This is a genomic window from Pseudomonas sp. 008 (assembly GCF_016861935.1).
Lineage (GTDB): Bacteria > Pseudomonadota > Gammaproteobacteria > Pseudomonadales > Pseudomonadaceae > Aquipseudomonas.
The window spans coordinates 172,276-228,307 of record NZ_BOMA01000013.1 but is presented as its reverse complement, the minus strand read 5'-3'; the positions used below and the strand labels follow the sequence as shown (position 1 = coordinate 228,307).

The following is a 56,032-nucleotide window of genomic DNA, read 5'->3' as shown; positions in this document are numbered from 1 at the left end:
GTGGGGGCGGCGTGAGCAAGAGTTAGCGGAGAAAGGCACAGCAAAGCCAGGCACAACCTCGCCCAATGGGCGGGTGAGAACATGTTCGATCCCTCGATACGGAAATGACAGCAAGCTCGCGAGCGGACAAAAAGCCGAATATTGGCCTTTACCTTTATCTTGGGCAGCACCTGAAGACCCAGGCGTACTCCGAAAAACACTCACGCTGCTGATGCGCAAAACCACGCGCACACCAGACCCGGCATATCGCTTTTGGTTCAAGAGAGCGGGAATTTTCTACACACAAAAGAGACGCGTCTCACAAGACACGTCAGAAACTACAACAGAGAAATGCGAATGATCGCGGTTACATACATACAGACTGTGCTGCGCCGAGGCGAGATAGACTATGAATCTCGCCAGTGGATAACGCTTGAGACGCTTCCGAGTGGCAGCTTTTGGCCGATTCTGTTGAAAAAGTCGGGCCGCTTTCTGCCTATCGCGTCCGGCTGAAAACGACCCCGAGTGGACATTGAAGCCCTCGCGAACGACATGAACCGTTTGTCAGGAGTACAAGCCATACCCTGCCGCGATGATCAGCGGTGAAACCAGCAGCGTTGCCCAGAAACCCGATTTTGGAACAGCAATGACGCAAATGATCGAGATCATAAGCACATAGATGCCAACAATTTTAAGTAGCGCGAGATCGCCAACTGCTACGGCGTGAATCGCTGTATGCCCTGCGAGCATAAAAAGCGGCCCCAGCAGGGTAAACCAGAGGGCGGTACGCCGATCTTCGTGCACTCTGAACTGGTCAACGAAGCCAGAGTCTACAGCGGCGGCGAATGCTGCTTTGAACTTAATAATACCGAATGGAATATGGAAGGCGCCCAAGGCGAACAGCGTCCATGCGACGATGTTTGACATATTTTATATGCTCCGTAACGGTAAGGTTGGACCAGTGCCTAACGTTTGGGGCCTTCTTTAGCCGGTCCCGAGCGAGCTTAGCGAGCGACTTGAGCCGCATGTTAGGCTGCGTCACCGATGGCGCGCCAGCCGTATAAATACTTGATGACTCAAAGCTGCGGAGCAGGCCTCCTGGAGCATGCGGTTTTGCGGCGACAGCCATCCCGTGTTCACCGTCCACTATTGGGAAGCGGCTCTTGATGATAGACAGCAATAAGCCAAAAGCCCCACTTCGATGTAGCTACAAAACCAGAAACGGTTTACTCACAACAGAAATGCGGGCCAACCCCAACTTCAACAGTTCCTTACGTAGCAGCGAGCGCTCAAGCACAGCTATTCCGGCCTGCCATTCGATCGACAGCAAATAGAAAAAATGGGACGGATTTATTTTCATGATCGCGTAAAAAATAGATCTGTCCCCTTCTCTCAGGGTGGAATCGAGCAATATCTGGCGATCTACCCTGATGACCGTCACCCCGTCGTTTCTTGAACACCCCCGGCTTGCACAGTAGCCCTATCTGGATCAAAGGTACGTCAATGAGTGCAAATTTTTCAGGCATCACGTGGGGCTTTCCCGACATCGACCGGCGTCTGCTGAAAGTGCAATTCAGCTTTTTGCTTATGGTTCTGGGTGGACGGTGTAATCAATTGGCGGTGGCCTGGTGGGCCTTGCAGGAAACAGGCTCTGCGCTGTACTTCGCCAACATGATTGCCTGTTCCATTGCGGCGGAAGTGTTAGCCAAACCCCTGTTGGGATGGCTGGGGGACAAGTACAACAAAATCCTGATCATCAAGCTGGCCTCATGGATCAGCCTGCTGACAGCGCTGTTGATGGTGGTGCTGTCCGCCACGGGGTCGTTCAATCCCTGGACGGTGGGCGCGCTGATGATGATCAGTAGTGCGATTGTCGGTGTGCGCGACCCTCTCCAAGCGTCGATCATTCCTTTGTTCGCAGACGACGATAAAGTCTCCCTGGCCTTTCGGACCAAAAGCGTGATGTCGTCCTTTTCTATTCTTCTGGGGCCGGTACTGGCCAGCGGGTTGATTTACGGGTTCGGTATCACGTTCGCCTTTGCTGCCGATTTTTTTGCGATTCTCATCGCCGGAGCGTTGATCGCGACCATCCCGAGCCATATCGGTGCCACCGGTCAAGGCGAAAAAGCCCCGGGTGCCAGCGGCTTCAGCATGATTTATTCCGGTTTCAAAGTGGTTTACGGAGTGAAAGTCGAGTTTTACCTGGCCATCATTGCAATGCTGATCAACTTTGCCCTGTTTCCGTTCTTCACCATTTTGATTCCACTGTACGTAAAGGACGTCATCCAGTACCCGGTCACATACATCGGTCTTTTGGATTCATGCTTCGGGCTGGGCATTCTGGCGGGCAGTTACAAGATCATCGGCTGGTTATCCGACCGGGTTCCCCGTGACATGTGTGTGTCCGCAGGTTTTGCATTACTGGGGTGCAATCTGGTGGTGGTCGGCACCGTTTCATCGTCGTTCATCGTACCCGCGGCCTTTTTCTGCGGCGGTGTAGGCCTGATGTTGATCAACATCCCCACCTCCGCAGTGAGGCTGCTGGCGACGCCCAAGCTCCATCGCAACCGGATTTTTGCCACGGTTTCATTTTTGTCTGCGGCGGCCAGCCCCTTGGGCAGTTTTGCGATGAACACCCTGATCGCCTATCTGGGGGTTGCACTGACAATCACGCTGCTGGGCGCCATGGTGCTGCTGTTGTCTCTGTTGGTTTTTCTGGTACCCGATTTCAAATCGTTCATGCGTTCCCCGGATACGCAGCTCAATGATGCCTACCTGGACAAATACCCTGAAGCGTTTGCGCACTGACGTGCCTCGCCGTACCCCCGCCTATTACAAATGGAGTTGCCTTTCACCATGCCGGACTTCAAGGATCGACCTGAATCTGCTCGACATGAACAGATCTTCTGCGGCCAATATTATGATGACATGGGCTGTACCGGTTTCCTGGGGGATCCATCCAAGGATCGAATCTCGGTTCTGATGCTGGGGCTTTCGGACGGTGTGGCGCTGGCGCCGATCGCAGCCAGCACCAGAGTGGCCAGTCTGTTGGCCGTTGATCTGGACGAGACCGCATTCTCGCGCAGCCTCGACAACCGGAACCGACTTGCAGCGAATACCGACTTTGACAGTGTGGTCGCCGATGCCGCGCACTTCCTGGACGTCACGCCCGACCGGTACGACGTCATTATCGTCGACCTCTACACCCAGACCGGTTATGCCCCGATTGTGTTTGATCACGGGTTCCACCAACTGTTGAAGAGCCGCCTCAATCCCCTCGGTCATGTAGTGTTCAACGGTTTTGGCGTCCCCATGAATCTGGACCCGTTCAACGGGCCTACTCCCCAAGCTTGGCTTGCACACTGCCTGAACGACAGCTGGGGCGACATTCATTATCTGCCTCACCGACGCAATGCGACGTTCATTATCGGCCCACCTCCATCAATAACACCGCGCACCGCTCCGACCCTGGAGTCTTTATGTGCAAGTGACCGGCTCTTTATGGAAATCATGAGACTTCGCCTGCGCTACCTGATACCTACGGTTATCCGTCAGGCGACGCTTGTGCCTCCTGCGCTGGATTTCGTCGGAATTGATCTGGAGGTGCAAAAACGCTGGATGGACTCGTTACCGGCCTTGTCTGCGCTGCTTCCAGCCTCGCTGAAGCTGAGCAAACCCAACGATCTTCGCGTGTTACTGGATGACCCGGACGCTTGCCAGGCGCTGCAAGAGAGATTAGTGAAGAACAAGTCATCGCTGCGCACCACGCTGGCATTGCTGGTCGCAGGCGAAGTCAACTTCTCGGACCGCGATATGTCGTGGCTGCCCGACTGGGTCGTGTCGACATTGGAGAACAGTGTAGAAATCTACCCACGAGATTGGCTGGAAGGTTTACTCCCTTATGCCTACGGCGTCATTACGCACAGAACCCGGGGGGATGCGACCAAAGTGGAAGGCTTTCGACGGGCGCTAGCCCGATTGTCACCGAGCACAGGGCGGGCCGACGTTTCACCGAGCCGAGCGCCAAGCGTGTAGCCACCTGCGCCGCCGATCAGCCCGCTGCGTCTTCAAGATGTCCACCAGTTCAACATCGAATCACTACTCAGCATCGCCACTCGCCAACCCTTTCAACTTGATCTCAGCCAACGGATGCCCGGCCTTCAAGGCAATACGCCAAAACCGCGCCGCTTCCACCGGATCCGGCGCCTTGCTCGGCGTCCCCGCGAGGCAGATCACGCCCACCTGATACGCCGCCTTGCCATCCCCTGCCAACGCGGCCAGGCGCAGTAATCGTACGCCTTCCTCGCGAGCCCCAAGGCCGACGCCGCGAAAGGTCAGGATGTGGCCGTAGAAGCTCTGGGCGCCGACGTCGCCCAGGTTCGCCATGCGCGCGAACTGGCCCTCGAGCCAACGCCAGCCTCGCGGCTGGCGCACAAACCACGACCAGTGGAACAACCGGCGGGCCAGCCAGTAACCGGCCCGCGCCTTGAGTCGTAGGAACACTCAGGCTTCCGCCGACTCGGGGTACTCGTATTCGAACACCCGCACCACTTCCGAGGCGTGCCAGGATGCGGCAGCCACGCCGTCGGACGGTCCGGAGAAGCGCCCGAGGCGCTCGACACATTCGAAGAAGCCGGTGCGCGGCAAGCGACTGGCGCCCTGGCTGATCACCAGCGAGCTGCGCAGTGGCTGCTCGGCCCTGGCGTCCAGCGCGGCCAGGTGCTCAAGGGCGGCGGTCAGGGTTTGCATGGCGGGCGTGGGTAGCTGCAAACGCTCCAGCAATGCCCGATAAGTCAAAAGATGGCGCTGACGGCGCGCCTGATCCAGTTCCCCCAGCAATCCATCCCAATGTTGACGACTGATGCGTACGCTCACGATTCATCCCTCCATCCCGGCACCGTCAATTCCCAGGCGAGGCTGCGGCGAATAGCAGCGTCGGGTTGACGCTCACCGCTTTCGATCAAGGCGAGATATGACGGGCTGATGCCTACCGTGCGGGCAAGCGCCTCAATGGCGATGCCCTTCCCTTCGCGCAAACTGCGTAGTTGATCCAGACCCGGAAGAGTCTGGTCTGATGTGGCCGCGGGACGCACTGTGGCTTCGCGCGGTGGTTGTTCGTTGATGCCTGCTGCTTTCAGTAGAGCCTGATACTGAGCCCATGGCAGAACCGCATACTCTGGTTCGCCTTCGCGTGTAATTATCTGAATATCCATGACTACCCCGTAGGACAACGACACGTAGCGAGTCGGCACTTTTCCTTAGAAGTGTAATCCTAACAGCGGCCAAGGTCGCGGGGGGTATGAATATGGATGATCCTGAATCGGTTCAGTTTTTTTTCGGGCCCTGAAGTTGCAGTTGTTCCGGGGTATCGGGCAGGCGTTCAACCACCGCGAGTTTTTCCGGCGCCTGACGTTTGCGCCAGACGCGGAAGGCATTGAGTTCGTCATCGAGGACTTTCATCAACCAGGCCAGCACGGCGATGTCGTCGAGCATGCCGAACACCGGGATGAAATCCGGGATTGCATCCACCGGGCTCAGGAAATACATCAGGCCGGCCACCACCGAAACCATCGCTTTCGGGCTGATGGCTCGGTACTCGCCACGCCAGTAGGCCAGGCAGAGTGCCTGTAACAAGCGCAGATCGTCCTTAAGTTTGCCCAGACGATTACCTTGGCTCGCGCCTTTGCTGGCAACCGCGAACAGCAGGGTCGGCAAACGACCACGGGCGAGCAGGCGCCCGGCCATTGGCAGGAAGCGGGCGAAATTCCAGGGCATTTTCATCTTTTCCTCCCACTGAAATGTTATCCACACAAATTGTGGATAACCTTGTGAACAGAGCTGCATTTCACCGCTGGAAGCCCCGTTTCACAAGGGTCTTGCTCAGATCGGGCGTTTTTTACTCACATAAAAAAACCCAAGATTTCATTGACTTGGCGCACCGGTACGTCTAGCTCGGGCACTCTCACTGGCTATGACTGCAGCGTACCGCATCCGTTCGCTTTGTTTACCTTCACCAAACCCCAGATGCAACAACGCCCCGCATAAGCGAGGCGTTGTTTTTTCGAGCAGACGCGGATTACTTGGCGTCGTCTTGTTTGGCTGGATCCTTGATGCCCAGCAGCTCCAGGTCGAATACCAGCACCGAGTTGGCTGGAATCGCCGGGCTAGGGCTTTGGGCGCCATAAGCCAGGTCGCTAGGGATGTACAGTTTGTACTTCTCGCCAACGTGCATCAGTTGCAGGCCTTCGACCCAACCCGGAATCACACCGCTGACCGGCAGATCGATCGGGCTGCCGCGCTCGACGGAGCTGTCGAAAACGGTGCCGTTGGTCAGTTTACCGGTGTAGTGAACAGTCACTACGTCGGTCGGCTTAGGCTGTGCGCCATCGGCCTTCTTGACCACTTCGTATTGCAGGCCGGAAGCCGTGGTGACGACACCGGCTTTCTTGCCATTCTCTTCGAGGAATTTCTTGCCGGCGGCTGCCGACTCTTCGCTCATCTTGGCCAAACGCTCTTCGGCACGCTTCTGCAGCGCTGCGAAGGCTTCAACCAGTTCCTCATCCTTCAGTTTCTGTTCTTTCTTGCCGACGGCATCTTCGATGCCTTGGGCTACGGCTTTGGAGTCCAGATCATCCATGCCTTCCTGAGCCAGACTTTTGCCCATGTTCAGGCCAATGCCGTAGGAAGCTTTTTGCGCCGGGGTTTTCAGCTCTACGCTGGTCTGCGAATCACAACCCGCAAGTACCAGGCCAACCAGGGCCACCGCCGCCGCCAACCGATGCTGTTTCATGCTATTTCCTTGTTCATGCGCCTAAAGGGCAATCGAGTAAAGCCGCGAGCTTATCAGGCGGCCACGACCAATGGCTACCGGCATGAGAGCAGGAAACTTCCGATAAGTTCAGGTGTTTAAACGCATTTCGAGGTTAGAAGGATGAAGCTTCTGTCATCTGGCCCCCACAGACCCGGAGACCGATTCCCACAGCCCCTGGCGTAATGGCCTCTTGCCGCCCCTCGTCAGCTGAGGCATAAGAGAGCTACAAACTGACAAGGATGTTTATCGTGCGCCTCATTATCCGCTTGCTGATTCTGATCGCAGTACTGCTGGGGCTGGGCCTCGCCGTGGTGCTGTACTACGTCGCCAACCCGAAATTACCAGCCTGGTCACCGGCGCAACAAGTGCATTACCTGGAGCAATGGAGCGCCGCAGACCGCCAGGCCTACTACTTCACACCTCAAGGCACCCAGGTCAAAGGCTTGCGCTATGACTGGTTCAACGCCCTCGAACTGCCCTTCTCGCAAAAACGATTCGCCGCGCCTGAATACCTCGCACGCTTTGGTTTTCTGATCGATCCGAGCCAGAAAGCCACACCGAACAACCCCGGCAACCTGCCCGTCGGTTTTGCCCGTCATCAAAACGCGGGTAGCCAGGAAGAGTTTCTGGACATCACCTGCGCCGCCTGCCACACCGGCGAATTACGCTTCAATGGCCAGGCCGTGCGCATCGACGGCGGCTCGGCCCAGCATGTGTTGCCGTCCAGCGTCCCGACCCTGCGCGGCGGCAGCTTCGGCCAGGCACTGGTGGCCAGCCTCGCCTCGACTTACTACAACCCGTGGAAATTCGAACGTTTCGCGCGCAATGTCCTGGGCCAGGACTATGACACCCGGCATCAACAGCTACGCCAGGACTTCAAAAGCTCACTCGATACCTTCTTGAAAGTGGCCTGGAACGATACCCATCGCGGGCTCTACCCCACCGAAGAAGGCCCCGGCCGCACCGACGCCTTCGGGCGCATTGCCAACGCCAGTTTCGGCGACGCCATTTCGCCGGCCAACTACCGCGTGGCCAACGCGCCGGTGGACTACCCGCAACTGTGGGACATGTGGACCTTCGACTGGGTGCAGTGGAACGGTTCGGCGCAGCAACCGATGGCCCGCAACATTGGCGAGGCTTTGGGTGTCGGCGCCACGCTGAATTTCTTCGACGCCAGCGGGCAGCCCCTCAAGGGCGACGATCGCTACCCGTCCAGCGTCCGGGTGCGCGATCTGCACCGGATCGAACAAACCCTGCAACGACTCAAGCCGCCCACCTGGCCGGAAGCCCTGCTGGGCACCATCGACAAGCCGTTGGCCGCAAAAGGCCGCGCTCTATTCGCTGAAAACTGCGCCGGGTGCCACGTCCCCCGCGTCACCCAAAGCGACGGCAGACAAGTGCAACATCTGAAATTACTGCCCGTGGAGATGATTGGCACAGACCCCGGCGCCGCCAACAATATTGCCGACCATCGCTTCGATCTGACAGCCTTGAAGTGGGATCCGGCAGAGCTTGCGCAACTGGACGTGCAACTGCATCCAAAACCCACGGAACCCTTGGATTTGAGCCAGTTGTCAGTGGCCAAGGGGCTGGCCTACGTCACTGCTTTTGTGGGGAACCAGGCCTATCGCGCTGCCAATGTGACACCGGCGGAGCGGCCGAACCTGGACGGTTTCGGCCTGCCTATCGGTGTCCAGGAATTACGCAGCTATAAAGCCCGACCACTGGCGGGCGTCTGGGCCACACCGCCGTTTCTGCACAACGGTTCGGTGCCGAGCATCTACCAACTGCTCTCGCCCCAGGATGAACGCGCAACGACGTTTTACAAGGGCACCTTAGAATACGATCCCAAACACCTGGGCTATCGCACCGAAGCCTTTACCAACGGTTTTGTGTTCGACACGCGTATTACCGGCAATCACAACAGCGGCCACGAATTCCGCAACGGCGAGCGCGGTAATGGCGTGATCGGTCGCCTGCTGCAGCCGCAGGAGCGCTGGGCGCTGCTGGAATACCTGAAAGTGTTGGGCGGCCCGCTGGAGTCGCAATTGCCAGACCACCTCATCAGTCAAAAGGATTGACCCATGCTGATCACGCTCTGGCTACGTCTGGGTGCCTTCCTTGGTAAAACCCTGCTTTGGATGTTGGGTTTGGGGGTCCTCGGCTGGGCGCTGACCATGGCATGGCTCGCCTGGCAACATCGCGGCCCGGTATCGGCTGAAGAACTGATTCCGGACGGCGAAGCGGCGATGACCCGGGACATCATCCAGACAGCGGTGCGGATCGTCGATCAACACCGCGAAAGTACTCGCTATCTGCGCGACGCTCACGCCAAGGCCCATGGTTGCGTGAAGGCCGAGGTTCAGGTGCTGCCGGATCTGGCGACGACGTTGCGCCAAGGCGTGTTCAGCGAACCCGGCAAAACCTGGCAAGCGACGATGCGGCTGTCCAACGGCAATGCCTATCCGCAGTTCGACAGCATCCGCGATGCCCGGGGCATGGCGATCAAGTTGTTCGATGTGCCGGGTAAACAGTTGCTGAATGATCGACAAGGGCGCAGCGAACAGGATTTCGTGATGTTCAACCATCCGAACTTCTTTGTCAGTGATGTCGCCGAGTATCGTCAGAATGTGGCCGCTCAGGCTGACGGCAAAAAGATAATGGCATTCTTCCCGGGCTGGGACCCGCGCACCTGGCAGGTTCGTCATCTGTTTATTGCGCTGGCGACACTCTCCCCTGCCCCGGCAAGTCCGACCCAGACCACCTACTTTTCGGTTTCGCCGTACAAGTTTGGTGAGGCCAACGTCAAATTCCGGGTAATACCGGATCCGGAGAGCTGCCCGACCTACACGCTGCCCACGCAAAATCAAAACCTGCCGAACTTCCTGCGCAGTGCGCTGAACCAGCAGCTGTCGACTGATCGGGTGCCGGCCTGCTTCGTGTTACAGGTCCAGCGCCAGGATCCGAGCCAATATATGCCGATCGAAGACACTAGCATCGAGTGGCGTGAACACGACGCGCCTTTCGAAACCGTGGCGAAGATCAAGCTGCCTGCCCAGGATTTCGACACCCCGGCGCTGAACCTGCAATGCGACAACCTGTCGTTCAATCCATGGTTCGGCCTTGAAGCCCATCGGCCGATTGGTGGGATCAACCGGTTGCGCAAAGCGGTGTACGAGGCCGTCAGCGACTATCGACACAGCCGCAATGCCGAACAATAAGTAAGGCAGAAACGAAAAAAGCGACCCGAACAGGTCGCTTTTTTCAGTGAATCCGGCAAAAAGCCAAATCCCAGACAGCAAAAAGCCCGCATTGAGCGGGCTTTCTGTGGTGATCTGGCGTTCAGTGTTCCAGATACCGAATATGGCGCAGCGGACGGGACTCGAACCCGCGACCCCCGGCGTGACAGGCCGGTATTCTAACCGACTGAACTACCGCTGCGCGAAACGCTTGAAACGAATGGTGGGTGATGACGGGATCGAACCGCCGACATTCTGCTTGTAAGGCAGACGCTCTCCCAGCTGAGCTAATCACCCTTCGCTTCGTTACGGGACGCATTATGCCACAAGTTTTCGTAAAGTGTTGATTTAATTGAAGTTTTTTTCAAAAAAATCCGAAAACCAGTGAAACGACACAACCCGATGGAACAAGGTACAAACTTGAGACAGAAAAAACCCGCCTCAGCGGGTTTTTCCGTGGTGACCTGGCGTTCAGTGGTCCAGGTTACCGAATATGGCGCAGCGGACGGGACTCGAACCCGCGACCCCCGGCGTGACAGGCCGGTATTCTAACCGACTGAACTACCGCTGCGCTAAACACTTGAAACGAATGGTGGGTGATGACGGGATCGAACCGCCGACATTCTGCTTGTAAGGCAGACGCTCTCCCAGCTGAGCTAATCACCCTTCGCTTCGGTGTGGCGCGCATTCTACGGAGCGACCCAACCTCTGGCAAGCACTTTTTTAATTAATTTTCTCAGGCCTTCCAAAGGCTTAGAGAAGGGTTGGCCTATGACCCGGCGAAGACAATAATGCCCCCCTTTGTATAAAGGAGAGACTCACCTCATGTGGTTCAAAAACCTGCTTATCTATCGCCTGACCCAAGATCTGCCTTTTGATGCCGAGGCGTTGGAAACTGCACTGGCCACCAAACTGGCGCGTCCATGTGCAAGCCAGGAGTTGACCACCTACGGTTTCGTCGCGCCATTCGGCAAGGGCGAAGACGCACCGCTGGTACACGTCAGCGGAGACTTCCTGCTGATCGCCGCCCGTAAAGAAGAACGCATTCTGCCGGGCAGCGTCGTGCGTGACGCAGTGAAGGAAAAGGTCGAAGAGATCGAAGCCGAACAAATGCGCAAGGTCTATAAAAAGGAACGCGATCAGATCAAGGATGAAATCATCCAGGCCTTCCTGCCCCGCGCCTTTATCCGTCGCTCGTCGACCTTCGCCGCCATTGCGCCAAAACAGGGCCTGATCCTGGTGAACTCGGCCAGCCCGAAACGCGCCGAAGACCTGCTGTCCACCCTGCGTGAAGTGATCGGCTCGCTGCCGGTACGTCCGCTGACGGTGAAGATGTCGCCGACCGCAACCATGACCGAGTGGGTTACCACTCAGAAAGCCGCAGACGATTTCTTTGTGCTGGACGAGTGCGAACTGCGCGACACCCACGAAGACGGCGGCATAGTGCGTTGCAAGCGTCAGGACCTGACCAGCGAAGAAATCCAGCTGCACCTGAGCACCGGCAAAGTGGTCACTCAGCTGTCGCTGGCCTGGCAGGACAAATTGTCGTTCGTGCTCGACGACAAAATGGTGGTCAAGCGCCTGAAGTTCGAAGACCTGCTGCAAGATCAGGCGGAGCAGGACGGTGGCGACGAAGCACTCGGCCAACTGGACGCCAGCTTCACCCTGATGATGCTGACCTTCGGCGACTTCCTGCCGGCACTGGTTGAAGCGTTGGGTGGTGAAGAGATGCCGCAAGGGATCTAAACCGACGCGCGGTCTAAATGTGGGAGCGGGCTTGCTCGCGAAGGCGTCATGACAAACAACATCATTGTTGAATGTCCGACCGCCTTCGCGAGCAAGCCCGCTCCCACATTGGATCTGCGCAATTTTCGAATATGAATAACAAGGATCAGGCCATGCGCGCACTCGCTGCATTGAGTCGTTTTGTCGGCAACACCTTCGCTTACTGGGTACTGATTTTCGCCATCGTGGCGTTTCTGCAGCCGGCCTGGTTCATCGGTTTGAAAGGCGCCATTGTGCCGCTGCTGGGGCTGGTGATGTTCGGCATGGGCCTGACCCTCAAGCTCGAAGACTTCGCCGAAGTCGCTCGCCATCCGTGGCGCGTGGCCCTGGGCGTGGTCGCCCATTTCGTGATCATGCCCGGCATGGCGTGGTTGCTCTGCCAGGTATTCCATCTGCCGCCAGAGATCGCCGTCGGGGTGATTCTGGTCGGCTGTTGCCCGAGCGGCACCTCCTCGAACGTGATGACCTGGCTGGCTCGCGGCGACCTCGCGTTGTCGGTGGCCATCGCCGCCGTCACCACCCTCCTCGCGCCATTGCTGACACCGGCGCTGATCTGGCTGCTGGCCTCGGCCTGGTTGCCGGTGTCGTTCATGGAGCTGTTCTGGTCGATCCTGCAAGTCGTGCTGTTGCCGATCGTACTTGGCGTGGTTGCCCAACGCGTGCTCGGTGATCGGGTTCGTCACGCGGTAGAAGTGTTGCCGCTGGTGTCGGTGGTGAGCATCGTAATCATCGTCACGGCCGTGGTGGCTGCCAGCCAGGCGAAGATTGCCGAATCCGGTCTGCTGATCATGGCCGTGGTGATGCTGCACAACAGCTTCGGCTACTTGCTGGGTTACTTCACCGGGCGCCTGTTCAACCTGCCGCTGGCCCAGCGCAAATCCCTGGCACTGGAAGTCGGCATGCAGAACTCCGGCCTGGGTGCGGCACTGGCCAGTGCGCACTTCTCGCCGCTGGCGGCGGTGCCGAGCGCGCTGTTCAGCGTCTGGCACAACATTTCCGGGGCGCTGCTCTCGACGTATTTCCGTCGCATGAGCGAGAAACAAGATCGGCAAATCGCTGCTCAACAGGCTGCGGACTAAGCCCAAAACTTGATCCTCGGATTAATGATGGGCACTCTATTGCGCAACGCGAGGACGACCTCGCGGCTCGATCGAGTGATTAATCCGGGGACGACCCCATCCATCGATGGAGGTCTTCCATGTCCTGGATCATTCTGTTTTTCGCCGGCCTGTTCGAAGTCGGCTGGGCCGTGGGCCTGAAATACACCGACGGCTTCAGCCGCCCTCTCCCTACCGCATTGACCGTTGCCGCCATGGCCATCAGCCTTGGCCTGTTGGGCCTTGCCATGAAGGAATTGCCGCTGGGCACGGCCTATGCGATCTGGACCGGCGTGGGTGCGGTGGGCACGGTGATCGCCGGGATCATTCTGTTTGGTGAGTCCATGGCACTGTTTCGGCTGGCCAGTGTGGCGCTGATCATTACCGGGTTGGTCGGGCTCAAGGTCAGCGCTTAGACCGCTACCGTCATCGCGGGCAAGCCTCGCTCCTACAGGGATTGATGGTGTGTCCACAATACGTGGCACAACATAAAACCTGTGGGAGCAAGCGATGCGGCGACCCGACTTGCCCGCGATGAGGCCCGCAAAGTCACCAACTATCTGACGGCCCCACGCAAATCCCCCACCATCGCCTGCAACTTAGCTGGCTCAGCCACTTCAACGGCCACCGCCGGCCCTGCCACCAAGGTCACCCGCGACCACAACCGACGGAACAAGCCCTTGTTCGGATCGCGGCTGAAGAAACTCCCCCATAAACCCTGCAACGCCAGCGGAATCACCGGCACCGGCGTTTCTTCGAGAATCCGCGTCAGCCCGCCCTTGAACTCGTTGATCTCGCCATCAGCGGTCAACTTGCCTTCGGGGAAAATACACACCAGCTCGCCATCCTTCAGATACTGGGCAATGCGGGTGAAGGCTTTTTCGTAGATTTGAATGTCTTCCTGACGCCCGGCGATCGGAATCGTGCCGGCCGTGCGGAAGATGAAGTTCAGCACCGGCAGGTTGTAGATTTTGTAATACATCACAAAGCGAATCGGCCGACGCACCGCGCCACCAATCAGCAACGCATCGACGAACGACACATGGTTACAAACCAGCAGTGCCGGGCCCTCATCAGGAATCAGCTCCAGGTTGCGATGCTCCACGCGGTACATGGAATGGCCGAGCAGCCAAATCATGAAGCGCATGCTGAATTCCGGGACGATTTTGAAGATGTAGGCGTTGACGCCGATATTCAGCAGCGACACCACCAGGAACAGCTGCGGGATCGACAGCTTGGCGATGCTCAGCAAGACGATCGACACAATCGCCGACACCACCATGAACAGGGCGTTGAGGATGTTATTGGCGGCGATCACTCGGGCCCGTTCGTTCTCGACGGTGCGGGACTGGATCAGCGCATACAGCGGCACGATGTAGAAACCGCCAAAGACCCCAAGCCCGAGGATGTCGATCAACACCAGCCAGGTGTGACCGAACCCAAGGATTTCGAGCCAGCCATGGCCGGTAACGCTGTCCGGAATTCCACCGGAATGCCACCACAGCAACAGGCCAAACACGGTCAGGCCGAATGAGCCGAACGGCACCAGACCGATCTCGACTTTGCGCCCGGAGAGTTTCTCGCAAAGCATCGAACCCAGTGCAATACCGACCGAGAACACGGTAAGAATCAGCGTCACCACGGTCTCGTCGCCGTGCATCCATTCCTTGGCATACGCCGGGATTTGCGTCAGATAAATCGCCCCGACAAACCAGAACCATGAGTTGCCGACGATCGAACGCGAGACCGCAGGGGTTTGCCCCAGGCCCAGCTTCAACGTGGCCCAGGACTGGCTGAAGATATTCCAGTTCAGGCGCATTTGCGGCGATGCCGCCGCAGCTCGGGGAATGCTGCGGCTGGCCAGATAACCGAGCACCGCAATGCCGATGATTGCCGTGGACACCACCGGCGCGTAGTTGCTGGCGGACATCATGATGCCGGCGCCAATCGTCCCGGCGAGAATTGCCAGGAAGGTGCCCATTTCCACCAACCCGTTGCCACCCACCAGCTCTTCTTCGCGCAAGGCCTGCGGCAGGATCGAGTACTTCACCGGCCCGAACAGCGCCGAGTGGGTGCCCATGGCAAACAGCGCCAACAGCATCAGCGACAGGTGATCGAACATGAAACCGACCGCGCCCACCGTCATGATGACGATTTCCCCGAGCTTGATCAGACGGATCAGCGCGTCCTTGGCGAACTTCTCCCCGAACTGCCCGGCCAGGGCCGAGAACAGGAAGAACGGCAGGATAAACAGCAGCGCACACAGGTTGACCCAGATCGAACGGTCACCCTCGATGGTCAGCTTGTACAGAATGGCTAGGATCAGCGACTGCTTGAAGATGTTGTCGTTAAAGGCCCCAAGGGACTGCGTGACAAAAAAAGGCAGGAAGCGCCGAGTGCGAAGCAAGGTGAACTGCGAGGGGTGACTCATCTTCCATGTGTCCCTGATTTTTTTGGTAGAGGGTGGCGTGGATACTGTTATTGGAATGTCGAACGTCGATCCAGGCCACACACATTACCTAATCTTTGCCGGTTATTTCTTTAATCCTGCGATGCACGGTGAGACAAACAGTTCGCCCTTCCACGCGCCCTGCACCGTGCGTTTGGCGACAATCAGCCACATCACCGCCAGCATGGCCACCAACACGCAACCAAAGACACTGAAAAACGTCAGGTTCAAGGTGCTGGCCAGTTTCAGCGTAGTCAGGGAATAGACACCCAGCGGGAACGTGAAACCCCACCAGCCGAGATTGAACGGGATACCGGCGCGCAAGTAACGCACGGTGATCAGCAGCGCTATCAGCATCCACCAAAGCCCGAAGCCCCACAGCGTGATCCCGGCCACCAGCCCAAGCCCCTCAGCTATTTCACCGATCCCCGGCAGACCGTTCGCGGCAAAGATCGCCGGCGCGTCGGCGCCCAGCAGCAACATGCCCAGCGCACCCGTGCCAATCGGCCCAAGCGCTAGCCAGCTCGAAGCGGCCATGTTTTCGTGGGGTAATTTATGCAACGCCATGCGCAGCAACAGGATAGTCAGAATGCTGAACGCCACTGGCAGGGAAAAAGCCCAAAGCACGTAGCTGGTCACCAGCACCACTAACTGCGAATGAGCATCGGCGAGGTGCGGCGCCAGCAAGCCACCACTGGCAGCCGCCACTTCCGCCGCCACCACCGGCAACAGCCAGACAGCGGTCATCTGGTCGATGCTGTGCTCCTGACGGGTGAACATCATGTAGGGAATCAGTACGCCGCAGGCCAGCGACATCGCCACGTCCAGCCACCACAGCACTTCGGCGACATGAATCACACCGTCGCCCCAGCGCGGCAAGCCGAACAACAGAACGCCATTGATGATGGTCGCAAGGCCCATGGGAATGGTGCCAAAAAACATCGAAACCGTGGAGTGGCCGAAAATCCGCCGCGCTTCGTCGAAGAACATGACCCAACGCGCGGCATACATGGCCGTGAACAACACAAACAGGCCAATATTTAATAGCCACAAGCCTTCGGCCAACGCATGCAGACCGGGGGTCGACACCGGCAGTTGCGCAAGCGCAAGCGCCAATACACCAGTGCCCATGGTCGCCGCGAACCAGTTCGGGGTGAATTGGCGGATGGCTTCTCTTGGGTGCTGCAGATGACTGAGCGGCTTGATACCGGGTTTAACGCTACGGGTGCAGGTCATGGCGAACTCCTGTCCTCTAATGAGGGAGGCGCTCATGATAGATCCGAATAGAATATCGATATAACGGGTAATATCTCTAACTGTTATCTGTTTTACAGATATAGCATCAGACGCTGCCTTCAGTCTCGATCACCAATATCCTCGCCACGCCCTGCGGATGAGCCACATGTTCGGTGCCCACCGAGGCATAGAAAATATCGCCGACCTCCAGCAGGGTTTCCTTTTCGAGGCCTGCTTCGCGATAACGCATCTGCACCTGACCGTCGAGCACCACGAACACTTCCTGGCCATCGTTGACGTGCCATTTATACGGCTGATCGGTCCAGTGCAAACGGGTGGTGATACCGTTCATGTTGGCGATGTCCAGCGCCGCCCAGGCGCGGTCACCGGTGAAGGATTTGCTGCGGATGATCTTCATGGGTCGGTCCGTCGAAATGAATGGCGGTGCCAAGGCTAACGGTCATCTGACATCGACGCCACAGACTTTGACAGACCGCTCACGAAGCAACCCGATCAGCGCACCGAGCGACAGGATGATCAGTACCGCGCCGTAACCGTCGGTGGTCGCCACCAGCCCAAAGCTGCGGGTCAGATTACCGGCCAGCAACGACGGCAAGCAGAACGCCAGATAACTGAGCACATAAAACGCCGACATCAACCCGGCCCGCTCATGAGGCAAGGCCAGCGGCACGATGCTGCGCAAGGCGCCAAGGAAACCCGTACCGAATCCGCTGCCCGCCACCAGCGTGCCGAAGAAAAACAATGGCAGGCTGGCGCTGTGGACCGCCAGCAGAATCAGCGCAACGCCTGCGGGCAGCAAGCTCGCGCCCAGCAACAAGACCTTGTCGGCCGGCCGATTGCGCAAGGTGTAGATCATCGAGGCACCGGTCACCGTCAACACGGCCACCGTCGCACCGCCAATCAGATTCGACGTCGACCCGGTGGCTGTCCGCACCAGGGACGGCGCCAGGGAGGCGAAAAAGCCGCCGAGCGCCCACACCGCGAGGTCTATCGGCAGCACCCGCCACAACATTCGCCGCGCCTGAATCGGCACATGCAGGGTCGGGCGCAGCGAGGCCCAGGCACCCGGTTGTCGACTGACGCTTTCCGGCAGGCGCCAGACGTACAGCGCTTGCATCAAAAACAGCGCGAACAACACCCAATAGGTCAATTGCAGCGGCAGGGGCGCAAACTCGGCCAATAATCCGCAGCCCATGGCCCCCAGCGCCATGCCCAGCAACGGCGCGACACTGTTGACCATCGGCCCTTGCTGGCGATCGGTGTCCAGCAACGCCGCACTCAAGACGGCGGTGGCCATTCCCGTCGCAAAACCCTGAAGTACTCGCGCACCGATCAACCAGGCGACGCTGTCGGCGTTGATGAACAGCAACATCGCCAGCATATTCAGCAACACGGCGGTAAAAATCACCGGTTTGCGCCCCAGATAATCCGACAGCGAACCGACCGTGAGCAGCGCCGCCAGCAAGCTGAGGGCGTAGACACCGAAAATCAGGGTCAGGGTCGCGGCTGAGAACTGCAGGTGCTCCTGATAGAGGTGATACAACGGGGTCGGCGCAGTGGAAGCGGCGAGAAAACTGAGTAAGGTGATCGCCAGAAACCACAGGCTGGAACGATTTGTCGCTGGAAGAGACATGAGCACACTCCGCAAAAGCTAATTTTTTGCTTTTGCGGAGTGTGCTACTGGCTTTCTCTTAAAGCAAATTCTTTGTGTTAAGGTCCATCGCATGGCTATTAAAGAAGGTTTACGCCCTGGTGGCAGAAGTGCCAGGGTTCAAGAGTCGATTCATTCGGCCGTCCGCGCGCTCCTCGAAGAGCAGGACCGCGCCTGCGTGACTGTGCCGCAGATTGCCGCACGGGCCGGAGTGACGCCGTCGACCATTTACCGGCGCTGGGGTGATCTTTCGGCACTGTTGGCCGATGTCGCTCTCGCCCGCATGCGCCCCGACAGTGAGCCGGCCAATACCGGCAGCCTGCGCGGTGACGTGCGGGCCTGGGCGGAGCAATATCTGGACGAAATGAGTTCCGAACCCGGGCGCAACATGATGCGCGACGTGCAATCCAGCGCCACGCCGGGCTATTGCGTGACGATCATTGGCGGGCAGTTGCAGACGATTCTGGATCGCTATCCCGATCAATCACGGCCAAGTGTCGACCGGTTGATCAATATGGTGGTGGCACCGACGGTGTTTCGCATCCTGTTTGCGGCGCAGGCGCTGGAGGTTGAAGAGTTGCATCGGTTGATCGATATTGCGTTGAGTCAGTAACGCCGCCTTCGCGGGCAAGCCTCGCTCCCGCAATGACGACCAGGATCTGACGGATACACAACCTGCGACACCCCGCCACGCCACGACCTTGGTCGACACTGACTAACTCAGGCGGTCATGCGAGACTGTCTGGATCGGGCGCAGTCCCGGATGTCTTTTGTCTGGAGTTCCCATGTCGCTGTCCACCGGGCTGATCGCCACTGTCGCCCTGGCCTATATGGCCATCCTGTTCGCCATCGCCTTTTACGGCGACCGTCGCAGCACGCCGTTGCCGCCACGGGTGCGTGCCTGGGTGTACAGCCTGTCGCTGGCGGTTTATTGCACCAGCTGGACGTTCTTTGGCGCCGTGGGCCAAGCGGCCGAACAACTCTGGTCCTTCCTGCCGATCTACCTCGGGCCGATCCTGCTGCTGGTGTGCGCGCCGTGGGTCCTGCAAAAAATGGTGATGATCAGCAAGCAGGAGAACATCACCTCCATCGCTGACTTCATCGCCGCCCGCTATGGTAAATCCCAGTCCCTGGCGGTAGTCGTCGCGCTGATTTGCCTGGTCGGCGTCCTGCCCTACATCGCCTTGCAGCTCAAGGGCATCGTGCTGGGCGTGAACCTGTTGATCGGCGCCGGCGCCGACGCCATGGGCACGCGCGCGCAGGACACGGCGCTGATCGTCTCCCTGGTACTGGCGCTGTTCACCATCGTTTTCGGTACCCGCAACCTCGACGCCACGGAACACCACCGCGGCATGGTGCTGGCGATTGCCTTTGAATCGCTGGTCAAGCTGTTCGCTTTTCTCGCGGTCGGCGCGTTCGTGACCTACGGCCTGTACGACGGTTTCGACGACCTGTTCGACCAGGCCATGCTCGCACCGCGCCTGGAAGAGTACTGGAAGGAAACCATCAACTGGCCGTCCATGGTGGTGCAGACCGGTGTGGCGATGATGGCGATCATCTGCCTGCCCCGGCAGTTCCACGTGACCGTGGTGGAAAACATCGACCCCCAGGATTTACGCCTGGCCAAGTGGGTGTTCCCGACGTATCTGGCGCTGGCCGCGCTGTTTGTGGTGCCGATTGCACTGGCCGGTCAGATGTTGCTACCCAGTTCGGTGCTGCCGGACTCATTTGTTATCAGCCTGCCTCTGGCCCAATCTCACCCTGCCCTGGCAATGCTGGCGTTTATCGGCGGCGCTTCGGCGGCGACCGGCATGGTGATTGTCGCCAGCGTGGCGCTGTCGACCATGCTCTCCAACGACATGCTGCTGCCATGGTTGCTGCGGCGCAACAACGCCGAACGGCCATTCGAAGTGTTCCGTCAGTGGATGCTTTCGGTGCGCCGGGTGAGCATTGTGGTCATTCTGCTGCTGGCCTACGTCAGCTATCGCCTGCTGGGCTCGACCGCGAGCCTGGCGACCATCGGCCAGATTGCCTTCGCCGCCGTGACCCAACTGGCCCCGGCCATGCTCGGCGCGCTGTACTGGAAACAGGCTAACCGCCGTGGCGTGTTCGCCGGTCTGGCCACCGGGACATTCCTCTGGTTCTACACCCTGGTGTTGCCGGTTGCCGCCAACAGCCTCGGCTTGCCCTTGAGCAGTTTTCCGGGCCTGGCCTGGCTGCAAAGCAATCCGCTGAACCTGCCGATCACGCCGCTGACTCAGGGCGTGGTGTTGTCCCTGGCGGGTAACTTCACCTTGTTCGCCTGGGTCTCGGTGCTGTCACGCACACGGGTTTCGGAGCACTGGCAGGCCGGTCGTTTCATCGGCCAGGAAATCAGCCCCCGCCCCAGCGCCCGCTCGATGCTGGCGGTACAGATCGACGATTTGCTGCAACTGGCTGCCCGGTTTGTCGGCGAAGAACGGGCCCGTCAGAGCTTCATCCGTTTCGCCTACCGCCAGGGCAAAGGTTTCAACCCGAACCAGAACGCCGACGGTGAATGGATCGCCCATACCGAACGCTTGCTGGCCGGTGTACTCGGCGCCTCTTCGACTCGGGCGGTGGTAAAAGCCGCCATCGAAGGTCGGGAAATGCAACTGGAGGACGTCGTACGGATCGCCGACGAAACCTCGGAAGTGCTGCAATTCAACCGCGCCCTGCTGCAAGGCGCCATCGAGAACATCACCCAGGGCATCAGCGTGATCGACCAGTCGCTGAAACTGGTGGCCTGGAACCGGCGCTACCTGGAGCTGTTCAACTACCCCGACGGTTTGATCAGCGTCGGCCGGCCGATTGCCGACATCATTCGCTACAACGCCGAACGCGGCCTGTGTGGCCCCGGCGAAGCGGAAGTGCATGTCGCCCGCCGCTTGCACTGGATGCGTCAGGGCCGCGCCCATACCTCCGAGCGACTGTTCCCCAACGGCCGAGTGATCGAGCTGATCGGCAACCCGATGCCCGGCGGCGGTTTCGTCATGAGCTTCACCGACATCACCGCGTTCCGCGAAGCCGAGCAGGCGCTGACCGAAGCCAATGAAGGCCTTGAGCGGCGCGTCGCCGAACGGACCCACGAACTGTCGCAACTCAACCTTGCCCTGACCGAAGCCAAGGGCACCGCCGAATCGGCCAACCAGTCGAAAACGCGTTTCCTGGCCGCCGTCAGCCATGACTTGATGCAACCGCTGAACGCCGCGCGGCTGTTCTCTGCCGCCCTCTCCCATCAGGAAGAGGGTTTGTCCAGCGAAGCGCAGAAGCTGGTTCATCACCTGGACAGCTCACTGCGTTCGGCCGAAGACCTGATCAGTGATCTGCTGGATATTTCCCGTCTGGAAAGCGGCAAGATCAACCCTGATCGCAAGCCCTTCGCGCTCAATGAGTTGTTTGACACGCTGGGGGCCGAGTTCAAGGCACTGGCTCAGGAACAGGGGCTGAAATTCCGCGTCCGGGGCAGCACGCTACGGGTCGACAGCGACATCAAACTGCTGCGACGGATCTTGCAGAACTTCCTGACCAATGCCTTCCGCTACGCCAGAGGCCCCGTGCTGCTCGGCGTTCGGCGGCGCAACGGCGAGCTGTGCCTGGAGGTCTGGGACCGTGGACCGGGCATTCCGAAAGACAAACAACAGGTAATTTTCGAGGAGTTCAAACGCCTCGACAGCCACCAGACCCGGGCCGAGAAAGGCCTGGGCCTGGGACTGGCGATTGCCGATGGACTGTGCCGCGTGCTCGGTCACACTTTGCGCGTACGCTCCTGGCCGGGGCGCGGCAGTGTATTCAGTGTCAGCGTGCCATTGGCTCGGGCACAAGCCGCGGTGCCGGCCAAGGTTGCCGAACTCAATGGCCATTTGCTCGGCGGCGCGCAGGTGCTGTGCATCGATAACGAGGACAGCATCCTGATCGGCATGAACAGCCTGCTCACGCGCTGGGGTTGCCAGGTCTGGACCGCGCGCAACCGTGATGAATGCGCGACGCTGCTCAGCGACGGGATGCGCCCGCAGTTGGCGCTGGTGGATTACCACCTGGACGATGGCGAGACCGGAACCGACTTGATGGCGTGGTTGCGCACGCAATTGGGCGAGCCGGTGCCGGGGGTGGTGATCAGCGCCGATGGACGGCCGGAGACCGTGGCCCAGGTGCATGCAGCGGGCCTGGATTACCTGGCCAAACCGGTTAAGCCGGCGGCGTTGCGGGCGTTGTTGAGTCGGCATTTGCCGCTGTAGTACGGCAAGTTTGGTACACACCACTGTGGCGAGGGGGCAAGCCCCCTCGCCACAGATACCATCGAAAAAGATGGCTTATTCGGGCAACTCGGCCAAGCCATCGACATCCGTCATGGCCCGCTCCAGCAGGTCCGCCGGCAAGCTCTTGCTGGCCCGCGCGCCAAGCAATTTGAGCTGCTCGCTGCGACTGACCAGGTTGCCACGACCTTCTGTCAGCTTATTGCGGGCAGAGCTGTAGGCCTTGTCCAGTTGCTGCAAGCGATTGCCGACCTCGTCCAGATCCTGAATGAACAACACGAACTTGTCGTACAGCCACCCGGCGCGCTCGGCGATTTCCCGAGCGTTCTGGCTCTGGCGCTCTTGCTTCCACAGGCTGTCGATGACCCGCAAAGTGGCCAGCAACGTGGTCGGGCTGACGATCACGATGTTGCGGTCGAAGGCCTCTTGAAACAACGTCGGCTCTGCCTGTAACGCTGCGGAAAACGCCGCTTCGATCGGGACGAAAAGCAGGACGAAATCCAGGCTGTGCAGCCCGTCGAGCCGCTTGTAGTCCTTGCCGGCCAGGCCTTTGACATGATTGCGCAGGGACAGCACGTGCTGCTTGATGGCGATCTGGCCGATGCCATCGTCTTCGGCGGCTACATATTGCTGATAAGCCGTGAGACTGACCTTGGAATCGACCACGACCTGCTTGTCGCCAGGCAGGTAAATAATCACGTCCGGCTGGAATCGCTCACCGTCCGGCCCCTTCAGATTGACCTGGGTCTGGTACTCGCGCCCCTTCTCCAGCCCCGCGTGTTCAAGCACCCGTTCAAGAATCAGTTCACCCCAATTGCCTTGGGTTTTCTGCCCTTTCAAGGCGCGGGTGAGGTTGGTGGCTTCGTCGCTCAGGCGCAGGTTCAGTTGTTGCAGACGCTCCAGTTCCTTGGCCAGGGAAAAGCGCTCGCGGGCTTCGGCCTGATAACTTTCCTCGACGCGCTTTTCGAACGACTGGATGCGCTCCTTCAATGGATCGAGCAATTGCCCCAGACGCTGCTGACTGGTTTCGGCAAAACGCTGTTCGCGCTCGTCGAAGATCTTGCCCGCCAGCTCGGCGAATTGCGCTCGCAGCTCGTCTCGCGAGCCTTGCAGGTCGTTGAGGCGCTGCTGATGGCTTTCCTGCTGCTCACGCAACTCGGCGTTGAGGGAAGCAGCATGAGCGTCCAGGCGACGCAACTCAGCTTCTTTGCCGGCACGTTCGATGTTCCAGGCGTGGGCTGCGTCGCGGGCATCGTCGCGTTCGATCTGCAGCAATTCGACTTCACGGCGCAGGGAGGCCAGATCGGCTTGTTTGGCGGCGTTGGCCTGGCTCAGGTCAGCGACTTCATCACGGCAGGTGTCGAGCTGGGCGTTCAAGCCATCCTGCGTCAGCTGGGCCATGGCCAGGCGCTCTTCCAGCAATGCCAGTTCGGCCTGCCCCGTACTCGCCCGACGCTGAAGTTGCCAGGCCAGTACCAGCAACGGCAGTGCAGCGCCCGCCAGCCCCAGCAATGCGCTGGTCAAGTCCATCGCCATAGCCACTCCTGCCGATTAGATAAAGCGTGAAGGTTAACCAAGGCGTCAGGTCTTGGACAGCTCAGTCTTCGATCAGGCCGAGTTCCTGCTGGGCACGTCGGTCCCCTGCGCGCGCAGCCTGGCGCAACAGGTCCTGGCCAATACGGCGATCCCGGGCATTCCCGCATTCGCGGCACATCAATTGGCCGAGGCGGCTTTGCGCGGCCACTACGCCTTCACGGGCAGGTTGCTTGAGTAAACGTCCGGCGAAGTGTTTGACGTTGGGGTTTTCGCCCAGGCGCGGGCTGTCCAGTAGCCACTCGGCCACACGCATCGAAAAGCGCTTGGGTGGGTTAATGCTGGAGGGTGCTGAGGCAGGAGAGACTGGTACTGAGCGAAACTTCATAAAGCACTGTGGGGCAGATCGGAAGGCGCGCCACTCTACTCTTTTTTTCGCACAGGTAAAGTCGAGAAAAGCCTGCACGCCCGTCCTAGAGCAAGCGCTCGGGACAATCCACAGAAGCTGTGGATAACTCAGTGGACAACCGCCCTTGAAGTCGCGCAAAGCCGTGTGGAATGGGGCTCGCAGTCAAACTGACGATTTTTTCACCAGTAAAAAAAAGCGATGTTTTTCATTGACTTAAATTTTCGTTACAGGCACCCACCCTCGGTGAAGCGAGGATGACAGTGGGATGACAGTGCGTGCAACTAATGTGCACAAGTACCTGCGAGGCGGTTATATCGGTGCGCTTTTTCGGCGCGTTTTTACGGTGACGCCTGGGGATAAACCCGGCAACCCGCGCCGCAGATTGATCCTGGCTCGATCGCCCTCTCGGATCAACGGCCGTTTTTTGGGCAATTGCGGGGCACGTGTCGGCCGATGACATTTTCCGACAGCACTTGCGGATGTGGTCGGCCGGCACTTCAGTGTTTTTTTGCGAGCAGGCTTCCCTTCGGCCATTCAATCCGTTAGTATCCGCGGCGTTAGTACCAAGCTGAAAGTCAATTCTGGTCGAACAAATCCCCCCGGTCAGCCTTCCCTGAGAGAAGCCTTCACCGACAAAGCGGGATCGACCACCTCGATGGTTTCCAGGTAAATCTTGCGTCAACACAGCCTTTGAATCGAAAGCAAAGGGTGTTGCGAAGTTCACTTACTCTGACCGAACCAACCTGCAAATTGATCAGGATCTTCACCCCGGGCCCAGAACCTTTGCCCCTGATGTGTTGCCTGCCCTCCTAAGTACCTACCTGCCAGCCCAAGCGCGCCAACTTATCAGCGCTTCAAACTGGCTGCTTTGTTCCAGTCGGGTTCTTCGTTCGACCAATGGTGGTCGTCGTCACTGGAACGTTTTAATTTTGCACGGTTCTTATCCGTGTCGCTTGTAGGAACACCCGATTATGTCTACTCAAATCCACACTCAGGATGCCATTCGCACCCTAACCAACGCTTTTGCACCAATGAACTGCCTGATCATGGCCGCTCGCAAAGGCTGCTTCAGCTTTACCCTGGTCAACGAACACGGCATCGCTCGTCACAGCGAACGCCTGTACCCCGATCAATACTCCAGCGCCGAGCCGCTGCAGGCTGTGATCGAGCGTACTCGCCAGGCACTGGTTGCCTGAGACGCCAGAAAGGCTGAAAACCTCAAAAGCCCTGCTTAAAAGCGGGGCTTTTTATTGCCCGATATTTCTCTTTTAGTCCCTATTGCCTAAGCACCAACCGATATAACGGTTATAACTCGAAGCCGGAAATATTTTAAAAACAGTCCTTTACAGCAAAATAATGACACTACACTTCAACTCAAGCGGCTTGATCCGCTTCCGGCGAGCCTGATTCGATCCACAGCTGCCAAGGCCCCCTTCAGGTATCGCCGACCACTTGATGTTTCGAGGGCGTTATGGGTATCGCTGCCAGCGAACTGTGCCGTTATGTGATCCGTCCGACATTGATCTACCTCGGACGCCATAGCGCGACTGCCGAATCCCTGCTGCTGGGCATCGCCGCCAGCCAGTCAGCCCTTGGTTCAGCCCTGCATGACCGCCGTGGACACGGCTTGTACCGAATCGCCGAACCCCGCCACCAGGCCCTCTGGGATCACTACCTGGCCCTGGACCCGGAGCGGGCGAGCCTGGTTCGCGGCCTGGCCAGCCAGCATGCTTTTCTCAGCGGACCGCACCTGGAATTGACCGTCAACCTGCGTTACGCCACAGCCATCGCCTGGCTGCTGGTAGAAGAACAGAACACTCCCCTCCCCGCCTCCGATGACCTGCTGGGAATGGCCCGAATTTGGCGCCAGACCTTCCAGCCCCAAGGTCGTTTGCGAGACTTCACCTACGCCTGGCAAACCTGTGTTTCATCGTTGAATCAGGTCGCCTGCTGATCCACCCATTTCCGAAGATCGCCCAACATGTCGCGATTTTGGTCGGATTGTCCTACAAAACCGCTCTAAATCAAGCGATACAGGCTATGGCGCCCGGACGAAAATGTTGGTAATTTTCGCTCCGGTGATCACCAGGAGTTCTAATAATGAAAAAAGTAATGCTCAAAACCACCCTTAGCCTCGCCGTTGCCTTGGCATCCACCCAGATCTTCGCCAGTGGCTTTGCCCTCAACGAACAAAGCATCAGCGGGATGGGGACAGGTTTTGCCGGGCGATCTTCTTCTGCCGACGACGCATCCACTGTTTTTGGTAACCCTGCCGGCATGTCTCGCCTCAAGCGCGAACAAGTGACCGGTGGTGTTGCATTTATCGACGCGCACGCTGACATCAGTGATGCCAGCTCCCGCCCGAATGGTGGTACCAACAAAGGTGACATGGTCCCTTTCATGGGCGTGCCCATGGGCTACTACGTAAAGCCACTCGATGACCAGTGGGCAGTCGGTTTCGGCGTCTATGCTCCATTCGGTCTGGTGACCGACTACGAGAACGGCTTCGCCGGCCGTTACTTTGGCAGTAAAAGCGAAGTCAAAATCGTGACTCTCCAGCCAACCATCAGCTACGCCTTCAACGACAAGGTGTCGATCGGTTTCGGTCCGACCATCAACCGCATTGACGGCACCCTGGAATCGAACCTGTCGCTAAACCCGCGCGCAGCGGACGGTAACGTCAAGATCAAAGGTGACGACACCGCGCTGGGGTATAACATCGGCATCTTGGTACAAGCGACCGACAGCACTCGCGTTGGCCTGACCTACCACTCGAAAGTGAAGTACAAGCTCGAAGGTGACACCAAGGTCAACTACAGCCTCCTCGGGGCTCTGGGTCAGAACCCTAACCAGAAGTACGATGCATCCCTGGACATAACGACTCCTGAATCGGTTGATATCTCGCTCACTCATCAACTGGATGACAAGTGGACCCTCTACGCGGGCAGCACCTGGACTCGCTGGAGCCGCCTGAAAGAAATCTCCGTTGAGAACAGTGGCGTTCCTGCTGCCCTGAACGGCCGTTTTGGTACCATCACCGAAGAACAGAACTGGCATGACACCTGGGCTCACGCCATCGGTGCTTCGTACCAGTTGAACAAACAATGGGTTCTGCGTACCGGTCTGTCCGTCGACCAGGCACCAACCAACAACGAAAACCGCTCCCCGCGCATTCCAACTGGTGATCGCAAGATTTTCAGCATTGGTGCAGGCTGGAGCCCGACCGACGATCTGACCATCGATGTAGCGTACTCGTACCTGCGCGAAGAGTCGGTCAAGGTCAACAACAGCAACGGCCGCCAGAGCTACAACGCCAAGTATGAAAACTGGGCGAACGGTTTCGGTGTAGGCGCGACCTACCGTTTCTGATCATTCACGGCGAACCTGAACCCCTCGCCGCCTGAATTGAAAAAGCCCCGCACTCTTGTACAGAGGCGGGGCTTTTTAGTGCGCGTCGATCAGCGCTTCGAGGCCAGGGCTTTCTCCACCGCCTCGATGAACTCGGGATTGTCGGGCTTGGTCAGGCTGGAGAAATTGGCGATCACGTTGCCTTGGCGATCGACCACGTATTTGTAGAAATTCCACTTTGGGGAACTGCTTTGCTCGGCAAGGACCTTGAACAAATGCGTGGCGTCATCGCCGCGGACTTTCTGTGGTTCGGTCATGGTGAAGGTCACGCCGTAGTTCACGTAACAGACCTTGGCAGTCTCTGCGCCATCCTTGGCCTCTTGCCTGAAGTCATTGGATGGAACACCGATCACTTCAAGCCCTTGATCCTTGTAACGCTGATACAGCGCCTCAAGACCTTTGAACTGCGGGGCGAAGCCACAGAAGCTTGCGGTATTGACCACCACCAACGGTTTGCCGGCGAAGCGCTGGCACAAATCGATGGATTCCTTGGCGCGCAGCTTCGGCAATGAGCCTTGCAACAGCTCCGGGCATTCTGCCGCCTGAGCCAGCCCGGAAAAAACCATCAGCAACGCAGGAACTGCAAGCCAGCGCATCGGCATGTCGGTGCATCCTTGAGCAATCGTCAGAACGCGAAACTACTCGCCTTCGCCGCTCGCTAGCAAGCAGCTCGCTAGCAAGCCCCCATGCCCAGCTGCATCAATGCCAGCCCACCCCGATGCCAGCCCCACCAAACCAGGGCCAGCAGCAATACGCCGACGGCGATGGCTGCCATCCGCGGCCAAAGACTGTTCATGCGGCACTCACTTGGGTTTGCAGGCGCGCCACCGGCTGCTCGCGCACTGGCCAGTTCAGGGCTGCGGCCATCAGACTCAAGAGAATCGCCACCTGCCAGATCAAGTCGTAGCTCCCGGTTCGGTCATACACCACCCCGCCCAACCAGCCGCCGAGGAACGAGCCCAGCTGGTGGAACAGGAAAACAATCCCACCCAGCATGGACAGATTTCGGACACCGAACAAGGTTGCCACCGTGCCGTTGGTCAAGGGCACCGTCGACAACCAGAGAAAGCCCATGGCCATGCCGAACAAATAGGCCGTGACCTGAGTGACCGGCGCCCAGAGGAACAGCGCAATCACCACCGCCCGCAACAGATACAAACCGGTGAGCAAACGCGGCTTGGACATCCGCCCTCCAAGCCAGCCTGCGGTATAGGTACCGAAGATATTGAACAGCCCGATCAGCGCCAATACCGTGGTGCCGACGGAGGCTGGCAGGTGTTGATCCACCAGGTACGCTGGCAGGTGCACACCGATGAACACCACTTGAAAACCGCAGACAAAAAAGCCGAACGCCAACAACCAGAACCCTGAATGGGAGCAGGCTTCGTGTAGCGCTTCAGAGAGGGTTTGCTCATGCCCGAGCACCGGCAACGGCTTGTCTTTAAGCATGCTCACCAGCGGCACGATCAGCGCCACCAGCAGCCCCAGCACCAGCAATGCCGCCGACCAGCCCAGCCAGCCGATCAGCCCCAGTGTGCCGGGCAACATGGCGAATTGACCAAAGGAACCGGCAGCACTGGCGATCCCCATGCCCATGCTGCGTTTTTCCGGTGGTACGGCACGGCCGACCACGCCGAGGATCACCGAGAACGAGGTGCCGGACAGGCCGATACCGATCAACAACCCGGCGCTCAAGGACAAAGTCACCGCCGAATCGGACAACCCCATGAACATCAGGCCCAGGGCGTACAGAACACCACCGATCAACACCACCTTTGCGGCGCCAAAGCGGTCGGCCAATGCGCCGGTGAATGGCTGCGCCAGGCCCCAGATCAGGTTCTGCAGGGCAATGGCGAAGGCAAACACTTCGCGGCCCCAGCCGAATTCGGCACTCATCGGCGCCAGAAACAACCCGAAGCCGTGTCGCACCCCCAGAGACAACGCCAGAATCAGCGCACTGCCCAACAGCACCCAACCGCACGTACGCCACATCGATGTCATTGTTGTTCTCCGGTAGCGGGTATATACCCGCTTAAGATCGAAAAAACTGGCCTCAAGCCAGTTCGTCCAGCAGTTTCAGCAAGGTTTCACGCTTCTCGGCACCCAGACGGTCGATCAACCGCTGTTGCGCCGCTTCCCAGGCCGGCAAGGCCGCTGCCAGACGTTCGCGCCCCGTCTCGGTGAGCAGGACGATGCGATTGCGCATGTCTTCGCCCTCGACCAGCGTCACCAGACCTTCACCCTCCAGCACCCGCAAATTACGCCCCAGGGTGCTGCGATCCAGGCCCATGGCCTCGGCCAGTGTCGAGATGCTCGGCTGATCCAGACGCTGCAGGTTGCACAGCAGAGAATACTGGGCAACGTTGATCCCGAAGCCGTCGAGCGCGCCGTCGTAATGCCTGCTGACGCCACGAGCGGCGCGACGCAGGTTAGTGCACAAACATTGAGAAGGAAGCATGGTGCGTGTATATACCCGCGGTTAAATGAAAGCAAATATTTCGACGCATTTTACCTGTAGCAGCTGGCGAAGCCTGCGTTCGGCTGCGCAGCAGTCGTAAAATCAGAACTTGCGGTGCATCAGGCAGACCGCCTCAGCCGAACTCGCGACTGCTTCGCAGCCGAACGCAGCCTCGCGAGCTCGGCAGCTGCTACAAAGAGTGTGCTAAAGCCTCGCCTCTACGAAAATTCAGAGCAGTGCCAATCCCACCAGCAACGCCACTTCCAGCAACTCCAGCAACGCTCCGGCAGTGTCGCCAGTCGTCCCGCCCAATCGCCGCATCATGACTTGCCGCAACCAGACAAACACCACCGCTGCCAGCGCAAGCGCCCACACACCGCTGAGGCCCGCGATCAACACACAGGCCACCGCACCGATCACCAACACCTGTTTCCCGGCCAAACGCGGCAGATGATCGGCCAGCGCCTGCCCCAATCCACCGCGACGCACGTAAGGTGTGGTCAGGAATAACCCCAACAGCGCGCTGCGAGCAATCAGTGGAACGATGATCAACACCACGCTGTGCTGCTGCTCAATCAACGCCAGCAACGCGGCGAATTTGAGCAGCAGCACCAGCACCAGCGTTACCACCGCGATCGGCCCGCTACGCGGGTCTTTCATGATCGTGAGAGTGCGCTCACGGTCGCCATAACCACCGAGCCACGCATCGGCGCTATCGGCCAGGCCATCCAGGTGCAACGCTCCGCTGAGCAACACCCACACAGTCAATAACAGTGCGGCATGAAGCAACAACGGCGCGCCCTGCAACAGCCCATTCAGCGCCCACAGAATGGCGCCGAACAGCACGCCGACCAGCGGATAAAACAGCAGCGACCGGCCCAACTCCTCGGGCGTCGGCATGCCCGGCAGGCGAATCGGCAGGCTGCTCAGAAATTGCAGGGCGATCCAGAACGGCAACATGATCAGATCGCTTCCCTTAACAAGGCGCCGGATTCAACCGTCAACGAGAACAACGCGCCATGGCCAACCTCAACGTTGAGCAGCTGCTCACGCGGCAATCCGCGCGCTTGCGCCAGCAACAATCGCATGACGCCGCCATGGCTGATCAGCAGGACCCGCTCACCCGCATAGGCCGCGTGCAACCGCTCAATGGCCGCCAACACCCGCGTCGAAAAGTCGGCAACCGGCTCACCATCAGGCGGCGTGAACGAATAGGGATCGGCCCAGAACAAGCCCAATGCCTCGGCACTGGTTTCCATCAGTGCCGCGGCGCTCTGCCCTTCCCAGGCGCCGAAGTGCAGCTCTTGCAGATCCTTTTCCAGCTGCACCGGCAACCCCAGTTGCGCCCCAAGCTCTTCAGCAAAGCGTGCGCAACGCTGCAACGGCGAGCTGACCAAGCGATCCCAAGGGCCCTGCTCGACCACCGCAGCGCGCATCTGCTCCCAGCCCTTGCCGGTCAGCGCGTCATCGAGACTGCCGCGCAGGCCGCCACCGAGTTCGGTTTCGCCATGACGCAACAGCTCCAGGTGCAAGGTCATGCCGGGCGATCCGCCACTGCGGCTTCGGCGAATGTTGCCATCTGCCCGTGCAGGTCGCAGGCCAGGCGCAGCAATGGCACGGCCAACGCCGCACCACTGCCCTCGCCCAACCGCAGACCGAGGTCCAGCAACGGTTCGGCGTTCAGGGTTTCCAGCACGTGGCGATGACCTGGCTCGGCACCACGATGACCGAACAGCAACCACTCACGACAGGCCGGATTCAGACGCACCGCCACCAGCGCGGCGACGCTGCAAATAAACCCGTCGACCAACACCGCGACACCTTCCTGAGCACAAGCCAGGTACGCGCCGACCAGCGCAGCGATTTCGAAACCGCCGAGGTTGAACAAGGTTTGCAGCGCATCGTCACGCTGAGCACCATGCAACGCCAAGGCGCGCTCGATAACCAGGGCTTTGTGGCTGACACCCGCCGCGTTCAATCCGGTGCCCGGTCCGGCCAGGTGCACCACCGGGCAATCGAGCAAAGCACAAGCCAAGGCGCTGGCCGCCGTGGTGTTGCCGATGCCCATTTCGCCGCCGATGAACAACTGCGCGCCTGCTGCGATGGCGCGCTGCACACTGTCGCGACCGGCCTGCAAAGCCAGTTCACCCTGGGCCTGAGTCATCGCCGGGCCCTGGACGAAATTCGCCGTGCCCGGGCCGATGTTCAGGTGACGCACACCCGGCAGATTCAACGACGGCGTAACGGTGCCGAGGTCGACCACTTCAAGGGACGCCCCCAACTGCCGCGCCAACACGCTGATCGCCGCACCGCCGCTGACGAAGTTGTGCAGCATCTGCCCGGTGACTTCCTGCGGAAACGCCGACACCCCTTCGGCGACCACGCCATGGTCACCGGCGAAAATCGCGATCCACAGCTGATCGAGGGTCGGCTTGACCTGCCCCTGCAACCCGGCCAGTTGCATCGCCACCGCTTCGAGCTGGCCGAGGGAACCGGCGGGCTTGGTCAATTGCTGCTGACGTGCCTGCGCCAGTTCGACCACTTGCGTATCGATTGGCTTGCACGGGTTCAGCCACCAGGTGTGAGTCATAACGCAGTTCCTTTCAAAGTCAGGGGCAGGCCGGCGACGGTCAGGACGACACGTTGGCAGCGCTCGGCCAAGGCTTGATGCAGCCAACCGGCTTCATCGACATAGCGGCGAGTCAATTCGCCCAGCGGCACGACACCCATTCCGGTCTCGTTGCTGACAAAAATGATTTCACCCGGCAACGACGCCAGGCAGTCCAGCAGGGCTTCGCGCTCGGCCGACAGGCGCTCGGCGTTATCGAGCATCAGCAGATTGGTCAGCCACAGCGTCAGGCAATCCACCAGCAGGCAACGATCGGCATTGGCGCTTTCGCGCAGTACGCGGGCCAGCTCCAGCGGTTCCTCGATCAACGCCCATTCGGCCGGACGACGGGCACGGTGATGGGCCACCCGCTCGTTCATTTCACCGTCCAGGGGTTGGCTGGTGGCGATGTAAGTGACGTGGAGCTGACTGTCAGTCGCCAGCTTTTCAGCCAGACGACTTTTGCCGGAGCGGGCGCCGCCGAGGATCAGTTGCAGCATGGTTCATTCCTTAAAATCTTCGATGAGGCCAGTGCAGCCACCTCAAAAACCGCAGAGTTCACGCAACAGAGAGGTATCCAGATGCTTCTCCACCAGATCCGCCAACCGCTCGATATCGCGCTCGCGCAACCCGTGGTAATCCACCTCCTGCACCTCCTGCAAACCAGCCCAGCGCAATAGTGCACTGCACGCCGCCGGTGATTCGAACAGGCCATGCAGGTACGTACCGAAAATCTGCCCATCGGCACTTTGCGCACCATCGCAGCGACCATCGTCCAGCTGCACGGCAGCGTTTTCCAGCGCCGACCCGGTGGTCACGCCGGCATGAATTTCATAGCCGCTGACCTGCGCATCTTCCAGCGCCAGACGCCCACGCACGTTGCGCAACTGCTTCTCTTCTTCGAGCTGCGTTTCGAACGCCAGCAAACCCAAACCGGCACTGGAACCCGCCGCGCCTTCGAGGCCCAGAGGGTCATGCACCTGCTCGCCGAGCATTTGCAGGCCACCACAGATCCCCAGCACTTTGCCGCCGTAGCGCAAGTGCCGAGAGATGGCCGTGTCCCAACCGTTGTTCCGCAGGTACGCGAGGTCGCTGCGCACGCTTTTCGAGCCGGGGAGAATTATCAGATCGGCCGGTGGAATCGCCTGGCCGGGGCCGATGAATTGCAGGTCCACCTGCGGATGCAGGCGCAGTGGATCGAAATCGGTGTGGTTGCTGATGCGCGGCAGTACCGGCACCACCACGTTGAGCACTTGATCGGCCTTGTCGGCTTGACGCTGATCGAGGCCGTCCTCGGCCTCCAGGTGCAGGTCCATCACATACGGCAACACGCCGATCACCGGTTTGCCGGTGCGCGCCTCCAGCCAGTCCAGCCCCGGTTGCAGCAAGGCGATGTCGCCGCGAAAGCGGTTGATGATGAAGCCTTTGACCCGCGCCTGTTCGCTCGGCGACAGCAGCTCCAGCGTACCGACCAAATGCGCGAAAACTCCGCCGCGATTGATGTCGGCAATCAGCACCACCGGGCAGTCCACCGCCTCGGCAAACCCCATGTTGGCGATGTCGCCGGCACGCAGGTTGATCTCGGCCGGCGAGCCCGCCCCTTCGACCATCACCAGCGGATACGCCGCGCTCAGCCGTTCATGGGAGGCCAGCACCGCCTGCATGGCGATGGCTTTGTAGTCGTGATAGGCCACGGCATTCATGGTGGTGACGGCGCGACCATGGATGATCACTTGGGCGCCGGTATCACTGTTGGGTTTAAGCAGCACCGGGTTCATGTCGGTGTGCGGTTCAAGGTTTGAAGCCTGGGCCTGCACCGCCTGAGCGCGACCGATCTCGCCACCGTCGGCGGTCACCGCACTGTTGAGGGCCATGTTCTGCGGCTTGAACGGCACGACGCTCACGCCCTGACGCGTGACCCAGCGACACAACGCCGTCACCAGCGTGCTTTTACCGGCGTCGGATGTGGTGCCTTGCACCATCAACGTTGTCATGGGTTTTCCTTGGCATAGATTTGCAGGGCTTGTTCGAGGCGCGACCAGTCCGCTTCATCCGCAGGTAAACCAAAACGCAGGCTGCTGTTGTGGGTGAACAACCGCAGCAGAATGCCGCGCCGGGCCATGAATTCATGCAGCGCTTCGGCGCGCTCGGTGATCAGCCACTGGAACAACGCACAGCCGCCCTGAGGCTTGAAACCATACTGCTCAAGCAGCAGCGCCAGACGCTCGCCAGCTTCGTCAGTGCGAATGCGCTGTCGGGTGTGCCCGTCCGTATCCGTCAGGCAAGCCTGGCCCAGTACGCGGGTCGGCCCACTGACCGCCCAGGGCCCGACTTGCTCGGCCAGCAGTTTGAGCAACTTGCGCTCGGCCAGCACAAACCCCAACCGCACACCGGCCAGGCCGAAAAACTTGCCGAAGGAACGCAGCACGATCAAGCCGATCTGGTTGGTGAACGGCGCCAGACTCAAATGCGGTGTGTTGTCCATGAACGCCTCGTCCACCACCAGCCAGCCACCGCGCTGGGCCAGCCGCGCATGCCAATCCAGCAGACGGGCCGGGGTCAGGCTCAGGCCAGTGGGATTGTTCGGATTGACCACCACCAGCACGTCGAGGTTGTCGAGAAAGAAATCGACTTCCGACTCCAGGACTTCACGCACGACATAACCGTTGCGGCGCCAGGCTTCGGCGTGCTCGGCGTAACACGGCGACAGCACACCGACCTTGCCGGCCCGGCGCAAACGCGGCAGCAACTGAATCGCCATTTGTGAACCGGCCACTGGCAACACCTGAGCCGCACCGTAATAGTCGCAGGCGGCTTGCTCCAGACCGTCATCGGTTTCCGGCAGACGTGCCCAGGCCCGCAGCGGGATATCCGGAACCGGGAATGGCCAGGGCGCAAGACCACTGGACAGGTCGAGCCAATCGGCTTCGGCGATACCGTATTCAAGTGCTGCCTTGCGCAACCGGCCACCGTGCTCAAGCATAGAATTCAGCCCCCACGCAGAGAATCAGCAGCCATAACCATACCCCGCGCTGGACCAATTGCCAGCCACGATCGATGGAGTCGGCATCCGCCAGCACGCCTTCGCCCAACTGCGGACGCTGATGCAGTTCGCCGTGATAAATCGCCGCCCCGCCCAACTCGACACCCAACGCACCGGCACCAGCCGCCATCACCGGCCCGGCATTCGGGCTGTCCCAGGTCGGCCCCTGGGTGCGCCAGCATTTCAGCGCCAGTCGGGTTTTGCCCAACAGTGCGTAGGTCAACGCCACCAGGCGTGCAGGAATGTAGTTGAGGACATCGTCGATCTTTGCGGCAGCCCAGCCGAAACGCTCGAAGCGCTCATTGCGATAACCCCACATCGCATCCAGGGTGTTGCTCAGACGATAGAGCACCACACCGGGCGCACCCGCCACAGCAAACCAGAACAGCGCGGCGAACACTGCATCGCTGCCGTTCTCCAACACCGATTCGGTGGCGGCGCGGGCGACTTCGGTTTTGTCCAGTTCGCTGGTCTGGCGGCTGACCAGATAACCGACACGTGTGCGCGCCTCAACCAGATCATCGCTGCGCAGGGCCTTGGCCACCGGCTCGACATGCTCGCCGAGGCTGCGCATGCCAAGCGCGCAATAGAGCGCGAGAATCTCGACGATCCAGCCAACGTAAGGTGCCCAGGACAGCGCGGTGACCAGCAAGGTCAGCGGCACGACCGCCATCACCCAAGCCGTCACCCCGTGACTGCGCCAGCCGCGGCCAGCGGAGTTGAAACGTTGTTCGATGCGATCGGCAAAACGACCGAACGCCACCAGCGGATGCCAGCGCTTGGGTTCACCCAGCAGCGCATCCAGCGCGACCGCGGCGACACTCAACAACGCCACACTCATTGACTCACTCCCCAATAATTTTCATACAGCAACTCGTTGAGCGGACGCGCTTGCGCCCAGCCTTCGAGTACCAGCATCGGCGCTGGATAGAATTCCTTGACCGGCCCCAGGCAAAGAACGGCTAAAGGCTTGGCCCCGACCGGTAAACCCAACAGGTTAGCCAAGGCTTGCGGTTCGAACAGCGACACCCAGCCCATGCCCAGGCCTTCGGCGCGGGACGCCAGCCAAAGGTTCTGGATGGCACAGGACAGCGAGGCCATGTCCATTTCCGGCAACGTACGACGCCCGAAAATGTGCCGTTCGCGATCGTCCATCAGCGCAGCGACCAGCACTTCGGCGCAGTCTTGGATGCCTTCGACCTTGAGCTTCATGAATTCGTCGGAGCGCTCGCCGAGGGCTTCGGCGGTGCGGACGCGTTCTTCCTCCACCAGTTGCTGGATCTTGCCGCGCAGCGCCCGGTCGCTGATGCGGATGAACCGCCAGGGCTGCATCAGGCCGACGCTCGGCGCCTGGTGCGCGGCTTCGAGCAGGCGCCTCAGTAACTCGGGCTCGACTGTGCCGCCACTGAAGTGGCGCATGTCACGGCGTTCGCCGATGGCTCGGTAGACCGCATCGCGCTCGGCTTCGGAAAAGGCGTTTTCTGTCATGGCCTGCTCGCGATGGCGGCTTCACGATCGGGCGCCAACAACGCAGCAATCGCCGCCGGGTTGGACGGAAAATAAAAGTGCACATAAGAGGCCGTCATCCGCCCCTCACGATAAACCGCCTCCGCCCCTCGCCCGCCATTGGGGCTCAGGCCACGCGCAATCGGCTCAAGCTCGGTGCTGGTCAGCGAGTGGTGATAAGTGTGTCCACGCAGCAAACCTTCAGGCAGTTCCACCGCCTGCAAAGCCAACGCCGCCAAACGCTTCTGCATCACCGCATCACCGGTCAGCAAGCCAGCCAATTCAGCGCGAGTGCCCTCGACATCGGTCAACGAGTCCAGCAGGTACAACATGCCGCCACACTCGGCCAGCAACGGTTTGCCCGCCGCGTGGTGATCGCGAATGGCGGTCAGCATTGGCGTGTTTTGTGACAACGCCACATGGTGCAATTCAGGGTAACCGCCCGGCAGATAAAGGCTGTCTGCCGCCGGCAACTCGCGGTCGCGGATCGGCGAGAAGAAAGACAACTCGGCGCCCATGGCCCGCAGCAGATCCAGGCTCGCGCCGTAGGTAAACGCGAAGGCTTCGTCCCGGGCCACGGCAATCCGCACACCGGCCAGCAACGGTTCGGCGGCGATCACTTCAGGTGCGGCGAATTCCACGGCCGGCGGCAACGCCACATCGCAACTGCTGGCCAGCGAGGCGGCGGCTGCATCGAGGCGCAGATCGAGATCATTCAATTCGCTGGCCTGTACCAGACCGAGGTGCCGACTCGGCAATTCGATGCCGGTCTCCCGGGACAACGCGCCGTACCAACGCAAGCCTTCTGTCAGACTGCCTTCGAGCAATTGCGCATGACGCAGGGTGCCAACCCGGTTGGCCAACACACCGGCAAACGGCAAATCCGGCTGATAGCGCGCAAGCCCCAGGGCCAGTGCGCCAAAGGTCTGCGCCATCGCGGTGCCGTCAATCACGCCGAGCACCGGCACACCAAAATGCCGCGCCAGGTCGGCACTGGACGGTGTACCGTCGAACAGCCCCATGACGCCTTCGATGAGGATCAGATCGGCTTCGCCAGCGGCTTCCCACAACAGGCGACGACTTTCCTGCTCGCCGACCATCCACATGTCCAGTTGATAAACCGGCGCACCGCTGGCGCGCTCGAGAATCATCGGGTCGAGAAAGTCCGGGCCGCATTTGAACACGCGCACCTTGCGCCCCTGATTGCGATGCAAACGGGCGAGCGCGGCGGTGACGGTGGTCTTGCCCTGACCGGAGGCCGGCGCGGCAATCAGTACCGCCGGGCATTGACGTGGTTGATTCACAACTCGACGCCTTTTTGCGCTTTGATCCCGGCCTGGAAAGCGTGCTTGATCATGCCCATTTCGGTGACGGTGTCAGCCAGTTCGATCATCTCCGGTTTGGCGCCACGGCCAGTGACCACCACATGCTGCATCGGCGGACGGGCCTGCAAGTCGCTGAGCACCTGATCGAGATCGAGGTAGCCGTGCTTGAGGGCGATGTTCAATTCATCGAGTACCACCAGGCCAATCGACGGATCGCTCAACAGTTCGCGGGACACCGCCCACGCAGCTTCGGCGGCGGCGATGTCACGCTGGCGGTCCTGGGTTTCCCAGGTGAAGCCCTCGCCCATCACATGAAAACGCACTTGCTCCGGAAAACGCCGGAAGAACAATTCCTCGCCGGTGCTGCTGCGCCCCTTGATGAACTGCACCACGCCGCATTGCATGCCGTGGCCCATGGAGCGCGCCAGCATGCCGAACGCCGAACTGCTTTTGCCTTTACCGTTGCCGCTCAGCACCAGCAGCAGGCCGCATTCATTCGGCGAATTGGCGATGCGTTCGTCGATCACGGCTTTTTTGCGCAGCATGCGCGCCAGATGGCGTTCGTCACGATCGGGGGTATCAGTCATGGGGGAGCTCTCCGTTGAGGCTGGATAACGGCGGGCAGGCACAAGAATAGACGGCAAGAAGCCTGGCATCGCCCACCGTGATGCCGCTGAATGGATCAGGCCGGTCTCCGGGCTCATGAGCGGCGATTGGCCCGACGGCGCGCCTTCCCATGCCAAAAATAGACACAGTGGCTCAATGCGCAGTCTTCACTCATTTACCGTTGCGGGGGCAGCGCCGGGATCGTGATCATTCTTCGCTGGAAGAAATCCACTCACCGGCTTCCCTGTTTCACTCTGTCGACCAAGGCCACAGAGCACCTGAAACAAGCCGCGAAGGTTAGAGGGTTGGGGGTGGAGCGTCAATTAAAGACGGGACGCCTTGCGGCGAATAACTGCCGCCGATCAATTATCTGACGCCAATCTTGTGCCACACTGCCAGCAGTGATATCAAAGAGCCACAACCTCATAACACAATAACAAGGGTGAGCCACATGCAAGGCATGATCATCAGCAATCCGAAGCTGGAATTCCTGCGCCCGGTGCTGGAACGCTGGTTTGACTGTATCGACCGCTACAACGCCGTGCGCGGCGATAACGATACGCCTTACTGGTACGACGAAAACGCCAACCTCGGCCTGCTCTCTGCCGCAGCCTGGATGGCGGAAATGGTCACGCTGCAGCAAACACCGTCGCGCAAACAGACCGAAGAAGGCGAACGCAACGCCCGCGCCGATCTGTTTATCGCTACCAGCGAAGAACGCGCTTACCTGCAGGCCACCCAGCGCTGGCCACGGGTCAATAGCTTGAACCTGACCCAGGCACTGGCGGACATCACCAGCGACGCGAAGCGCATCAGCTACGCCAGCGACCTGAAACTCGGCTGCCTGTTTGTCGCCCCACAAAAAGCCCAGCACAGCGCTACCCCAGAAGAACTCCAGGACATGCTCGACGACCTGCAAAAGGAACACACCTGCGCCGTGGCCTGGTATTTCCCTTACGCCTACCGCAAGTTGCGCAATGAAGCCGGCAACTACCATCCGGGGATCGCAGTGCTGTTCAAGGAGGCCCGCGGCTGACCGGTTGAACCATCGGGTGTTTACGCTTCTCTATGATTACGTCAATGCATTCATAGGGAAGATCAGTAATGCGCAAACCCCAGCTCATTTTCATCATCGCGCTCGCCGGAGGGCTCGCCGCCTGTGGTGAAACCTCCAGCCTGCAAGTCTCGGACGGCACCGGACCGTCGCCCAAGCTGCCGGAACCGAACAAAACCCTGATCCCGACGGTGAACATCGCCCCGGCGATCGGCTGGCCTCAGGGTAAAAAACCCGTCGCCGCCGCAGGCACTCAAGTAGTAGCGTTTGCCGAAGGCCTCGAACACCCACGCTGGCTCTACGTGCTGCCCAACGGCGACGTACTGGTGGCCGAAACCAACGCGCCGTCCAAATCCGATGACAGCAATGGCATTCGCGGCTGGATCATGGGCAAAGTCATGGGCCGCGCCGGAGCCGGCGTCCCCAGCCCGAACCGCATCACTCTGCTGCGGGACAAGGACCACGACGGCGTCGCCGAAACCCGCACGGTGTTCCTGGAAAACCTCAACTCGCCTTTCGGCATGACCCTGGTTGGCAAAGACCTGTATGTCGCCGACACCGACCGTTTGCTGCGTTTTCACTATGAAAACGGCGAGACAGCGATCAAGTCACAGCCAATCAAAGTGGTCGATTTGCCGGGCGGCACGCGAAATCACCACTGGACCAAAAATGTCATCGCCAGCAAGGACGGCAGCAAGCTGTACGTCACCGTGGGCTCGAACAGCAACGTCGGCGAAAACGGCATGGATCAGGAGGAAGGTCGCGCGGCGATCTGGGAAGTGGATCGCGCCACCGGCAACCATCGAATCTTCGCCTCGGGGATTCGTAACCCGAACGGCCTGGCCTGGGAGCCGCAAAGCGGTGCTCTGTGGACCGCAGTCAACGAGCGTGACGAAATCGGCAGCGACCTGGTGCCGGACTACATCACGTCAGTGAAGGACGGCGGGTTCTATGGCTGGCCTTACAGCTATTACGGGCAACATGTCGATGTTCGCGTCGAGCCACAAAACCCTGATTTGGTCGCCAAGGCCATTGCACCGGACTACGCAGTGGGGCCCCATACCGCATCGCTGGGCCTGACATTCGCCGAAGGCAGCAAGTTGCCCGCTCCGTTCACCCAAGGCGCCTTCATCGGCCAGCATGGCTCGTGGAACCGCAAACCGCACAGCGGCTACAAAGTGATTTTCGTACCGTTCAGCGCCGGCAAACCAAGCGGGCAGCCGCTGGATGTGCTCACCGGCTTCCTCAACGACGAGGGAAAAGCCATGGGTCGGCCGGTGGGCGTGGTGATCGATCAGCAGGGCGGCTTGCTGGTGGCGGATGATGTGGGGAACAAGATTTGGCGCGTTAGCGCGGCAAAATAATGTGATTACTGCAAGACGATAACCCTGTGGGAGCTCCCACAGGGGATCAGCATTTACGACAGAGCGTGCGAGCGGTCATGACAACCTCCGCTATGGATTATGTGCCAAGTGCTCGGGCTGCAGGACGCGCTTGGCGCTCAGGTAGGCTTTCTGCCAGTAAGCCTTGGACAAGCTGTCCAGCTTGACCGTACCGCCCGTGGCCGGTGCATGGACGAAGCGCCCTTCGCCGACATAGATCCCGGCATGGCTGACCTGAGAGCCACCATTGGTGGCGAAGAAAATCAGGTCGCCGGTTTGCAGGCCTTCCTTGCCGACGTTGGGAGCCTGCATGCCGATCATCTCGCGTGTGGACCGCGGCAAGGAAATGCCTGCGACATCGCGATAGACGTAACCGATCAAACCGCTGCAATCGAACCCGGAATCCGGCGTGTTGCCGCCCCAACGATAAGGCGTCCCCACCAGACCGAGCGCGCGAAACAGTACGTCTTCTGCCGCAGGGGAAAAGGCTTGGGGAGAACCGAAAACAATCGGTGCGCGAACCACCGGCGCAGGAGGCGGTGTGCGGCTGGCGCAGGCGCTGAGCAGCGCTGCGAAGAACATGAGTGCGAGGCGGGCCGACATCGTCATAAACAGAACATCCTGATCTGGCTGCGGCTTTTTTCTGCCACAAAGACAGAAAAGAAAACCGCCTGCGCAGAACGCAGGCGGTTTGCCATCAATAATAGATCAGGATTCTAGCGGCTACGCGGCAAACTTCAAGTAAGACTTTAAGTTCGCCTTGTAAACTGTCCGCTTATTTGCGCGCAGTGACGATAGGCGCTGCAGCCGGCGCCATTGCGAGTGCACGCTTGGCTTCGATGAAGGTCTTGCTCCAGTAGCTGTCGCCCAGGCTATCGACCCGGACACCACCGCTTTTGCGGCTGCTGGAGTGGATGAACTGGTTGTCACCCACATAGATCCCGGCGTGACTGACACGACCGCGACGGCCATTGGTAGCGAAGAACAGCAGGTCACCCGGCTTGAGGGCGCTGCGAGCCACCAGCGGAGCATCAACGTTGATCATTTCGCGAGTGGAGCGTGGCAGGTTCATGCCAGCCTCTTCACGAAACAGATAACCGATGAAACCGCTGCAGTCGAAGCCTGCCTCGGAGGTGCCGCCGAAACGGTAACGGGTACCGATCAAGGACATGCCACGCTCGAGGATGCTGTCAGCCAGAACCGGAAGCTGGTACGACTTGCCGCCGGCGAAGTCTGCCAGTTCTTTATTGGTTGCCAGCTCTTCCTGGAAAAGAACGGAAGAAGACTGTGCGGTAACTGAATTTGAAACCTGATGCTGTGGCTCTTGCTGGGACACTGGAGAGTGAGCAGCGCAACCGAACAACAGGGTGACGAGTGCGAGAGGCACGAGGGGTGCGAAGCGATTTAGCATGGGCACGACCGTGGCTGATAGTTGTAAAGAAGCCGAGACTATGCCCGCTATCGATCTCATTTGCAAATTCAATCGATCTTTATGTGACTTATCGGTTTCTCGTTTCCATCTAAGCGCTTAAGCCCATTTTGAACCTTTGCGCAGCCTGCCCCCTGCAGGAAAGCGGATTTGTTGACGCCTGGAATATGCCGGAACCCGCGAAAAACCTGGCTTTTACCAGCCCAACGTCTCTTTCAGGAACGGGATTGTCAGCTTGCGCTGAGCTTGAAGAGAGGCCTGATCGAGGCGTTCAAGCAGCTCGAAAAGCGCACTCATGCTGCGAGTACCGCGAGTCAAAATAAAATGCCCGACTTCGTCAGTCAGGTGCAGTCCACGACGGGAAGCGCGCAACTGCAAGGCACGCAACTTGTCTTCATCAGAGAGCGGACGCATCTGGAAGATGAGTGCCAGTGTCAGCCGCGACTTGAGGTCCGCCAGCTTCACCGGTAGTTCGCGCGGGGATGTCGAGGCAGCGATCAGCAGACGTCGCCCGCTGTCACGCAGACGATTGAACAGATGGAACAACGCCTCTTCCCAATCCGCCTTGCCGGCGACCGCCTGCAAATCGTCCAGGCAAACCAGTTCGTATTGTTCGAGGTTGTCGAGGATTTCGATGCCACGGTCCATCAACTCGGCCAGCGGCAGATACACCGCCGGTTCACCCATCTGCTCGAAACGCAGGCAAGCCGCCTGCAACAAATGCGTGCGCCCTACCCCGTGCTTGCCCCAGAGGTAAATCAGGCTTTCCGTCCAGCCGGCGTCGGCTTCGCACAGCCGCTCGACATAGCCGAGTGCAGCGGCATTGGCGCCTGGGTAGTAATTGATAAAGGTGGCGTCATCACGCAGACGCACACCTAGGGGCAGCTGAATCGGTTTCATGCTGACTGAACAGTTCCAAAGGAACCGTTAGTGGCCTCTGTGTAAAGTTTGCGAAGTTTATACCCGTGAAGCTGACGGCACAATGCGACAGACCACAAGCAAAATCAAAGGTTTGCGTTAACATGCTGGTTTTATGACAGTTTCTTTGGCGGTGCATGTGACAGCCGCGCGAGGGATACGGGCAAACCCGGCGTGAAACCGGGCCGCCCGCGACGAGCGATCAAGAAGCCTTACTTCTCAGACTCGTCGACACCACCGTAGATATCCGAATCTTTATACAAATCATGCACATGGCGCACCAGGACCATGATCACCGCCGCCACCGGCAATGCCAGTAGCACACCGGTAAAACCGAACAGCTCGCCGCCGGCCAGAATCGCAAAGATCACCGCCACCGGGTGCAGGCCGATCCGGTCACCCACCAGCAACGGCGTCAGAACCATGCCTTCCAGCGCCTGGCCGACCATGAACACCGCAACGATACCGATCATGGGATACAGATCGCCACCGAACTGGAACAGGCCGGCAATCAACGCCGCGCCAATTCCGATGACAAACCCCATGTACGGCACGATCGCCGCCAGGCCGGCAATCAGACCGATCAACAACCCCAGTTCCAGCCCGACGATCATCAAGCCAGCGGCGTAGATCACACCCAGCGCCAGCATCACCAGCAACTGCCCGCGCACAAACGCCCCAAGCACTTCATGGCATTCCCCGGCCAGGGACATGACACGCTCTTCACGATCACGCGGCAGCAAACTGCGGATCTTGGCCATCATCAGGTCCCAGTCGCGCAGAAGATAAAAACTCACCACCGGGATCAGCACCAGATTGGCCAGCCAGCCGATCAGCGCAAGGCCTGAAGCCGTCGCCTGACTCAGCACCACGCCGACAATGTCGGTGGTCTGGCCCATGTGCTCGCTGATCGCCGCCTTGAGCTTATCGAACTTCCAGAAGCCCTCTGACAAACCCAACTTCGATTGCGCCCACGGCAACGCGGTGTGCTGCAACCAGTCGAGCATCTGCGGCGCCAGTTCATACAAGCGAAACAGCTGCTTGGCGAGCATCGGCACCAACACCAACAACAGCGTGGTGAGGATCAACGTGAACAACGCGAACACTGCCACCACGCCCCAGGTCCGCGACAGACCGAACGTCTCCAGCCGATCCACCAGCGGATCGAACAGATAGGCCAGCAACAGCGCCACCAGGAACGGCGTCAGGATCGGATGCAACAGGTAAACAAACGCGCAAAGCAGGGCCACCCCACCGAGCCAGAACCAACGCCGCGTATCGGCCATGTACCACTCCTGCTTCTATATAAAGAAAAAACTCACCAACGGAAATGCAACTGCGGCGTCGGGGCAGGCGCTGGCGCTGCGGCCGGCGCCGAACCCGCAGTCACGGGTTGAACAGGTGCCGGCGCCTGACTGGCCGGAACTTCCTGCAATTGCGCCAGGGACAACTGAGCTCGCAGCTGATCGGCGCTGCCGTTGACGCGATAAAGCACGCGGTCGCCATCGACACTTTGCAGACGCGCGCCAAAAGGCTCCAACAAACGCCCAAGCGTCGCATAACGCTCCAGATTCATGCCCTGCACTTCCAACAATTGCTCGCCCGATGCACCTGGCTTGGCGACGAAACGCGACGCCAGACGCTCGCTGACCGCCAGCATCACCGCATCGGCCACGGCGGTGGTATCGGCGCCCTGCACGCTACCGGCCTCTTTCTGATCGCCCAGCCACAGTCGCCACTTGGCTTGCCATTGCCCCCCTTCTTCACGGGCATGCACCGCCAGCAAGGCATCGGCATTGTAACGGTCGGAGGCACTGCGCAGTGGCGCAGGGTCGGCACCTTCCAGATTCGGTGCCGTGGCGACGATCTGTTCATTCAGGTCAGCCAGCGGCAAACGTAGCGGCAGGCCACGGTGCTGAGCCGCCCGACGCAAAGGCGCAGCACTGGCCTGACCATCGCCGACCAGGCTCGAACCTTCGGTGGAATCGTTCAACCACCAGCCGAGGATCGACGGCCGATTGGCCCCCCACACGGCCAGCCCGGCACGACGCAAGGCCTGCTCGGTGGTGGCCGGGTCGAAATCGACTTTCAGCACTTGCGGCGGCCCGGCGTCGTAGCCGAACTGACTGATGATCTGCTGAGGGTCTTTGCGCACGGCCGCAAGGCCTGGGCTTTGCGCCGCCTTGGGATCGCCGGTCAAGCGCAACACCAGCGTTTCCAGCGCCTGCTGAGTCGCTTGGTCGCGCTCCTCCGGTGTCTGGCCGCTGACCGGTTGGCGCACTTGATAGAGGCCTTTGACGGTTTCGGCATGGCTGGCCAGGCTGACTACGGATAAACAGCCCACGAACAAGAATTTAAGAAAACGCATGGAAGATTCCTGACGACAAGAGCGGCTGGAACAGACCGCATGAAGACGATTGAGCCAGGGTTGTGACCACAGGCCCAAGCAAAACATTCACGCGATCGCGGTAAGTTTTCGCACTGTCATAACGATAGACGGTTAACGTCGTACCTTATACAGCCATGTGGGACGCCGCCAACACGAGCAATATCAGTTTTTTTAACGCGATATGCCCCTGCCCGTCGGCACGAGGATGGCCGCTGCCCCTCAAGCCTGATAAAATCGCGCGCCTTCGCAGACCGGCTACAGCCGGGTGGTGTCGAAATAGCGCGTGAGGCAATTGCCTCATCAATTTCGACAGGCCCGCTGAACTCGGTCGTTACCCCTGAATCCCCCCTAAAGGCCTGGATCATGAGCAAGCAACCCTCCCTGAGCTACAAGGACGCCGGTGTAGACATCGACGCCGGTGAAGCATTGGTCGAACGCATCAAGAGCGTCGCCAAGCGCACTGCGCGCCCGGAAGTCATGGGCGGCCTGGGCGGTTTCGGCGCCCTCTGCGAAATCCCGGCCGGTTACAAACAACCGGTGCTGGTATCGGGCACTGACGGCGTCGGCACCAAGCTGCGCCTGGCGCTGAACCTGAACAAGCACGACAGCATCGGCATCGACCTGGTGGCCATGTGCGTGAACGACCTGGTGGTCTGCGGCGCTGAGCCGCTGTTCTTCCTCGACTACTACGCCACTGGCAAACTGAACGTCGACACCGCTGCTCAGGTTGTAACCGGCATCGGCGCCGGCTGTGAACTGTCCGGCTGCTCCCTGGTCGGCGGCGAAACCGCTGAAATGCCTGGCATGTATGAAGGTGAAGACTACGACCTGGCCGGCTTCTGCGTCGGCGTCGTGGAAAAATCCGAAATCATCGACGGTTCGAAAGTCGCTGCCGGCGATGCCCTGCTCGCCCTGCCGTCTTCCGGCCCGCACTCCAACGGCTACTCGCTGATCCGCAAGATCATCGAAGTGTCGGGTTCCGACATCGAGAATATCCAGCTCGACGGCAAACCGCTGACCGACCTGCTGATGGCTCCGACCCGTATCTACGTGAAGCCGCTGCTCAAGCTGATCAAGGACACCGGCGCCGTCAAAGCCATGGCCCACATCACCGGTGGCGGCCTGCTGGACAACATCCCGCGCGTGCTGCCAAAAGGCGCTCAAGCGGTGGTTGACGTCGCGAGCTGGACCCGCCCGGCGGTGTTCGACTGGCTGCAAGAGAAAGGCAACGTCGACGAAACAGAAATGCACCGCGTGCTGAACTGCGGCGTCGGCATGGTCATCTGCGTTAGCCAGGAGCACGTTGAAACCGCGCTGAACGTCCTGCGTGAAGCTGGCGAGCAGCCATGGGTCATCGGTCAGATCGCCACCGCTGCCGAAGGCGCGGCTCAGGTCGAACTGAAGAACCTCAAGGCTCATTAATGTCCCAGACCTGTGATGTGGTGGTGCTGCTGTCCGGCACCGGCAGTAACTTGCAGGCCTTGATCGACAGCACGCGGACCGGCGACAGCCCGGCCCGCATTGCTGCGGTGATTTCCAACCGCGCCGACGCCTACGGCCTGCAACGCGCCAGGGACGCGGGTATCGACACCCGCACCCTGGATCACAAGGCTTTCGAGGGCCGCGAGGCCTTCGATGCCGCGCTGATCGAACTGATCGACGCCTTCAACCCCAAACTCGTGGTACTGGCCGGCTTCATGCGCATTCTCAGCGCTGACTTCGTGCGCCATTACCAGGGTCGCCTGCTCAATATCCATCCCTCGCTGCTGCCCAAATACAAAGGGTTACACACTCATCAGCGCGCGCTGGAGGCCGGCGATACGGAACACGGCTGCTCCGTGCACTTCGTCACCGAGGAACTCGATGGCGGACCACTGGTCGTACAGGCAGTAATACCGGTAGAGTTGCACGATTCGCCGCAGAGTCTGGCGCAGCGAGTCCACACCCAGGAACACCTGATCTACCCGATGGCCGTACGCTGGTTTGCCGAAGGCCGTTTATCACTCGGCGAACAAGGTGCTTTACTGGACGGACAGTTACTCGCGGCCAGCGGCCACTTGATTCGAACCTAGGAGATTTTATGCGTCGTGCCCTGCTCTTCGCTTGCGCTCTGCTCGCCCTGCCGTTTGCGCAGGCCGCAGACCTTCAACCCTTCTCCGCCAGCTACACCGCCGATTGGAAACAGCTGCCCATGAGCGGTACCGCCGAGCGCAGCCTGACCAAGCAAGCCAATGGCGCCTGGAAGCTCAGCTTCAAGGCCTCGATGATGATCGCCAGCCTGACTGAAGAAAGCACCCTGACCCTGGACAAGGACACGCTGCTGCCGCAGTCCTACCACTTCGAACGCGGTGGCCTGGGCAAAGCCAAGAAGGCTGATCTGGATTTCGACTGGACCAACAAGATGGTCACCGGCACCGATCGCGGTGACGCCGTCAAGCTCCCGCTCAACCGCGGCATGGTCGACAAGTCCACCTATCAACTGGCGCTGCAGCATGACGTGGCCGCCGGCAAGAAAAGCATGAGCTATCAGGTCGTCGATGCCGGCGAAGTCGATACCTATGACTTCCGCGTGCTGGGTTCGGAGAAAGTCGACACCAAGGCTGGCCAGATCGATGCGATCAAGGTCGAGCGCGTGCGCGATCCGACACAAAGCAAGCGCATCACCGTGCTGTGGTTCGCCAAGGATTGGGATTACCTGCTGGTCCGTCTGCAACAGGTCGAAACCGACGGCAAGGAGTACAACATCATGCTCCTCGACGGTACGGTCAACGGCAAGACGGTCAAAGGCAGCTGATCCGGACCGACATGAAAGCCCCGCAAACGCGGGGCTTTTTTTCGTCTGGCGTTAAGCGGGGGGACAGGACAATGACAACTTTGAGCTGTGGCCAAATCGTCCGGCAAGAAATAGGAACGCGAACGTGAAGGAATGCTCTATAAATTCAGGGTCTTTTTTGATCGAATGACTTTTCCTGATCCCTGCGAGGTTTCCCATGACTGTTACCGTCAATACTGTCTCCGCCGAAGGTTTTCGTCACAGCGTCCAGATCGATGACCATGAACTGTTTGCCGATGTCCCCAAGTCCAGTGGTGGTGAAGGCACCGCACCTGAGCCCCATGACTATTTCGACGCGGCCCTCGGCGCCTGCAAGGCCCTGACCCTGAAACTGTATGCGAAGAAGAAGGGCATTCCACTGACCGGCGTCGGGGTCGAGGTCAAGCGCGACAACAGTGAAGAGCAGAAAGGCAAATATGCCCTGCACGTCAAACTCACGCTCAAGGGCGTACTCACCGATGCCCAGCGCGACGAGCTGCACCGCGTGGCCGACCGCTGCCCGGTACACAAGCTGATGACCACCTCTGAAGTCAGTATCGAAACTCATCTGTCCGAAGGCGCCTTTAGCCAATAGCGGCAACGGCTGCGCAAGCGGGTTATGCTCCCTGCGTCACCCGCTCAGCCTGGAATGCACCATGAACACTCCGCTCGTGATCCGCCCCCGCGCCGAAGATGTCGAGGGCCAGCCGATCCTTCGCCCTTTGCCGTCAGCCAAATGCCGCAACGTCGGGCCCTTCGTGTTTTTCGACCACATGCTCGAAACCCGTTATCCACCGGGCAAAGGCATGAACATCCGTCAGCATCCGCACATCGGGCTGTCCACCCTCACCTACCTGTTTGAAGGGCAAATCCAGCACAAGGACAGCCTCGGTTCCGATCAGGTGGTGAATGCCGGCGATGTCAGCTGGATGACCGCCGGCAGTGCGATTGCCCACGTCGAACGCACGCCCGAAGCATTGAAGAACAGTGGCGGTACGATGCACGGCTTACAGATCTGGCTGGCTTCGCCCAAGGACCGTGAGCACGGTCCAGGACACTACAGCCACCATCCAGCAGCCACGCTGCCCGTCAGCGAAAACCTTGGCGTGAAGATACGAATGATCGCCGGGAAGGGCTTTTGCCTTGAATCACCGGTCCCGGTGCTTTCGCCTACGCTGTATGCCGAATTGAACCTGCAAACGGCGACCACGCTGCTGATTCCCACCGAGCATGAAGAACGGGCGCTGTATGTGTTAAGTGGCGAGGCGCAGCTTGATGGCGAGTTGCTGGAGCCCTACACGCTAGTGGTGCTGCCGGCCGGGGAAGAGATGACGCTGTTCGCCGAGAGTGACTGCCATGCCGTGCTGTTTGGCGGAGCGCCACTGGACGGGCCACGACGGATCAACTGGAACTTCGTGGCCAGTGATCCGGCATTGATTGATGAAGCACGTCGGCGCTGGGCGGCCGGGGATTGGCCGACGGTGCCGGGGGAAAGTGAGCGGATTGAGTTGCCGTAGCGCGTAAACATCAAAAGATCGCAGCCTTCGGCAGCTCCTACAGAGGTACGCGCCCCCTGTAGGAGCTGTCGAGTGAAACGAGGCTGCGATCTTTTGTTCCGAGGAGCAATCAGCCCTTGAACACTTCATCCAGCAAGTTATGCATCGACGTGAACGCGCGAGCCGCTGTTTTCGCGTCATACATCATCATGCCCGGCACGTTGGCGTGCGGGTCGGTGAACGAATGCACCGCGCCGCCATAGCTTAGCAATTGCCAATCCACACCGGCAGCATTCATCTCAGCTTCAAACGCTGGCAGCTGCTCTTTCGGCACCAATGGATCGGCAGCGCCATGCAGCACCAGCACCGAACCCTTGATGCTTTTCGCATCGTTCACATTCGGCGTATCCAGCGTGCCGTGGAACGACACCGCAGCCTTCACCGGCGCACCGCTACGCGCCAGCTCCAGCGCGCAGCAACCACCGAAGCAGAAACCAAAAGTCGCCAGTTTCGAGGTATCAACCGCCGCCTCGCCCTGCCCTTGCAGTTGTTCGAAAGCTGCCTGCATGCGTTTGCGCAGTAAGGCGCGATCATTCTTCAGCGGCATCATCGCCGCGCCTGCCTCGTCGCCGTTCTGCGGACGAACCGATTGCCCGTACAGATCCGCGATCAGCACCACATAACCCTTGGATGCCACCGATTTGGCAATCTCCTCGGCGCCAAAGCTGACGCCCATCCAGTTCGGCGCCATCAACAGACCCGGACGCGGGCCTTTATGGTCAGCATCGAAGGCCAGACGGCTTTCATACGATTGGCCGTCAATCTGATAGGCGACGGATCGAACAGTGATTTGGCTCATGACTGACTCCCTGTAAAAAAGCACCAGAATGAAAAAACCCGCCGAAGCGGGTTTTTATACAGCGTGGTTAAACCGACAGTTCAACCAGCAGCTTGTTCAAACGACGCACATAAGCGGCCGGGTCTTTCAAGCTGTCGCCGGCCGCCAGGGCCGCCTGATCGAACAGAATGTGCGACAGGTCGCCGAAGCGCTCGTCGCTCTGCTCGTTGTCGAGCTTCTCGATCAACGGGTGAGCCGGGTTGAATTCGAAGATCGGCTTCGAATCCGGAACCTTCTGACCGCTGGCTTCCAGGATCTGACGCATTTGCAGGCCCAGGTCCTGCTCGCCGATGGCCAGAATCGCCGGGGAATCGGTCAGGCGATGGGAAACCCGCACTTCAGCAACGGACTCACCCAAAGCGGTCTTGAGACGCTCAACCAGGCCTTCTTTGGACTTGGCGACTTCTTCCGCGGCTTTCTTGTCTTCTTCCGAATCCAGGTTGCCGAGGTCCAGGTCACCGCGCGCCACGTCGACAAAGCTCTTGCCGTCGAAGTCGTTGAGGTAGCTCATCAGCCACTCGTCGATACGGTCGGTCAGCAGCAGCACTTCGATGCCTTTCTTGCGGAAGACTTCCAGGTGCGGGCTGTTTTTGACTTGCGCGTAGGTTTCGCCGGTCAGGTAGTAGATCTTGTCCTGACCTTCCTTGGCACGGGCCAGGTAGTCGGCCAGACCTACAACCTGCTCGCCGTCGTCGCCCTGAGTGGACGCGAAACGCAGCAGACCGGCAATTTTTTCTTTGTTGGCGAAGTCTTCTGCCGGGCCTTCTTTCATGACCTGACCGAAGTTCTTCCAGAAACCTTTGTATTGCTCAGGCTCGTTCTTCGCCAGTTTTTCCAGCATGTCCAGAACGCGCTTGGTCAGCGCCGACTTCATGGAGTCGATGATCGGGTCTTTCTGCAGGATTTCCCGCGACACGTTCAGCGACAGGTCGTTGGAATCGACCACGCCTTTGATGAAGCGCAGGTACAGCGGCAGGAACGACTCGGCCTGATCCATGACGAACACGCGCTGCACGTACAGCTTCAGGCCTTTCGGCGCTTCACGCTGGTACAGATCGAACGGAGCACGGGTCGGCACATAAAGCAACGAGGTGTACTCGAGCTTGCCTTCGACCTTGTTGTGGCTCCAGCTCAGCGGGTTTTCGAAATCGTGAGCGACGTGCTTGTAGAACTCCTGGTATTCCTCGTCCTTCACTTCAGTGCGAGGGCGAGTCCACAGGGCACTGGCGCGGTTGACGGTTTCCCACTCAACGGCAGGCTTCTCTTCGCCTTCGGCGGCTGCCACTTCTTTCGGCAACTCGATCGGCAGAGCGATGTGGTCGGAGTACTTCTTGATGATGTTGCGCAGACGCCAGCCATCGGCGAACTCGTCTTCACCGGATTTCAGGTGCAGAACGATACGGGTGCCGCGATCAGCTTTCTCGACGGTGGCGATTTCAAATTCGCCTTCGCCCTTGGACGACCAGTGCACACCTTCGCTGGCAGCGAGGCCGGCACGGCGGCTGAATACGTCAACTTTATCGGCGACGATGAACGCCGAGTAGAAACCGACACCGAACTGACCGATCAGGTGCGAGTCTTTTTTCTGATCGCCAGACAGGTGCTTCATGAAATCTGCGGTGCCGGACTTGGCGATGGTGCCCAGGTGAGTGACCGCATCTTCACGGCTCATGCCGATGCCATTGTCTTCGAGGGTGACGGTTTTAGCGTCCTTGTCGAAGCTCACACGGATTTTCAGTTCAGCGCCGCCTTCCAGCAATTCAGGCTTGGCCAGCGCTTCAAAACGTAATTTATCGACAGCGTCAGAGGCGTTCGAGATCAATTCGCGAAGGAAGATTTCCTTGTTGGAATACAGCGAATGGATCATGAGGTGCAGCAGCTGCTTCACCTCGGTCTGGAAGCCCAGGGTTTCCTTTTGAGTTTCCACACTCATGGTCATCAAACTCCAATCAGATGGCAGTGGCCGCGACCTTGAGGGTCGGCGGCGGGTTGTCCTCAGAGTTGGGGGCTGAGATCAGGATTTCAAGGGCTCTTCGATTTTGAAGTGGGCCCGGGCCGTGGCAATGGGCTCGGCTTCAGTGCTTTGCCAGGCGGTAATCGCCACGTTTGCGACCCGCCGCCCCTGGCGACAAACCTGGCATCGGGCCCAGGTATCGCGAAACTGCCCCGCGCGCAGGTAGTCGAGGGAGAAGTCGATAATCTTCGGCACACCGGGCGAGCCGGTGAAAATCAACAAATGCAGCGCCGCCGAGAGTTCCATGAACCCGGCAATCACCCCACCATGAATCGCTGGCAGTAAAGGGTTACCAATGTTGTCCTTGTTGGCCGGCAGACGAAACAGCAGCTCATCTCCTACCCGCGAACATTCGACGCCGATCAGCTCGGCGTAAGGAATCAGCTGCAGCAGCGCGGCGTAGTCCCCCTGCGCATGGGCCTGTTGAAGCTGTTCGTTGAACGTGTCGGTCATTTCGCAACTCCAACAATGGCACCGGCAATGACACCACCAAAGTTTTTAGTACCTTTGATGCCCTTGCCCATGCGCATGAAGGTGCCCACCACGTGGGCGATGGGCTGTTCGGGGTCGTCCTGATAGGCAAAACCGCGCGCAAAAATCACATCGGTAGTCACTCGGTAGCATTGGGCGAAGCCGTAAACGTCCTTGTGCGGCTCGGCGGCATGCATGTAGTCGATGCGCAGGTCGAGCGTCGGGCAGACTTCGAACTCGGGCAGCACGCAGAGAGTGGCCATGCCGCAGGCGGTGTCCATCAGCGAGGTCAGCGCACCGCCATGAATCACCCCGGTTTGCGGGTTGCCGACGATCTGCGGGCTATACGGCAGAATCACCGTCAGCCCTTCGCTGCTGGCGCTGTGAAGGCGCATGCCGAGTACCTGACAATGGCGCAACGCCGACAGGAATCGCGTCGCACGCTCAAAAACGGGGTTTTCGGCCATTTGATAAAACTCTTCTTAGTGTCCGGACAAAGTAGCAGGCTAGCGGGCAAAAGTTCCGTTGCAAAACAAACATATATATCTGTGTGAATTGAGGAACTTAACCCTGATAACGGTGCTCGAAAGGCCAGTAGATATTTTCCATCAGGAGAAACACCCCATGCGTAAGACTTTAGCTATTGCCTTGATGTTGACCGCTTCCCTCGGTCTCGCCGCCTGCGGTAAAAAACCCGAGGACAAAGCTCAAGATGCCACCAAACAAACCGAGCAAGTTCAGGAAAAAATGAGCGAAGCTCAGGATAAAGTGAACGAGGCGGCAAAAGAAAACGCTGAAGCTGCCAAAGCTCAGACCGAATCGAACGCAGCCGCTCCGGCAGCGCCTACAGAAGCACCTAAAAACTAAAACAGTTTTTAGCGTGATAAAAGAAAACCCGCCATGTGCGGGTTTTCTTTTGCCTGTTACTTGGTGCATTAGAGCAAAACGGTTCTAAAAGTCGGACTAATCAACAGCAACAACGAACACACTAAACCCAGAAACCACACCAGACTGCGCTGCCAGGCAAATACTCATCAAGCCGCCTCTTTGTTCAGCTCAGGCAATGGCGCCTCTGTAGGTGTATAGACCATCACGTCAAGAACGTCGGAGTGAAACTCGCGGCGATACAACACAAACACGACACCGGCGCTCATCAACATGAACAACCAGGGGCTGACAAACCACGCCAGCATGCTCATGCCGAAGTAATAGGAACGCAGACCGAAGTTGAACTGGTTGGCCGCCAGGGAGATGACACGGGCGGCTCGGGAAGCAAAGGCGTTACGCTCTTGTTCGGACACATGCCGCTCACCGATCATCGGTGCCGAACCCACGAGAATGGCCGCAAAGTTGTACTGACGCATGCACCAGCTGAACGTAAAGAACGCATAGACGAACACCAGCGCCAGGCACAACAACTTGATCTCCGACATGCCTTGGGAAGCCTGTTGCACCATCGGGATATCCGCCAGCAAAGACACGGCTCTTTCGGACGCCCCCAACACCGTGAGAATACCGGCCAGGATAATCAACGTGCTGGAAGCGAAGAATGAGGCGTTGCGCTCCAGGTTACCGATCACGCTGGCATCGGCGATGCGGTTGTCGCGTAACAGCATGCGGCGCATCCAGTCTTCGCGGTACAGGTGCAGAACACTGGCCAGGCATGCGGTGTCGCGGCCCTTCCATGTGGCGTAACGGGTGTAGCCACCCCAGCAGACGACAAACCAGAGC

Annotated in this window: 57 protein-coding genes, 4 tRNA genes, 1 pseudogene and 1 riboswitch (2 of these 63 running past the window's edge); of the genes and pseudogenes, 20 read left to right on the top strand and 42 right to left on the bottom strand. The window is 59.5% G+C overall.

The window, feature by feature from the left end; all coding sequences use genetic code 11:
* Window positions 1-83, bottom strand: partial view of a ShlB/FhaC/HecB family hemolysin secretion/activation protein gene (locus tag JUI81_RS24445; RefSeq protein WP_204125215.1) — the start only. It extends 1,624 nt beyond the left edge of the window; the window shows 83 of its 1,707 coding nt (coding positions 1-83); the start codon lies at window positions 81-83; its stop codon lies off the left edge, out of view.
* A 460-nt stretch (window positions 84-543) separates the two neighbouring features.
* Window positions 544-906 carry a DUF6463 family protein gene (locus JUI81_RS24440; RefSeq protein ID WP_028940044.1) on the bottom strand — a complete coding sequence of 121 codons (363 nt, stop codon included), beginning with the start codon at window positions 904-906 and terminating at the stop codon, window positions 544-546.
* 525 nt (window positions 907-1,431) lie between these two features.
* Here JUI81_RS24440 and JUI81_RS24435 point away from each other — a divergent pair.
* Both JUI81_RS24435 and JUI81_RS24430 read left to right on the top strand, forming a co-directional pair.
* Entirely contained in the window at window positions 1,432-2,787 is a 1,356-nt protein-coding gene (locus tag JUI81_RS24435; RefSeq protein ID WP_239077732.1) for an MFS transporter, read from the top strand.
* Window positions 2,788-2,835: 48 nt separating this feature from the next.
* The gene (locus tag JUI81_RS24430) at window positions 2,836-4,014 is read left to right on the top strand and encodes a spermidine synthase (protein ID WP_204125214.1); all 1,179 of its coding nucleotides are present in this window, start codon (window positions 2,836-2,838) and stop codon (window positions 4,012-4,014) included.
* 63 nt (window positions 4,015-4,077) lie between these two features.
* On the opposite strand, the gene JUI81_RS24425 is transcribed toward JUI81_RS24430, so the two are convergent.
* The 5 genes from JUI81_RS24425 to JUI81_RS24405 form a co-directional block, all read right to left on the bottom strand.
* On the bottom strand, window positions 4,078-4,482 hold the full coding sequence (locus JUI81_RS24425) for a sel1 repeat family protein (protein WP_204125213.1): 405 nt from the start codon (window positions 4,480-4,482) through the stop codon (window positions 4,078-4,080).
* Window positions 4,483-4,854, bottom strand: a complete 372-nt coding sequence (locus JUI81_RS24420; protein WP_007898892.1) for a hypothetical protein — start codon at window positions 4,852-4,854, stop codon at window positions 4,483-4,485.
* Entirely contained in the window at window positions 4,851-5,192 is a 342-nt protein-coding gene (locus JUI81_RS24415) for a helix-turn-helix domain-containing protein (RefSeq protein ID WP_026286335.1), read from the bottom strand. Before JUI81_RS24415 ends, JUI81_RS24420 begins: the two co-directional genes overlap by 4 nt.
* Window positions 5,193-5,304: 112 nt before the next feature.
* Window positions 5,305-5,760 (bottom strand): YkvA family protein, encoded by a 456-nt coding sequence (locus tag JUI81_RS24410; RefSeq protein WP_204125212.1) that lies wholly within the window; start codon window positions 5,758-5,760, stop codon window positions 5,305-5,307.
* A gap of 295 nt (window positions 5,761-6,055) precedes the next feature.
* Complete coding sequence (locus tag JUI81_RS24405; protein WP_018925162.1) at window positions 6,056-6,769, bottom strand: FKBP-type peptidyl-prolyl cis-trans isomerase; 714 nt, start codon at window positions 6,767-6,769, stop codon at window positions 6,056-6,058.
* Window positions 6,770-7,038: 269 nt separating this feature from the next.
* Between JUI81_RS24405 and JUI81_RS24400 the strand changes: the two genes are divergently transcribed.
* Together JUI81_RS24400 and JUI81_RS24395 are read left to right on the top strand one after the other, a co-directional pair.
* Window positions 7,039-8,871, top strand: a complete 1,833-nt coding sequence (locus JUI81_RS24400) for a di-heme-cytochrome C peroxidase (protein WP_204125211.1) — start codon at window positions 7,039-7,041, stop codon at window positions 8,869-8,871.
* A 3-nt stretch (window positions 8,872-8,874) separates the two neighbouring features.
* The gene (locus tag JUI81_RS24395) at window positions 8,875-10,011 is read left to right on the top strand and encodes a catalase family protein (protein WP_019579660.1); all 1,137 of its coding nucleotides are present in this window, start codon (window positions 8,875-8,877) and stop codon (window positions 10,009-10,011) included.
* Window positions 10,012-10,154: 143 nt separating this feature from the next.
* Here JUI81_RS24395 and JUI81_RS24390 read toward each other — a convergent pair.
* From JUI81_RS24390 to JUI81_RS24375, 4 genes are all read right to left on the bottom strand, one after another.
* Window positions 10,155-10,231, bottom strand: a tRNA-Asp gene (locus JUI81_RS24390).
* Window positions 10,232-10,250: 19 nt separating this feature from the next.
* Window positions 10,251-10,326 (bottom strand) — tRNA-Val (locus JUI81_RS24385).
* 197 nt (window positions 10,327-10,523) lie between these two features.
* Window positions 10,524-10,600 (bottom strand) — tRNA-Asp (locus tag JUI81_RS24380).
* Between the two features lie 19 nt (window positions 10,601-10,619).
* Window positions 10,620-10,695: transfer RNA gene (locus tag JUI81_RS24375), tRNA-Val, on the bottom strand.
* Window positions 10,696-10,854: 159 nt separating this feature from the next.
* Here JUI81_RS24375 and rdgC point away from each other — a divergent pair.
* From rdgC to sugE, 3 genes are all read left to right on the top strand, one after another.
* Window positions 10,855-11,775 (top strand): recombination-associated protein RdgC, encoded by a 921-nt coding sequence (rdgC, locus tag JUI81_RS24370; RefSeq protein WP_019579659.1) that lies wholly within the window; start codon window positions 10,855-10,857, stop codon window positions 11,773-11,775.
* A gap of 152 nt (window positions 11,776-11,927) precedes the next feature.
* Entirely contained in the window at window positions 11,928-12,893 is a 966-nt protein-coding gene (locus tag JUI81_RS24365; protein ID WP_096479748.1) for a bile acid:sodium symporter family protein, read from the top strand.
* 119 nt (window positions 12,894-13,012) lie between these two features.
* On the top strand, window positions 13,013-13,327 hold the full coding sequence (gene sugE, locus JUI81_RS24360) for a quaternary ammonium compound efflux SMR transporter SugE (RefSeq protein WP_018925158.1): 315 nt from the start codon (window positions 13,013-13,015) through the stop codon (window positions 13,325-13,327).
* Between the two features lie 140 nt (window positions 13,328-13,467).
* On the opposite strand, the gene JUI81_RS24355 is transcribed toward sugE, so the two are convergent.
* The 4 genes from JUI81_RS24355 to JUI81_RS24340 form a co-directional block, all read right to left on the bottom strand.
* Window positions 13,468-15,342 carry an MFS transporter gene (locus JUI81_RS24355; protein ID WP_204125210.1) on the bottom strand — a complete coding sequence of 625 codons (1,875 nt, stop codon included), beginning with the start codon at window positions 15,340-15,342 and terminating at the stop codon, window positions 13,468-13,470.
* Window positions 15,343-15,444: 102 nt separating this feature from the next.
* Window positions 15,445-16,596, bottom strand: a complete 1,152-nt coding sequence (locus JUI81_RS24350; protein ID WP_204125209.1) for a TDT family transporter — start codon at window positions 16,594-16,596, stop codon at window positions 15,445-15,447.
* 106 nt (window positions 16,597-16,702) lie between these two features.
* Window positions 16,703-17,014, bottom strand: coding sequence for a cupin (locus JUI81_RS24345; protein ID WP_007936125.1), 312 nt, complete (start codon window positions 17,012-17,014; stop codon window positions 16,703-16,705).
* Window positions 17,015-17,056: 42 nt separating this feature from the next.
* Window positions 17,057-18,250 (bottom strand): MFS transporter, encoded by a 1,194-nt coding sequence (locus JUI81_RS24340; protein ID WP_018925155.1) that lies wholly within the window; start codon window positions 18,248-18,250, stop codon window positions 17,057-17,059.
* A gap of 91 nt (window positions 18,251-18,341) precedes the next feature.
* Between JUI81_RS24340 and JUI81_RS24335 the strand changes: the two genes are divergently transcribed.
* The gene (locus JUI81_RS24335; RefSeq protein WP_086945823.1) at window positions 18,342-18,881 is read left to right on the top strand and encodes a TetR/AcrR family transcriptional regulator; all 540 of its coding nucleotides are present in this window, start codon (window positions 18,342-18,344) and stop codon (window positions 18,879-18,881) included.
* Between the two features lie 172 nt (window positions 18,882-19,053).
* Complete coding sequence (locus JUI81_RS24330; protein WP_204125208.1) at window positions 19,054-22,524, top strand: PAS domain-containing hybrid sensor histidine kinase/response regulator; 3,471 nt, start codon at window positions 19,054-19,056, stop codon at window positions 22,522-22,524.
* 75 nt (window positions 22,525-22,599) lie between these two features.
* On the opposite strand, the gene rmuC is transcribed toward JUI81_RS24330, so the two are convergent.
* Together rmuC and JUI81_RS24320 are read right to left on the bottom strand one after the other, a co-directional pair.
* Complete coding sequence (rmuC, locus tag JUI81_RS24325) at window positions 22,600-23,964, bottom strand: DNA recombination protein RmuC (protein ID WP_204125222.1); 1,365 nt, start codon at window positions 23,962-23,964, stop codon at window positions 22,600-22,602.
* Window positions 23,965-24,139: 175 nt separating this feature from the next.
* The gene (locus JUI81_RS24320; RefSeq protein WP_082920890.1) at window positions 24,140-24,463 is read right to left on the bottom strand and encodes a sel1 repeat family protein; all 324 of its coding nucleotides are present in this window, start codon (window positions 24,461-24,463) and stop codon (window positions 24,140-24,142) included.
* A 992-nt stretch (window positions 24,464-25,455) separates the two neighbouring features.
* On the opposite strand from JUI81_RS24320, the gene JUI81_RS24315 reads away from it, so the two are divergent.
* From JUI81_RS24315 to JUI81_RS24305, 3 genes are all read left to right on the top strand, one after another.
* Window positions 25,456-25,680: a hypothetical protein gene (locus tag JUI81_RS24315; protein ID WP_007898912.1), complete on the top strand. Its 225-nt coding sequence runs from the start codon at window positions 25,456-25,458 to the stop codon at window positions 25,678-25,680.
* Between the two features lie 275 nt (window positions 25,681-25,955).
* Window positions 25,956-26,438, top strand: coding sequence for a hypothetical protein (locus tag JUI81_RS24310; protein WP_007936111.1), 483 nt, complete (start codon window positions 25,956-25,958; stop codon window positions 26,436-26,438).
* Between the two features lie 146 nt (window positions 26,439-26,584).
* Window positions 26,585-27,853, top strand: a complete 1,269-nt coding sequence (locus JUI81_RS24305) for an OmpP1/FadL family transporter (protein WP_028940029.1) — start codon at window positions 26,585-26,587, stop codon at window positions 27,851-27,853.
* Window positions 27,854-27,942: 89 nt separating this feature from the next.
* Here the strand turns inward: JUI81_RS24305 and JUI81_RS24300 are convergent, their stop codons facing one another.
* The 14 genes from JUI81_RS24300 to cobO form a co-directional block, all read right to left on the bottom strand.
* Window positions 27,943-28,494 (bottom strand): glutathione peroxidase, encoded by a 552-nt coding sequence (locus tag JUI81_RS24300; RefSeq protein ID WP_204125207.1) that lies wholly within the window; start codon window positions 28,492-28,494, stop codon window positions 27,943-27,945.
* A 71-nt stretch (window positions 28,495-28,565) separates the two neighbouring features.
* On the bottom strand, window positions 28,566-28,688 hold the full coding sequence (locus tag JUI81_RS32020; RefSeq protein WP_019579648.1) for a hypothetical protein: 123 nt from the start codon (window positions 28,686-28,688) through the stop codon (window positions 28,566-28,568).
* Window positions 28,685-29,893, bottom strand: coding sequence for an MFS transporter (locus JUI81_RS24295; RefSeq protein WP_019579647.1), 1,209 nt, complete (start codon window positions 29,891-29,893; stop codon window positions 28,685-28,687). The genes JUI81_RS32020 and JUI81_RS24295 overlap by 4 nt, the downstream gene beginning before the upstream one ends.
* A gap of 52 nt (window positions 29,894-29,945) precedes the next feature.
* Complete coding sequence (locus JUI81_RS24290; protein ID WP_007898923.1) at window positions 29,946-30,350, bottom strand: MarR family winged helix-turn-helix transcriptional regulator; 405 nt, start codon at window positions 30,348-30,350, stop codon at window positions 29,946-29,948.
* A 228-nt stretch (window positions 30,351-30,578) separates the two neighbouring features.
* On the bottom strand, window positions 30,579-31,310 hold the full coding sequence (locus JUI81_RS24285) for an adenosylcobinamide-GDP ribazoletransferase (RefSeq protein WP_204125206.1): 732 nt from the start codon (window positions 31,308-31,310) through the stop codon (window positions 30,579-30,581).
* A 2-nt stretch (window positions 31,311-31,312) separates the two neighbouring features.
* Complete coding sequence (cobC, locus tag JUI81_RS24280) at window positions 31,313-31,888, bottom strand: alpha-ribazole phosphatase family protein (RefSeq protein WP_204125205.1); 576 nt, start codon at window positions 31,886-31,888, stop codon at window positions 31,313-31,315.
* Window positions 31,885-32,940: a nicotinate-nucleotide--dimethylbenzimidazole phosphoribosyltransferase gene (gene cobT / locus JUI81_RS24275; RefSeq protein WP_204125204.1), complete on the bottom strand. Its 1,056-nt coding sequence runs from the start codon at window positions 32,938-32,940 to the stop codon at window positions 31,885-31,887. Before cobT ends, cobC begins: the two co-directional genes overlap by 4 nt.
* Window positions 32,937-33,458: a bifunctional adenosylcobinamide kinase/adenosylcobinamide-phosphate guanylyltransferase gene (cobU, locus tag JUI81_RS24270; protein WP_019579643.1), complete on the bottom strand. Its 522-nt coding sequence runs from the start codon at window positions 33,456-33,458 to the stop codon at window positions 32,937-32,939. The genes cobT and cobU overlap by 4 nt, the downstream gene beginning before the upstream one ends.
* Window positions 33,459-33,500: 42 nt before the next feature.
* Entirely contained in the window at window positions 33,501-34,952 is a 1,452-nt protein-coding gene (locus JUI81_RS24265) for a cobyric acid synthase (RefSeq protein ID WP_204125203.1), read from the bottom strand.
* Window positions 34,949-35,941 (bottom strand): threonine-phosphate decarboxylase CobD, encoded by a 993-nt coding sequence (gene cobD, locus JUI81_RS24260; protein ID WP_204125202.1) that lies wholly within the window; start codon window positions 35,939-35,941, stop codon window positions 34,949-34,951. Before cobD ends, JUI81_RS24265 begins: the two co-directional genes overlap by 4 nt.
* Window positions 35,934-36,842 (bottom strand): adenosylcobinamide-phosphate synthase CbiB, encoded by a 909-nt coding sequence (gene cbiB, locus JUI81_RS24255; protein WP_204125201.1) that lies wholly within the window; start codon window positions 36,840-36,842, stop codon window positions 35,934-35,936. The genes cobD and cbiB overlap by 8 nt, the downstream gene beginning before the upstream one ends.
* A complete protein-coding gene (bluB, locus tag JUI81_RS24250; protein ID WP_019648163.1) occupies window positions 36,839-37,489 on the bottom strand; it encodes a 5,6-dimethylbenzimidazole synthase in 651 nt (216 codons plus the stop codon). Before bluB ends, cbiB begins: the two co-directional genes overlap by 4 nt.
* Window positions 37,486-38,811, bottom strand: coding sequence for a cobyrinate a,c-diamide synthase (locus tag JUI81_RS24245; RefSeq protein ID WP_204125200.1), 1,326 nt, complete (start codon window positions 38,809-38,811; stop codon window positions 37,486-37,488). Before JUI81_RS24245 ends, bluB begins: the two co-directional genes overlap by 4 nt.
* On the bottom strand, window positions 38,808-39,419 hold the full coding sequence (gene cobO, locus JUI81_RS24240; RefSeq protein ID WP_007936078.1) for a cob(I)yrinic acid a,c-diamide adenosyltransferase: 612 nt from the start codon (window positions 39,417-39,419) through the stop codon (window positions 38,808-38,810). The genes JUI81_RS24245 and cobO overlap by 4 nt, the downstream gene beginning before the upstream one ends.
* A gap of 80 nt (window positions 39,420-39,499) precedes the next feature.
* A riboswitch (cobalamin riboswitch) is annotated at window positions 39,500-39,735 on the bottom strand.
* A gap of 154 nt (window positions 39,736-39,889) precedes the next feature.
* On the opposite strand from cobO, the gene JUI81_RS24235 reads away from it, so the two are divergent.
* Together JUI81_RS24235 and JUI81_RS24230 are read left to right on the top strand one after the other, a co-directional pair.
* A complete protein-coding gene (locus JUI81_RS24235; RefSeq protein WP_019579637.1) occupies window positions 39,890-40,474 on the top strand; it encodes a hypothetical protein in 585 nt (194 codons plus the stop codon).
* A gap of 68 nt (window positions 40,475-40,542) precedes the next feature.
* Window positions 40,543-41,856 (top strand): sorbosone dehydrogenase family protein, encoded by a 1,314-nt coding sequence (locus tag JUI81_RS24230; protein WP_204125199.1) that lies wholly within the window; start codon window positions 40,543-40,545, stop codon window positions 41,854-41,856.
* 90 nt (window positions 41,857-41,946) lie between these two features.
* On the opposite strand, the gene JUI81_RS24225 is transcribed toward JUI81_RS24230, so the two are convergent.
* The 5 genes from JUI81_RS24225 to JUI81_RS24205 all read right to left on the bottom strand — a co-directional run bounded on the left by JUI81_RS24225 (window position 41,947) and on the right by JUI81_RS24205 (window position 46,589).
* Window positions 41,947-42,483: a C40 family peptidase gene (locus tag JUI81_RS24225; protein ID WP_019579635.1), complete on the bottom strand. Its 537-nt coding sequence runs from the start codon at window positions 42,481-42,483 to the stop codon at window positions 41,947-41,949.
* A gap of 166 nt (window positions 42,484-42,649) precedes the next feature.
* Window positions 42,650-43,285 carry a C40 family peptidase gene (locus JUI81_RS24220; RefSeq protein ID WP_019579634.1) on the bottom strand — a complete coding sequence of 212 codons (636 nt, stop codon included), beginning with the start codon at window positions 43,283-43,285 and terminating at the stop codon, window positions 42,650-42,652.
* A 213-nt stretch (window positions 43,286-43,498) separates the two neighbouring features.
* On the bottom strand, window positions 43,499-44,203 hold the full coding sequence (gene hda / locus JUI81_RS24215) for a DnaA regulatory inactivator Hda (protein WP_007936072.1): 705 nt from the start codon (window positions 44,201-44,203) through the stop codon (window positions 43,499-43,501).
* Window positions 44,204-44,433: 230 nt separating this feature from the next.
* The gene (locus tag JUI81_RS24210) at window positions 44,434-45,507 is read right to left on the bottom strand and encodes an AI-2E family transporter (protein WP_204125198.1); all 1,074 of its coding nucleotides are present in this window, start codon (window positions 45,505-45,507) and stop codon (window positions 44,434-44,436) included.
* 32 nt (window positions 45,508-45,539) lie between these two features.
* Window positions 45,540-46,589 carry a DUF2066 domain-containing protein gene (locus JUI81_RS24205; RefSeq protein ID WP_204125197.1) on the bottom strand — a complete coding sequence of 350 codons (1,050 nt, stop codon included), beginning with the start codon at window positions 46,587-46,589 and terminating at the stop codon, window positions 45,540-45,542.
* A gap of 384 nt (window positions 46,590-46,973) precedes the next feature.
* Here JUI81_RS24205 and purM point away from each other — a divergent pair, with 384 nt between their 5' ends.
* The 5 genes from purM to JUI81_RS24180 all read left to right on the top strand — a co-directional run bounded on the left by purM (window position 46,974) and on the right by JUI81_RS24180 (window position 50,939).
* Window positions 46,974-48,032: a phosphoribosylformylglycinamidine cyclo-ligase gene (purM, locus tag JUI81_RS24200; protein ID WP_019579631.1), complete on the top strand. Its 1,059-nt coding sequence runs from the start codon at window positions 46,974-46,976 to the stop codon at window positions 48,030-48,032.
* On the top strand, window positions 48,032-48,682 hold the full coding sequence (purN, locus tag JUI81_RS24195) for a phosphoribosylglycinamide formyltransferase (protein WP_018925121.1): 651 nt from the start codon (window positions 48,032-48,034) through the stop codon (window positions 48,680-48,682). Before purM ends, purN begins: the two co-directional genes overlap by 1 nt.
* Window positions 48,683-48,690: 8 nt before the next feature.
* Window positions 48,691-49,404 carry a DUF3108 domain-containing protein gene (locus JUI81_RS24190; RefSeq protein ID WP_019579630.1) on the top strand — a complete coding sequence of 238 codons (714 nt, stop codon included), beginning with the start codon at window positions 48,691-48,693 and terminating at the stop codon, window positions 49,402-49,404.
* A 196-nt stretch (window positions 49,405-49,600) separates the two neighbouring features.
* Entirely contained in the window at window positions 49,601-50,017 is a 417-nt protein-coding gene (locus JUI81_RS24185; RefSeq protein ID WP_007936063.1) for an OsmC family protein, read from the top strand.
* A gap of 61 nt (window positions 50,018-50,078) precedes the next feature.
* The gene (locus JUI81_RS24180) at window positions 50,079-50,939 is read left to right on the top strand and encodes a pirin family protein (RefSeq protein ID WP_019579629.1); all 861 of its coding nucleotides are present in this window, start codon (window positions 50,079-50,081) and stop codon (window positions 50,937-50,939) included.
* A gap of 109 nt (window positions 50,940-51,048) precedes the next feature.
* Here the strand turns inward: JUI81_RS24180 and JUI81_RS24175 are convergent, their stop codons facing one another.
* From JUI81_RS24175 to JUI81_RS24160, 4 genes are all read right to left on the bottom strand, one after another.
* Complete coding sequence (locus JUI81_RS24175) at window positions 51,049-51,777, bottom strand: dienelactone hydrolase family protein (protein ID WP_019579628.1); 729 nt, start codon at window positions 51,775-51,777, stop codon at window positions 51,049-51,051.
* A 67-nt stretch (window positions 51,778-51,844) separates the two neighbouring features.
* Window positions 51,845-53,749, bottom strand: coding sequence for a molecular chaperone HtpG (gene htpG, locus JUI81_RS24170; RefSeq protein WP_028940023.1), 1,905 nt, complete (start codon window positions 53,747-53,749; stop codon window positions 51,845-51,847).
* 81 nt (window positions 53,750-53,830) lie between these two features.
* Window positions 53,831-54,283, bottom strand: coding sequence for a PaaI family thioesterase (locus JUI81_RS24165; RefSeq protein WP_028940022.1), 453 nt, complete (start codon window positions 54,281-54,283; stop codon window positions 53,831-53,833).
* On the bottom strand, window positions 54,280-54,768 hold the full coding sequence (locus tag JUI81_RS24160; protein WP_028940021.1) for a PaaI family thioesterase: 489 nt from the start codon (window positions 54,766-54,768) through the stop codon (window positions 54,280-54,282). The genes JUI81_RS24165 and JUI81_RS24160 overlap by 4 nt, the downstream gene beginning before the upstream one ends.
* Window positions 54,769-54,925: 157 nt before the next feature.
* On the opposite strand from JUI81_RS24160, the gene JUI81_RS24155 reads away from it, so the two are divergent.
* The gene (locus JUI81_RS24155) at window positions 54,926-55,168 is read left to right on the top strand and encodes a hypothetical protein (RefSeq protein WP_018925114.1); all 243 of its coding nucleotides are present in this window, start codon (window positions 54,926-54,928) and stop codon (window positions 55,166-55,168) included.
* 68 nt (window positions 55,169-55,236) lie between these two features.
* Here the strand turns inward: JUI81_RS24155 and JUI81_RS31880 are convergent.
* Window positions 55,237-55,326: pseudogene (locus tag JUI81_RS31880) on the bottom strand (MAPEG family protein); the annotation flags it as partial.
* A 9-nt stretch (window positions 55,327-55,335) separates the two neighbouring features.
* Window positions 55,336-56,032, bottom strand: partial view of a DUF599 domain-containing protein gene (locus tag JUI81_RS24150; protein WP_019648154.1) — the 3' portion only. The gene runs 41 nt beyond the window's last position; only the last 697 of its 738 coding nucleotides appear in the window; its start codon lies beyond the right edge, outside the window — the gene reads right to left on this strand; its stop codon occupies window positions 55,336-55,338.

Coding starts and splice junctions, on each gene's coding strand:
- JUI81_RS24220 (WP_019579634.1), bottom strand. CDS start 43,285: ATGCTAAATCGCTTCGCACCCCTCGTGCCTCTCGCACTCGTCACCCTG.
- JUI81_RS24190 (WP_019579630.1), top strand. CDS start 48,691: ATGCGTCGTGCCCTGCTCTTCGCTTGCGCTCTGCTCGCCCTGCCGTTT.
- purM (WP_019579631.1), top strand. CDS start 46,974: ATGAGCAAGCAACCCTCCCTGAGCTACAAGGACGCCGGTGTAGACATC.
- bluB (WP_019648163.1), bottom strand. CDS start 37,489: ATGACAGAAAACGCCTTTTCCGAAGCCGAGCGCGATGCGGTCTACCGA.
- JUI81_RS24345 (WP_007936125.1), bottom strand. CDS start 17,014: ATGAAGATCATCCGCAGCAAATCCTTCACCGGTGACCGCGCCTGGGCG.
- JUI81_RS24235 (WP_019579637.1), top strand. CDS start 39,890: ATGCAAGGCATGATCATCAGCAATCCGAAGCTGGAATTCCTGCGCCCG.
- JUI81_RS24315 (WP_007898912.1), top strand. CDS start 25,456: ATGTCTACTCAAATCCACACTCAGGATGCCATTCGCACCCTAACCAAC.
- cobT (WP_204125204.1), bottom strand. CDS start 32,940: ATGACTCACACCTGGTGGCTGAACCCGTGCAAGCCAATCGATACGCAA.
- JUI81_RS24175 (WP_019579628.1), bottom strand. CDS start 51,777: ATGAGCCAAATCACTGTTCGATCCGTCGCCTATCAGATTGACGGCCAA.
- JUI81_RS24180 (WP_019579629.1), top strand. CDS start 50,079: ATGAACACTCCGCTCGTGATCCGCCCCCGCGCCGAAGATGTCGAGGGC.
- JUI81_RS24300 (WP_204125207.1), bottom strand. CDS start 28,494: ATGCCGATGCGCTGGCTTGCAGTTCCTGCGTTGCTGATGGTTTTTTCC.
- JUI81_RS24160 (WP_028940021.1), bottom strand. CDS start 54,768: ATGGCCGAAAACCCCGTTTTTGAGCGTGCGACGCGATTCCTGTCGGCG.
- rdgC (WP_019579659.1), top strand. CDS start 10,855: ATGTGGTTCAAAAACCTGCTTATCTATCGCCTGACCCAAGATCTGCCT.
- JUI81_RS24355 (WP_204125210.1), bottom strand. CDS start 15,342: ATGAGTCACCCCTCGCAGTTCACCTTGCTTCGCACTCGGCGCTTCCTG.
- JUI81_RS24395 (WP_019579660.1), top strand. CDS start 8,875: ATGCTGATCACGCTCTGGCTACGTCTGGGTGCCTTCCTTGGTAAAACC.
- JUI81_RS24440 (WP_028940044.1), bottom strand. CDS start 906: ATGTCAAACATCGTCGCATGGACGCTGTTCGCCTTGGGCGCCTTCCAT.
- JUI81_RS24320 (WP_082920890.1), bottom strand. CDS start 24,463: ATGAAGTTTCGCTCAGTACCAGTCTCTCCTGCCTCAGCACCCTCCAGC.
- cobD (WP_204125202.1), bottom strand. CDS start 35,941: ATGCTTGAGCACGGTGGCCGGTTGCGCAAGGCAGCACTTGAATACGGT.
- JUI81_RS24155 (WP_018925114.1), top strand. CDS start 54,926: ATGCGTAAGACTTTAGCTATTGCCTTGATGTTGACCGCTTCCCTCGGT.
- sugE (WP_018925158.1), top strand. CDS start 13,013: ATGTCCTGGATCATTCTGTTTTTCGCCGGCCTGTTCGAAGTCGGCTGG.
- htpG (WP_028940023.1), bottom strand. CDS start 53,749: ATGAGTGTGGAAACTCAAAAGGAAACCCTGGGCTTCCAGACCGAGGTG.
- purN (WP_018925121.1), top strand. CDS start 48,032: ATGTCCCAGACCTGTGATGTGGTGGTGCTGCTGTCCGGCACCGGCAGT.
- JUI81_RS24205 (WP_204125197.1), bottom strand. CDS start 46,589: ATGCGTTTTCTTAAATTCTTGTTCGTGGGCTGTTTATCCGTAGTCAGC.
- cbiB (WP_204125201.1), bottom strand. CDS start 36,842: ATGAGTGTGGCGTTGTTGAGTGTCGCCGCGGTCGCGCTGGATGCGCTG.
- cobC (WP_204125205.1), bottom strand. CDS start 31,888: ATGACCTTGCACCTGGAGCTGTTGCGTCATGGCGAAACCGAACTCGGT.
- JUI81_RS24265 (WP_204125203.1), bottom strand. CDS start 34,952: ATGACAACGTTGATGGTGCAAGGCACCACATCCGACGCCGGTAAAAGC.
- JUI81_RS24410 (WP_204125212.1), bottom strand. CDS start 5,760: ATGAAAATGCCCTGGAATTTCGCCCGCTTCCTGCCAATGGCCGGGCGC.
- hda (WP_007936072.1), bottom strand. CDS start 44,203: ATGAAACCGATTCAGCTGCCCCTAGGTGTGCGTCTGCGTGATGACGCC.
- JUI81_RS24405 (WP_018925162.1), bottom strand. CDS start 6,769: ATGAAACAGCATCGGTTGGCGGCGGCGGTGGCCCTGGTTGGCCTGGTA.
- JUI81_RS24335 (WP_086945823.1), top strand. CDS start 18,342: ATGGCTATTAAAGAAGGTTTACGCCCTGGTGGCAGAAGTGCCAGGGTT.
- JUI81_RS24365 (WP_096479748.1), top strand. CDS start 11,928: ATGCGCGCACTCGCTGCATTGAGTCGTTTTGTCGGCAACACCTTCGCT.
- JUI81_RS24185 (WP_007936063.1), top strand. CDS start 49,601: ATGACTGTTACCGTCAATACTGTCTCCGCCGAAGGTTTTCGTCACAGC.
- JUI81_RS24165 (WP_028940022.1), bottom strand. CDS start 54,283: ATGACCGACACGTTCAACGAACAGCTTCAACAGGCCCATGCGCAGGGG.
- JUI81_RS24415 (WP_026286335.1), bottom strand. CDS start 5,192: ATGGATATTCAGATAATTACACGCGAAGGCGAACCAGAGTATGCGGTT.
- JUI81_RS32020 (WP_019579648.1), bottom strand. CDS start 28,688: ATGAACAGTCTTTGGCCGCGGATGGCAGCCATCGCCGTCGGCGTATTG.
- JUI81_RS24340 (WP_018925155.1), bottom strand. CDS start 18,250: ATGTCTCTTCCAGCGACAAATCGTTCCAGCCTGTGGTTTCTGGCGATC.
- JUI81_RS24285 (WP_204125206.1), bottom strand. CDS start 31,310: ATGTTGCCGTTCTGGATCGCCCTGCAATTTCTGAGCAGCCTGCCGATT.
- JUI81_RS24330 (WP_204125208.1), top strand. CDS start 19,054: ATGTCGCTGTCCACCGGGCTGATCGCCACTGTCGCCCTGGCCTATATG.
- JUI81_RS24305 (WP_028940029.1), top strand. CDS start 26,585: ATGAAAAAAGTAATGCTCAAAACCACCCTTAGCCTCGCCGTTGCCTTG.
- cobO (WP_007936078.1), bottom strand. CDS start 39,419: ATGACTGATACCCCCGATCGTGACGAACGCCATCTGGCGCGCATGCTG.
- JUI81_RS24225 (WP_019579635.1), bottom strand. CDS start 42,483: ATGACGATGTCGGCCCGCCTCGCACTCATGTTCTTCGCAGCGCTGCTC.
- JUI81_RS24230 (WP_204125199.1), top strand. CDS start 40,543: ATGCGCAAACCCCAGCTCATTTTCATCATCGCGCTCGCCGGAGGGCTC.
- JUI81_RS24430 (WP_204125214.1), top strand. CDS start 2,836: ATGCCGGACTTCAAGGATCGACCTGAATCTGCTCGACATGAACAGATC.
- JUI81_RS24310 (WP_007936111.1), top strand. CDS start 25,956: ATGGGTATCGCTGCCAGCGAACTGTGCCGTTATGTGATCCGTCCGACA.
- JUI81_RS24290 (WP_007898923.1), bottom strand. CDS start 30,350: ATGCTTCCTTCTCAATGTTTGTGCACTAACCTGCGTCGCGCCGCTCGT.
- JUI81_RS24295 (WP_019579647.1), bottom strand. CDS start 29,893: ATGACATCGATGTGGCGTACGTGCGGTTGGGTGCTGTTGGGCAGTGCG.
- JUI81_RS24210 (WP_204125198.1), bottom strand. CDS start 45,507: ATGGCCGATACGCGGCGTTGGTTCTGGCTCGGTGGGGTGGCCCTGCTT.
- JUI81_RS24350 (WP_204125209.1), bottom strand. CDS start 16,596: ATGACCTGCACCCGTAGCGTTAAACCCGGTATCAAGCCGCTCAGTCAT.
- cobU (WP_019579643.1), bottom strand. CDS start 33,458: ATGCTGCAACTGATCCTCGGCGGCGCCCGCTCCGGCAAAAGTCGTCTG.